At 68.7% G+C, this 51,295-nt stretch carries 48 protein-coding genes and 1 pseudogene; 23 read left to right on the forward strand and 26 right to left on the reverse strand.

The genetic code is table 11. The features are described from left to right. Both CMO28_RS26805 and CMO28_RS26810 read left to right on the forward strand, forming a co-directional pair. On the forward strand, positions 1-368 hold a 368-nt coding region (locus CMO28_RS26805), incomplete at its 5' end, for a LysR substrate-binding domain-containing protein (RefSeq protein ID WP_296719716.1). A 67-nt stretch (positions 369-435) separates the two neighbouring features. Continuing rightward, positions 436-2,019 (forward strand): B12-binding domain-containing radical SAM protein, encoded by a 1,584-nt coding sequence (locus tag CMO28_RS26810; protein WP_296719718.1) that lies wholly within the window; start codon positions 436-438, stop codon positions 2,017-2,019. A 24-nt stretch (positions 2,020-2,043) separates the two neighbouring features. On the opposite strand, the gene CMO28_RS26815 is transcribed toward CMO28_RS26810, so the two are convergent. Next, a complete protein-coding gene (locus CMO28_RS26815) occupies positions 2,044-4,080 on the reverse strand; it encodes an HAD-IIIC family phosphatase (RefSeq protein WP_296719721.1) in 2,037 nt (678 codons plus the stop codon). Positions 4,081-4,157: 77 nt separating this feature from the next. Here CMO28_RS26815 and CMO28_RS26820 point away from each other — a divergent pair, with 77 nt between their 5' ends. Beyond that, on the forward strand, positions 4,158-5,093 hold the full coding sequence (locus tag CMO28_RS26820) for a class I SAM-dependent methyltransferase (RefSeq protein WP_296719722.1): 936 nt from the start codon (positions 4,158-4,160) through the stop codon (positions 5,091-5,093). Positions 5,094-5,396: 303 nt separating this feature from the next. Here CMO28_RS26820 and CMO28_RS26825 read toward each other — a convergent pair whose 3' ends face one another. Beyond that, positions 5,397-5,633, reverse strand: a complete 237-nt coding sequence (locus CMO28_RS26825; protein WP_296719725.1) for an acyl carrier protein — start codon at positions 5,631-5,633, stop codon at positions 5,397-5,399. Positions 5,634-5,765: 132 nt separating this feature from the next. Between CMO28_RS26825 and CMO28_RS26830 the strand changes: the two genes are divergently transcribed. From CMO28_RS26830 to CMO28_RS26870, 9 genes are all read left to right on the forward strand, one after another. Continuing rightward, complete coding sequence (locus CMO28_RS26830) at positions 5,766-7,235, forward strand: MBOAT family O-acyltransferase (RefSeq protein ID WP_296719728.1); 1,470 nt, start codon at positions 5,766-5,768, stop codon at positions 7,233-7,235. After that, positions 7,222-8,244, forward strand: coding sequence for a hypothetical protein (locus tag CMO28_RS26835; protein WP_296719731.1), 1,023 nt, complete (start codon positions 7,222-7,224; stop codon positions 8,242-8,244). Before CMO28_RS26830 ends, CMO28_RS26835 begins: the two co-directional genes overlap by 14 nt. Before the next feature lie 244 nt (positions 8,245-8,488). Continuing rightward, the gene (locus CMO28_RS26840) at positions 8,489-8,992 is read left to right on the forward strand and encodes an AAA family ATPase (protein ID WP_296719734.1); all 504 of its coding nucleotides are present in this window, start codon (positions 8,489-8,491) and stop codon (positions 8,990-8,992) included. Positions 8,993-9,053: 61 nt separating this feature from the next. Beyond that, entirely contained in the window at positions 9,054-9,947 is an 894-nt protein-coding gene (locus CMO28_RS26845; RefSeq protein ID WP_062768349.1) for a helix-turn-helix domain-containing protein, read from the forward strand. 153 nt (positions 9,948-10,100) lie between these two features. After that, positions 10,101-12,335: a TonB-dependent siderophore receptor gene (locus tag CMO28_RS26850; RefSeq protein WP_296719739.1), complete on the forward strand. Its 2,235-nt coding sequence runs from the start codon at positions 10,101-10,103 to the stop codon at positions 12,333-12,335. A 10-nt stretch (positions 12,336-12,345) separates the two neighbouring features. Beyond that, positions 12,346-13,143 (forward strand): ABC transporter ATP-binding protein, encoded by a 798-nt coding sequence (locus CMO28_RS26855; protein WP_296719743.1) that lies wholly within the window; start codon positions 12,346-12,348, stop codon positions 13,141-13,143. Continuing rightward, positions 13,133-14,017, forward strand: a complete 885-nt coding sequence (locus CMO28_RS26860; RefSeq protein ID WP_296719746.1) for an ABC transporter substrate-binding protein — start codon at positions 13,133-13,135, stop codon at positions 14,015-14,017. Before CMO28_RS26855 ends, CMO28_RS26860 begins: the two co-directional genes overlap by 11 nt. Then, complete coding sequence (fhuB, locus tag CMO28_RS26865; protein ID WP_296719749.1) at positions 14,010-15,980, forward strand: Fe(3+)-hydroxamate ABC transporter permease FhuB; 1,971 nt, start codon at positions 14,010-14,012, stop codon at positions 15,978-15,980. Before CMO28_RS26860 ends, fhuB begins: the two co-directional genes overlap by 8 nt. 74 nt (positions 15,981-16,054) lie before the next feature. Then, positions 16,055-17,767, forward strand: coding sequence for an ABC transporter ATP-binding protein (locus CMO28_RS26870; RefSeq protein ID WP_296719754.1), 1,713 nt, complete (start codon positions 16,055-16,057; stop codon positions 17,765-17,767). Here CMO28_RS26870 and CMO28_RS26875 read toward each other — a convergent pair. From CMO28_RS26875 to CMO28_RS26885, 3 genes and pseudogenes are all read right to left on the reverse strand, one after another. Beyond that, positions 17,731-18,744, reverse strand: coding sequence for a DMT family transporter (locus tag CMO28_RS26875; protein ID WP_296719846.1), 1,014 nt, complete (start codon positions 18,742-18,744; stop codon positions 17,731-17,733). The genes CMO28_RS26870 and CMO28_RS26875 overlap by 37 nt on opposite strands. A 180-nt stretch (positions 18,745-18,924) precedes the next feature. Then, positions 18,925-19,140: pseudogene (locus CMO28_RS29800) on the reverse strand (type II toxin-antitoxin system RelE/ParE family toxin); the annotation flags it as partial. Continuing rightward, the gene (locus CMO28_RS26885; RefSeq protein ID WP_296719756.1) at positions 19,098-19,418 is read right to left on the reverse strand and encodes a ribbon-helix-helix domain-containing protein; all 321 of its coding nucleotides are present in this window, start codon (positions 19,416-19,418) and stop codon (positions 19,098-19,100) included. The pseudogene CMO28_RS29800 and the gene CMO28_RS26885, both read right to left, overlap by 43 nt. 292 nt (positions 19,419-19,710) lie before the next feature. Here CMO28_RS26885 and CMO28_RS26890 point away from each other — a divergent pair, with 292 nt between their 5' ends. Beyond that, positions 19,711-20,001, forward strand: a complete 291-nt coding sequence (locus CMO28_RS26890) for a CopG family ribbon-helix-helix protein (protein ID WP_041606870.1) — start codon at positions 19,711-19,713, stop codon at positions 19,999-20,001. Next, the gene (locus tag CMO28_RS26895; protein ID WP_296719761.1) at positions 19,998-20,282 is read left to right on the forward strand and encodes a type II toxin-antitoxin system RelE/ParE family toxin; all 285 of its coding nucleotides are present in this window, start codon (positions 19,998-20,000) and stop codon (positions 20,280-20,282) included. The genes CMO28_RS26890 and CMO28_RS26895 overlap by 4 nt, the downstream gene beginning before the upstream one ends. Positions 20,283-20,292: 10 nt before the next feature. Here CMO28_RS26895 and CMO28_RS26900 read toward each other — a convergent pair whose 3' ends face one another. Continuing rightward, positions 20,293-21,123, reverse strand: a complete 831-nt coding sequence (locus CMO28_RS26900) for an AraC family transcriptional regulator (protein ID WP_296719765.1) — start codon at positions 21,121-21,123, stop codon at positions 20,293-20,295. A gap of 62 nt (positions 21,124-21,185) precedes the next feature. Beyond that, entirely contained in the window at positions 21,186-22,388 is a 1,203-nt protein-coding gene (locus tag CMO28_RS26905) for an MFS transporter (protein WP_296719767.1), read from the reverse strand. A 198-nt stretch (positions 22,389-22,586) separates the two neighbouring features. Between CMO28_RS26905 and CMO28_RS26910 the strand changes: the two genes are divergently transcribed. Next, positions 22,587-23,348: a metallophosphoesterase gene (locus tag CMO28_RS26910; RefSeq protein ID WP_296719774.1), complete on the forward strand. Its 762-nt coding sequence runs from the start codon at positions 22,587-22,589 to the stop codon at positions 23,346-23,348. Between the two features lie 31 nt (positions 23,349-23,379). Here CMO28_RS26910 and CMO28_RS26915 read toward each other — a convergent pair whose 3' ends face one another. Beyond that, positions 23,380-24,030 (reverse strand): FMN-binding negative transcriptional regulator, encoded by a 651-nt coding sequence (locus CMO28_RS26915; RefSeq protein ID WP_296719777.1) that lies wholly within the window; start codon positions 24,028-24,030, stop codon positions 23,380-23,382. Positions 24,031-24,133: 103 nt separating this feature from the next. Between CMO28_RS26915 and CMO28_RS26920 the strand changes: the two genes are divergently transcribed. Then, on the forward strand, positions 24,134-25,126 hold the full coding sequence (locus CMO28_RS26920; protein ID WP_296719780.1) for an alpha/beta hydrolase: 993 nt from the start codon (positions 24,134-24,136) through the stop codon (positions 25,124-25,126). A 25-nt stretch (positions 25,127-25,151) separates the two neighbouring features. Here the strand turns inward: CMO28_RS26920 and treY are convergent, their stop codons facing one another. The 18 genes from treY to CMO28_RS27010 form a co-directional block, all read right to left on the reverse strand. After that, positions 25,152-27,827 carry a malto-oligosyltrehalose synthase gene (gene treY, locus CMO28_RS26925; protein ID WP_296719783.1) on the reverse strand — a complete coding sequence of 892 codons (2,676 nt, stop codon included), beginning with the start codon at positions 27,825-27,827 and terminating at the stop codon, positions 25,152-25,154. Between the two features lie 182 nt (positions 27,828-28,009). Continuing rightward, entirely contained in the window at positions 28,010-28,330 is a 321-nt protein-coding gene (locus tag CMO28_RS26930; RefSeq protein ID WP_296719786.1) for a type II toxin-antitoxin system RelE/ParE family toxin, read from the reverse strand. 65 nt (positions 28,331-28,395) lie between these two features. Then, on the reverse strand, positions 28,396-28,662 hold the full coding sequence (locus CMO28_RS26935) for a ribbon-helix-helix domain-containing protein (protein WP_296719789.1): 267 nt from the start codon (positions 28,660-28,662) through the stop codon (positions 28,396-28,398). A 251-nt stretch (positions 28,663-28,913) separates the two neighbouring features. After that, positions 28,914-29,648 (reverse strand): RES family NAD+ phosphorylase, encoded by a 735-nt coding sequence (locus CMO28_RS26940; RefSeq protein WP_296719791.1) that lies wholly within the window; start codon positions 29,646-29,648, stop codon positions 28,914-28,916. Next, positions 29,648-30,052, reverse strand: coding sequence for an MbcA/ParS/Xre antitoxin family protein (locus tag CMO28_RS26945; RefSeq protein ID WP_062768387.1), 405 nt, complete (start codon positions 30,050-30,052; stop codon positions 29,648-29,650). The genes CMO28_RS26940 and CMO28_RS26945 overlap by 1 nt, the downstream gene beginning before the upstream one ends. A gap of 127 nt (positions 30,053-30,179) precedes the next feature. After that, positions 30,180-31,007 carry a hypothetical protein gene (locus tag CMO28_RS26950; protein ID WP_296719795.1) on the reverse strand — a complete coding sequence of 276 codons (828 nt, stop codon included), beginning with the start codon at positions 31,005-31,007 and terminating at the stop codon, positions 30,180-30,182. Positions 31,008-31,053: 46 nt separating this feature from the next. Then, positions 31,054-31,566 (reverse strand): hypothetical protein, encoded by a 513-nt coding sequence (locus CMO28_RS26955; protein WP_296719799.1) that lies wholly within the window; start codon positions 31,564-31,566, stop codon positions 31,054-31,056. A gap of 15 nt (positions 31,567-31,581) precedes the next feature. Further along, on the reverse strand, positions 31,582-32,418 hold the full coding sequence (locus CMO28_RS26960) for a hypothetical protein (protein WP_296719802.1): 837 nt from the start codon (positions 32,416-32,418) through the stop codon (positions 31,582-31,584). A 10-nt stretch (positions 32,419-32,428) separates the two neighbouring features. After that, on the reverse strand, positions 32,429-32,863 hold the full coding sequence (locus CMO28_RS26965; RefSeq protein ID WP_296719805.1) for a hypothetical protein: 435 nt from the start codon (positions 32,861-32,863) through the stop codon (positions 32,429-32,431). Beyond that, a complete protein-coding gene (locus tag CMO28_RS26970) occupies positions 32,860-33,696 on the reverse strand; it encodes a hypothetical protein (protein ID WP_296719807.1) in 837 nt (278 codons plus the stop codon). The genes CMO28_RS26965 and CMO28_RS26970 overlap by 4 nt, the downstream gene beginning before the upstream one ends. A 54-nt stretch (positions 33,697-33,750) precedes the next feature. After that, on the reverse strand, positions 33,751-34,263 hold the full coding sequence (locus tag CMO28_RS26975; RefSeq protein ID WP_296719810.1) for a hypothetical protein: 513 nt from the start codon (positions 34,261-34,263) through the stop codon (positions 33,751-33,753). Further along, a complete protein-coding gene (locus tag CMO28_RS26980; protein ID WP_296719813.1) occupies positions 34,257-38,687 on the reverse strand; it encodes an RHS repeat-associated core domain-containing protein in 4,431 nt (1,476 codons plus the stop codon). Before CMO28_RS26980 ends, CMO28_RS26975 begins: the two co-directional genes overlap by 7 nt. Before the next feature lie 4 nt (positions 38,688-38,691). Beyond that, positions 38,692-39,105: a DUF1795 domain-containing protein gene (locus CMO28_RS26985; protein ID WP_296719815.1), complete on the reverse strand. Its 414-nt coding sequence runs from the start codon at positions 39,103-39,105 to the stop codon at positions 38,692-38,694. Positions 39,106-39,151: 46 nt separating this feature from the next. After that, positions 39,152-39,913 (reverse strand): hypothetical protein, encoded by a 762-nt coding sequence (locus CMO28_RS26990; protein ID WP_296719817.1) that lies wholly within the window; start codon positions 39,911-39,913, stop codon positions 39,152-39,154. Between the two features lie 32 nt (positions 39,914-39,945). Continuing rightward, a complete protein-coding gene (locus CMO28_RS26995) occupies positions 39,946-41,928 on the reverse strand; it encodes a type VI secretion system Vgr family protein (protein ID WP_296719819.1) in 1,983 nt (660 codons plus the stop codon). Positions 41,929-41,932: 4 nt separating this feature from the next. Beyond that, entirely contained in the window at positions 41,933-42,523 is a 591-nt protein-coding gene (locus CMO28_RS27000) for a hypothetical protein (RefSeq protein WP_062763853.1), read from the reverse strand. A gap of 13 nt (positions 42,524-42,536) precedes the next feature. Beyond that, positions 42,537-43,169, reverse strand: a complete 633-nt coding sequence (locus CMO28_RS27005) for a hypothetical protein (protein WP_296719824.1) — start codon at positions 43,167-43,169, stop codon at positions 42,537-42,539. A 181-nt stretch (positions 43,170-43,350) separates the two neighbouring features. After that, positions 43,351-43,824, reverse strand: coding sequence for an Hcp family type VI secretion system effector (locus tag CMO28_RS27010; protein ID WP_014747172.1), 474 nt, complete (start codon positions 43,822-43,824; stop codon positions 43,351-43,353). A 293-nt stretch (positions 43,825-44,117) separates the two neighbouring features. On the opposite strand from CMO28_RS27010, the gene CMO28_RS27015 reads away from it, so the two are divergent. From CMO28_RS27015 to tssE, 7 genes are all read left to right on the forward strand, one after another. Beyond that, positions 44,118-44,609 carry a peptidase S1 gene (locus CMO28_RS27015; protein ID WP_231889398.1) on the forward strand — a complete coding sequence of 164 codons (492 nt, stop codon included), beginning with the start codon at positions 44,118-44,120 and terminating at the stop codon, positions 44,607-44,609. A gap of 316 nt (positions 44,610-44,925) precedes the next feature. Then, entirely contained in the window at positions 44,926-46,068 is a 1,143-nt protein-coding gene (tssA, locus tag CMO28_RS27020) for a type VI secretion system protein TssA (RefSeq protein ID WP_296719830.1), read from the forward strand. A gap of 59 nt (positions 46,069-46,127) precedes the next feature. Further along, on the forward strand, positions 46,128-46,661 hold the full coding sequence (gene tssB / locus CMO28_RS27025) for a type VI secretion system contractile sheath small subunit (RefSeq protein ID WP_296719832.1): 534 nt from the start codon (positions 46,128-46,130) through the stop codon (positions 46,659-46,661). A 5-nt stretch (positions 46,662-46,666) separates the two neighbouring features. Continuing rightward, on the forward strand, positions 46,667-48,163 hold the full coding sequence (gene tssC, locus CMO28_RS27030) for a type VI secretion system contractile sheath large subunit (RefSeq protein ID WP_062763858.1): 1,497 nt from the start codon (positions 46,667-46,669) through the stop codon (positions 48,161-48,163). A gap of 16 nt (positions 48,164-48,179) precedes the next feature. Then, positions 48,180-49,571 (forward strand): type VI secretion system contractile sheath large subunit, encoded by a 1,392-nt coding sequence (tssC, locus tag CMO28_RS27035; protein WP_296719836.1) that lies wholly within the window; start codon positions 48,180-48,182, stop codon positions 49,569-49,571. Between the two features lie 71 nt (positions 49,572-49,642). Beyond that, positions 49,643-50,506, forward strand: coding sequence for a type VI secretion system accessory protein TagJ (locus tag CMO28_RS27040; protein WP_296719840.1), 864 nt, complete (start codon positions 49,643-49,645; stop codon positions 50,504-50,506). 53 nt (positions 50,507-50,559) lie between these two features. Then, positions 50,560-51,021 carry a type VI secretion system baseplate subunit TssE gene (gene tssE / locus CMO28_RS27045; protein WP_296719843.1) on the forward strand — a complete coding sequence of 154 codons (462 nt, stop codon included), beginning with the start codon at positions 50,560-50,562 and terminating at the stop codon, positions 51,019-51,021. Positions 51,022-51,295 lie beyond the last annotated feature (274 nt).

Genomic DNA, 51,295 nt, shown 5'->3' on the forward strand with positions numbered 1-51,295 from the left:
CGCGGCGGCCCGACGATCTGGTCGATCACGACTGCCTGGGCTTCAATTTCCGCCGCGCCGCCGCGGTCTGGCCGATGACGGTGGATGGCCGCAGGGTCGCGCGCGAGGTGGAAGGCCGGATCCAGGTCAGCGACGGCGAGACCATGCGCTATATGGCCCGGGCCGGGCTGGGGCTGGCCCGGCTTGCCGAATACCATGTCCGCGACGACATCGCCGCCGGCCGGCTGGTCACCGTGCTCGACGACTGCCTGGCCGACAGCGAGGTGGTGCATGCGGTCTATCTTGGACGGGAGCGTGCACCACGACGGATCGAGGCCTTCCTGGATCATGCCGCGCCGCGCCTGCGCGAGCGGCTGCGGCAGGGGTGATGGCCCGCGGCTTTTCATGGTAGGTTCGACTTCTTGCACTCGTTTTCGGCCGAGGTTCCGACAGCCCATGATCCGCCGCATCCTGCTCATCACCGCCGACAGCGCGCCCGGCACGCTCCAAAGCAGCAGCTGGGGCACGCATCCGATGGGGCTGCTCTATCTGGCGGCGGCGGCCCGCGAGGCGTTTCCGGGGGTGGAGATCCGCATCTTCCAGACCCTGACCGATCCGGATTACGAAACCACGCTGCCGCAGCTTCTGGAGTCCTTCGACCCGGACCTGATCGGGCTTCGGGCGTTTTCGCTGTTTCGCGACGGGTTCTCGGCGCTCTCGGCGATCGTGCGGCGGGTTCTGCCGGGGCGGCCGATCATCGGCGGCGGCCCCCATGTCTCGGCGGATTTCGAGTTGCTGCTCAAGACCGGCGAGATCGATCTGGCGGTGCTGGGCGAGGGCGAGGAGACCTTCGTCGCCCTGCTGGAGGCGCTGAACGGCGATACCGGCCGGAACGGGGGCCTGCCCGTGGACCTGGCCGGCACGGCGGTCCTGACCGGCGGCCGGGTGCAGCGCAACGAGAAGCGGGTGCGGATCCGCGATCTGGATGCCCTGCCGATGCCGGCCTATGATCTGATCGACCTGACTAAATTCGCCGACATCAACAATGCCGCCCATGTCTGGCCGCGGCATTGCGCCTATATCGAGGCCTCGCGCGGCTGCCCCTATCGCTGCTTCTATTGCCATATCGCGCCCGAGACCGCGACGCATCAGCGCTCCCCCGCATCGGTGGTGGCCGAGATGCGCAGGCGCCGCGACGAACTGGGGGTGGAGGCCTTCCACTTCATCGACGACATCTTCAATTTCCCGCGCCCCCATGCCAAGGCGGTGCTGCGCGAGATTGCGAAGGAACTGCCCGGCGTCCGGCTGCATTTCCCGATCGGCCTGCGCGCCGACCTGCTCGACGACGAGATCCTGGATCTGTTCGAGGCCGCCGGCACGGTGATGATGGCGCTGGCGGTGGAGACGGTGACCCCGCGCCTGCAGCGCTTCATCGGCAAATATCTGAAGATCGAGCGGGCGCATGCGATGATCGACGCCGCCTCGCGCCGTTTCGTCGCCACCACCTTTTTCATGGCCGGCTTCCCGACCGAGACCCGCGAAGAGGCCCAGGCGACCATCGATTACGCCGCCTCGCTGGAACATCTTTGTGATCCCACGCTCAACATCGTGCGGATCTATCGCGGCACGCTGCTCTGGGATCATCTGGCGCCGACGCCCGACCAGGCGGAGCGGCTGACCGCCCAGACCCGCCATGCGACCACGCCGCGCATGTTCTCGCGCCAGCCCTTCCTGTTCTACGGCGACATCTTCGACCGCGAGAAAGTGCCGCTGACCAGCGAGGATGTGGCGGAACTCCGGGTCGACTGGCTGCGCAAGGTGCAGTTCAACCCGCGCCGGATTTTGAACGCCCATGCCCGCATGCGGCATTTCTTCCCCGAGGCGGAGGTGGTGCGGACCTTCCGCTCGTGGCTGAACGACGACCGCTTCGATGCCACCAAGCTGCAGCGCATGATCGATTTTGCCCGCACCACCCCGCCGACCGAAGTGGTGCCACCGCCCTTCGCCCGGCAGGCCGCCCCGGTGAAGCTCAGCGCCTGAAAGGGGGATGTCTGGCCGGATGCGTCAGGCCGTCTCGTCGATCCGGATCGGCAACAACGGCGGGGTATAGTCGGCAAGGGCGAGGCTCCAGACCGTCGCCTCCTCGGGAAGTGCCGGGATACCGGAACCGTCGGAAGGGGAGGGGGCGGCGTGGGGCCAGGCCTCGGCCGGGCAGGGCGTGAAGCCCAGCCGGGCATAATGGCCGGCGACCAGGGCATTGCGGCCCGAGGGCAGATAGAGGCCGACCAGCCGGTCGATGCCCCGCGCCCGGGCCCGCCCGGCCAGGGCCTTGAGCACGGCCTGCTCCACCCGCCGGTTCAGCACCCGGCAGCTCATCAGCCAGAGATCGATCGCCCAGATACGTTCCGTCGCGCCGGCCCGTCCCGTCGCCCTGGCCGGGCTGCCGTCGGGTCCGGCCACCTCGCGGGTGATCACCACCGAGATGATGCCGGCATCGCCGAAGACATCGGCCAGGCGGATGGCGAAACAGTGCCGGGCCGGGTCGGCCTCGATTGCGGCGAGGCCGGCGGCATCGATCCGGCGGGTGGTAAGGTTGAACTGGTTCGACCGCCCGATCAGCTGTGCGGCACGGGGCCTGGACCGTGCATCGATCGGCGCCAGGGTGAGGCGCATCTCCAGCCCGCGCAGATAGGCTTCGAAATCCTCGCGGCGGGCCGGCGCAGGTGGCGTATCCGGGTTGTCGGCGGCGGCGCGCGCCTGCCGGGTATAATGATCGGCCCGCAACCGGTCTTCGGCCGAGACGGTCACGGTTTCGAACCAGCCGCCGGCCATCAGCGCCAGCGGCATGCCGGCCGGATCGGCCGGCAGTTCGGGCACCGCCACCTGGGGCAGGGCGTCCCGCACCTGGCGGCGCTCGGCCGGGTTGTCGTCCAGCAGAACCAGGGCGTCCAGGCCCCAGCCCAGCCGCCGGGCGATCTCTTCAAGCTGGCTGGCCTTGTCGCGCCAGTCGGCGATGAAGACCGCGATGTCGTCGTCACCCAGCAGCATGTCGGGATGGTCGCGGAAGGGCAGGCGGGCGGTCGCCGCGTCGTTCTTGCTCGCCACCGCCAGCACGATGCCGCGGCGGCGGAGATCCAGCGCCAGGCGCTGAACCGCCAGAAAGGCCTCCCCCTCGGCATCGCCCTGGCCGAGGATGATGCCGTCCGGCCCGTCATCGCCGATCACCCCGCCCCAGAGCGTGTTGTCCAGATCCAGCACCAGGCAGCGGCGGGCCAGCCCGGCCCAGGCCGCGATCAGCCGGGCCAGATGGTCGGCATAAAGCGGCAGCATGGCCGGGGCGATGGCCGATTTCGACCAGTGCCAGTGGCGCGGATCGTGCCAGCGGGCGGTGCCGACCTGGCCGGCCAGGGCATCGACATCCAGCAGCAGCGCGTCCAGCGCCGCGGCCTGGTCCTGGATCAGATGATTGACCCGGTCGATCTGCCGGCGCAGCGAGGCCGCCATCCGCCGCTCCAGATGGCCGAACAGGGCGATCGGTTCCTGCGGCAGGGTCTGGAAGATCAGCGTGGCGCCGGTGGTGGCCGATATTCGCCGGGCGATCTGCGCGATGTGGTCGCCGACCGCCGCCATGGCCGCGTCGTCATCGCCGCTGCCCGCGGCCGGCCAGTGGGGCAGGCGCCGGCGGTCCAGCGCCAGCAGCACCAGATCGACGGGCTGCGCCGTCAGGGGGCCCGCCGGATCGTCCAGCACGCTCATGATCTGGTCGTCGGGGGTGGTGGTGATCTGAAGATCCAGCCCGTGGCGCAGCCCCGCCACCCGCAGAACCGGCGGCAGCAGCGCCGTGGTCGTGTCCGAGAGGATGCAGAGCCGCACCGTCCGGAACAGCGGCGCGCCCCCGGCTTCCCCGATCACCCGATCGGCGAGCTTCGCCACCGGCCCGGCCTGGGCAAGATCCAGCCGGTGCCCGGCCAGATGCCTGAGCCCCTGCAGCCCGGCCATGCGGTCGTCTGCCGCCAGATCCGCCACCGCCCGGGCCCGGTCGCGGAGCCTGTCGGTCAGCACCGGCAGCCAGGGCAGCTGGTCGATCGGGATATCGGTCATGCGGCTGCCGCCTTTCGTTCAGGCCGGGGCCCGATTAAGATCCGTGCCTGCTGTACCATCCGTCGGAAGCTGCCGCCATGATCCTGCCAGACCTGCCTGCCGCCGCCCCCGTGCTTGCCCGCATCGTGGCCGCGGTGCTGGACCGCTGGCCGGAGCACCGCGGCTATCTGGACCGGCGCTTCCGCGACGAAACCCCCGAGGGCCTGGCATCGGCCGAGACCCTGGCCGGGCTGGTCGCGGCCATCGCGGGCGACGACCTCGGCCGGGTGATCGACGGCTATCGCCATATGTGCGGCATGATCAATGACGAAGAGATCCATTTCCGCCGCACCGGCCGCTATCGGTTGTCGAGCTTCGCCGAGGTCGAGGCGGCGATCTATGCCGATCCGGCCTGCATGGCGCCCTATCTGGACGGCATCCTGCTGTCGCAGCTGCTGTGGCGCAACCATGCCGACGCGATCGGCCTGTATCGGCGGCGCTTTCTGGGCGGCAACCGGCCCGGCTATCGCCATCTGGAAATCGGCCCCGGCCACGGGCTGCTGCTGGCCCTGGCGCTGGCCGACCCGGCCTGTGCCGCGGCGGCGGGCTGGGATGTAAGCGCCACCAGCCTCGGCCGCACGGCCGATGCCCTGGCACGCCTCGGCATCGGCCGGGCCGCGGATCTGCGCGCGGTGGATGTGGCCGACGGGCATGCCCTTTCGGGCGCGCGCTTCGACAGCCTGGTGGCGAGCGAGGTGCTGGAACATCTGGAACGGCCCGATCTGGCGCTGGAAACCTTCCGCCGGCTGGCGGCACCGGGGGCGCGGCTGTTCCTGAACGTGCCGGTCAACAGCCCGGCCCCCGATCACATCTTCCTGTTCGAGACCCCGGAAGCCGTGGTGGATATGACCCGCGCCGCCGGCTTCGACATCGAACACACGGCCTTCCTGCCCTCGACCGGCCTGACGCTCGACCGGGCACGAAAGATCGCGGCCACCATCTCGGCGGTGATCATCGCCCGCGCACCCGGCTGATCGCCCACCCGGGCCGCAACCAGGTCGTCTGCTGTCCGTCGCGCGGAGACGAACCTGGATCCCGGCCTTCGCCGGGATGACGGTATAGAGGGCGTGCAGAAGGTCGGCCACGGGAGGAACCGGACAGAGCGGCCGTATGACGTCGTCGGTTCATGTCGGGCGGCGGCCCCGCCATGATCGCCCCGCCCTCACCACCGTCATCCCCGCGCAAGGCGGGGATCCAGGTTCGTTCCCCGACAAAGAACGCCGAACACCCGCGTCCGGCGGTGACGGCCGACATGGCGGCCCGCGAGACCCCTGCCGTCAACTGCCCGCCCGCGCGTCCAGAATGGCCAGCAGGTCGCCGATATGGCGCATGCCGGCGATCTCGCGGGTGGTGAACTTCACGCCGTATTCTGCCTCCACCGCCACGATGAAGCGTATGTGGTTCAGGCTGTCCCAGTCCTCGACATCGGCGGCCGACAGCTCCGGGGTCACCACCAGGTCGGGGAGGTCGAGGATCTCCTGCAGGATCTCCGCAATGCGGGCAAGGCGCGACATGGTGCTGGGCATCTCCCATATGGACCGGTCAGGGGTGGCATGATAGTGGTCACCCCATGACCCGGCAAGGATGCGCCCGTCGTCCGGCGACGACCGGCGCCATGCACGGGTAACCGCGGACAAGGCGATGGCATGATCTTTCTGGAACCGTCCTTCCTGGCGCTTGCCGTCGCCTTCATCGCGGTGACCGCATGGCCGATGCCCGAAGCCTGGTTCCGGCTGGTGCTGGGCGGCTTCAGCCTCGCCTTTCTGGCGCTCTGCCTCGGCCCGGCGCAGATCGCCCTGCTCGGTGGTTTCGTGGCCACGGGCTTCGTCGCCACATATCTGGCCCGCCGGCAGGGCTGGCGGGCGGCGGGGCCGGGGCTCGTCGTCATCCTGGCCGAATTCGCCCTGGTGAAGACCGCGGGCCTCTTGCCGCTGCCGGTGGATCTGGCCGGGGCGGCGGGCGTTCTGGGGCTTGCCTATGTGCTGGCGCGCATGGTGCATCTGCTGGTCGATACCGCCTCGGATCCCGGCGGCACGCCGCCGGTGACAGCGGGGCGCTATCTGCTCTTCACGCTGAATTTCCTCACCTTTCTGTCGGGACCGCTGCAGCGCTGGCCGGATCATCTGGCGGCCATGGCAGACCGGCAGCCGGCGGGGGAGGCGGCGCGGCTGGCGGCGCTGGGCCGGATCCTCCTGGGTTATGTGAAGATCCTGTTCGCCCTGCCGCTCTGCGACGCTCTGCACGACTGGCTGGTGCTGCAGGCGACGGCGCCGGTGATTGCGGGCATCGACCTGGGGGCCCTCGCGGCCCGGCTGCTCGGCCCCGAGGGGCCGGGCGTCGCGGCGGTGAGCTTCCACATCATGGCGGCGACGATCTTCCCGATCCGGCTTTATCTGAACTTCTCGGCCTATATGGATGTCGTGATCGGCATCGGCCGGCTGGCCGGTCTGCGGGTGCCAGAGAATTTCGACCACCCGTTCCGGGCCGATTGCCTGCTGGATTTCTGGACCCGCTGGCATATCACCATGTCGCGCTGGTACCAGGATTACGTGTTCACGCCGCTGGTCACCGCCCTGCACCGGCGCTGGCCCTCACCCCGGGCGATGGAGCTGCAGGCGATGGCCGGCACCTTCGTCACCTTCCTGGTGGTGGGGCTCTGGCACGACGTCAGCCTGCGCTTTCTGGCCATCGGCCTGCTTATCGGCCTGGGCATGATCTGGAACCGGGGCTGGCGTTGGGGCCTGCGGGCGGCGCTCGGTACCGGCGGCTGGCGCCGGCTGAAGGCGCGGGGCTGGTATCGTGCCGTGTCGGCGGTGTCGGCCTATCTGTTCCTGTCGGGCTTCGTCGCCGCCTTCACCTGGCTGTATGGCGGGGCGCCGATGCCGGATATCGCCCCCGGACCCCTGGCGGTGCTGGCGCTTCTGCCGGCGGCGCTCTGGGTGCTGGCGGGCGGGCTGGTCTGGCGGGCGGGCTCGGCCTGGATGGACGGCCGGTTCGTGCCGCGCCGGGTTTCGCCACGTGCCTGTTTCGGTTTTGCCGTCGCCATCTGCGCCCTAGTGATGGTGGCGGCGCTGAAGTCCGAGCCGATCCCGGAGTTCATCTATGCGGGCTTCTGACCGGATGACATGGCTGCGGCGCCATCCGCTGACGGCGGTCGCTGCACTTGTGGCGGCGATCTGGGCGCTGCTGATCGCCGCCTCGTTTCTGGTGCCGGTGCTGCCGGCCGACAGCGGGCAGTACCGTGCCCTGGACAACCGCGCCTACACGGCCCGTGCGCTCTACTGGATCTGTACCGACACCAGCCCCGGGGATCAGCTGATCGTGATCGGCCCGTCCAGCGCCCGGGCCTTTGCCCCTGCCGACCGGGCGGCGCTGGATCCGGGGTCCCGGCATCATCTGATGCACATGGCGGGGGCACCGGTCGACGAGCTGGCGACCCTTGCCGACACGCTGGTGAACTGCCTGCCGCCCGAGCGTGCGGCAAGAACCCGGCTGGTCATCGCCACGCATTATCTTTCATTTCTGCCGCCGATCCCGCTGCTTGCCAGCATTCCGACCCTTGGCCGCTATCTGGAAAACACCGGCGCCTTCGAGATCGGGCCCGACGGTCCGCATCTGGCGGCACGGCTGACGGCGCCGGTGACCGGGCCGGTGCTGCGGCTGATCGAACGGCCGGTTTTTGCCGCGGGCACGGTGGGCGTGGCCGCCTGGCGCCGGATCCATGCCCGGCACTATGCGACGGCGGACCCGCCGCCCGAGGTCAGGGAGACGGCGCAGCGTGGCATGATCGACAGTTTCGTCCGGAATATCGGCGATCGGTCGGTCGATGCCCCCGACAGTCTGGCCCGGCTGGACGCGCTGATCAGGGCCGTGCATCGCCTGCAGGCGGCCGGTATCCGGGTGACGGTGTATCAATCGGTCGAAAGCCGGGCGCTGCGCCAGGCGGTGCCGCAGCTGGCGGCCTTCCGGCGGCTGGAGGCGCGGGCGCTGGATAAGGCCGGGATCCCGCATATCGATTTCGGCGACGAGATTGCCGATGACGAATTCGTCGACGGCGTCCATGCCCTTCAGACCGCGCAGCCGCACTGGTCGCGGCTGCTGCTGCAAAGGCTGGGCGATCTCTGACGGCGGTGCGGTCCGATCCCGGCTTCCGGTCGTGGCCGGGCCGGGTTATGCTGGGGCAATTCATCAGCGACAAGGTGAGCTGACGACATGTGGATGATGTGTGGCACCCGTCGAATTAGCTGCCCGGCCTGACCTTTCAGGCCGGGACATTCGCGCGCGCCGCTCTGTCAGCCATCCGCCGTCGGTCTTCTCTGCGGGATCATGTCCCGCGAGGCCGGGGCCTTGTCCGGAAGTTTTCTGACCCATGTCCTCCACACCCGTCCTGCATCTGCTCTCGGGCAAGATCGCGGCCGGCAAGTCCACCCTTGCCGCCCGCCTTGCCGCCGCCCCCGCCACGGTGCTGATCGCCGAAGACAACTGGCTCGCCCGGCTCTATGGCCCTGACATGACCAGCGTCGCCGATTATGTGCGGTATTCAGCCCGGCTGCGCGCGGCGATGGGCCCGCATGTCACAGACCTGCTCCGCGCCGGCCTGTCGGTGGTGCTGGACTTCCCGGCCAATACCCGCGCCAACCGCACCTGGATGCGCGGGATCTTCGAGGCCGCCGGTGCCGACCATCGCCTGCATCTGATCGACCTGCCCGACGCGGTCTGCCGGGCCCGGCTGCGCCAGCGCAATGCCGCAGGCGGCCATGATTTCGCCGCCACCGATGCCCAGTTCGACCAGATCACCGCCCATTTCGAGCCGCCCCTGCCCGAAGAGGGCTTCCGGGTGGTGGTACATGACGGCGGCCCTGCTTGCGACTGATTGTCAGCCGCACTAGACTGCCCGGATGTGTGCAGCACTGCATCAGCCGGGGAGCAATGCCATGGCCGGCAGCGGTTTCGTCCCGCGGATGGACAGCCGGATCGAAGGGATCCGGGTGATCGGCGATCTGCGCTGTCGCAGCTGGTCGGGCATCGTGGCCGATGTCTGGGAGGTGGACTGCCAGCCCGATGCCTCCGGCACCTATGTGGGCGAACACCCCCGTCTGTTCGTGGCGCTGGAGCGGACCGGCCCGGGCGATTTCCTGGTCGGCCCGCGGCCGGGCCTGCCCGCCACCCGCCCGCGGCTGGCCGGGCGGCTGATGAACTACGTGCCGGCCGGCATGCGGCTTTGGGGCCGGGGTGTGGGCGCGCACCGCCTGCGCCATCTGGATCTGCATTTCGACGTGGCGACGCTGGAAGCGCGCATGGGCGAGGCGGTGGATCCGGAGGCGCTGGAGCGGCCGCGGCTGGGCTTCACCGACGACCGGCTGCTGGCCCTGGCCCGGCTGATCGCGACCGAGGTGGAACGCCCCGATCCGCTGAACGCGCTCTATGGCGACGGGCTGGCGGCGGCACTGTTCATCGACCTGATGGCGCAGCAGCGCCGGGCTGCGCGGCCGCGCAGCCGGCTGACCCCCCGCCAGCTGCGCCGGGTGACCGATTTCATCGAGGCCAATTGCCTGCGCGCCATCCGCCTGCAGGAACTGGCCGATCTGCTGGGGCTGTCGCAATCCTATCTGGGCCAGGCCTTCAAGGCCGCCACCGGCATGGCGCCGCATCACTGGCAGATGCAGGCGCGCATCCGCCGTGCGCAGGATCTGCTCCAGGCGGGGGCGGTGTCGCTGGCAGAGGTGGCCGCCCGCACCGGCTTTTCCGATCAGGCCCATTTCACCCGCGTCTTCAAGCAGGTGGCGGGCACCACTCCCGCCGCCTGGCGGCGCGATCTCGTCTCGTGACGACCTTTATGCGCCGCCGCCGCCATTCGTCGCGAAAACGTTCAAACCCGTCCCGATCCGGTCAATCCCGGCCCTGACTGCGAGTGATATACACTCGCAACTGATCACGCCGGCTGACCAGGGTGACAGGATCAAGGGCGACAGGATCAAGGCATGGGCACCGACCGCATCTCTCCGACCCCCTTCGGGCGCATCTCGTTCAACGGGCGCATCCCGTTCAATCGCAGCCTGAAGGGCAGCGTCGCTCTGCTGGCCCTGCTGGCGGGCATGCCGCTGGCGGCCAAGGCCGACGATGCCGTGGTTCTGCCGCAATTGCAGGTGGAAGACGATCTTCAGACCGCCAACGGCCCGATCGACGGCTATGTGCCGCGGCGCAGCGCCACCGGGTCCAAGACCGATGCCGCGATCACCGAAATCCCGCAATCGGTGTCGGTGGTCGGCCGCCGTCAGCTCGACGACCTGCCGGGCAACAAGGTCGACGAGGTGCTGGGTTATACCGCCGGCGTCAAGGCCGGGCAGTTCGGCACCGACAGCGATACCGACTGGCTGATGATCCGCGGCTTCGATGCCGGGCAGACCGGCGTGTTCATGAACGGGCTCGGTCTCTACCAGTACGGTTTCGGCGGCTATTCGATCGATCCCTTCCTGCTGGAGCGGATCGACGTGCTGAAGGGGGCGAGTTCGGCACTTTATGGCGGCGCCAATGTCGGCGGGCTGATCAACCTGGTCAGCAAGCGCCCGACCGGCGAACGGCTGCGCCATGTCGAAACCGGCATCAACAACTGGGGCAATGCCTTCCTGGGCTTCGACATCGGCGATGCGCTGGATGCGGACAGGTCCTACCGCGTGACCGGCAAGGTCTCGGGCGGCCATTGGGAGACCGACGAAGCCGAGGATTTCCGCGGCGTCATCGCCCCCTCCTATACCTGGGAAGGCGATCGCACCCGCGTCACCCTGCTCGGCATGTATCAGGATCAGGACCAGACCCATACCGGGGGGTTCTGGCCCTATGTCGGCTCGGTGGCACCGGCGGCCTTCGGCCGGATTCCGCGCGATTTCTATTACAGTGAAGAGGATGTCGACCTCTACCGCCGCCAGCAGGCGATGATCGGCTGGGAAGTCGAGTATGATGCGACGGACAGCGTGACCCTGCGCCAGAATTTCCGCTACAGCCGGGTCCACGTCCGGGAGCGCGGCCCCTATCCCTATGGCTGGCGCGTGCCCGGCGCCCCCTATGAGGGGGGTGGCACGGAACCGACGGCCCCCGGCAACGAGCTGTTCCGCATCGGCTTCGAGCACGAGACCACGGTGAATTCGGTCACCGCCGACAACCAGGCCGAATGGCGGGTCACCACCGGGGCGGTCGACCACAAGATCCTGGGTGGCATCGACTATCGCTATTACATGATCGACCATGTCCAGAAGTCGGGCGGGGGCACGCCGATCAGCGTCACCAACCCGGTCTATGGCGCGCCTCAGGGGGCCGCCTTCACCTATCTGGACCAGGAGCTGAGCATGCATCAGCTCGGCGCCTATCTGCAGGACCAGATGCGCATCGACGGCAACTGGATCCTGACCCTGACCGGCCGCTATGACCGGGTCTGGACGAAATCCGATGACGCCTATGTCAGCCCCTGGACGCCCAATGCCTATAACTATAAGGGCGAGGAGGGTGCGTTCAGCGGCCGTGTGGGCCTCGGCTATGAATTCGCCAATGGCGTCACGCCCTATGTCAGCGTGGCGACCGTGTTCAACCCGCAGATCGGTGCCGACCGGCTGGGCACGCCCTTCGAACCCGAAAAGGGGCTGCAGTACGAGGCGGGTGTGAAATACATGCCGAACGGGTTCGACGGCTTGTTCACCGCCTCGGTCTTCGAACTGACCAAGGAAAACGCTCAGGTCCCCGATCCGGTGAACACCAATTACAAGATCCAGCGCGGTGAGGTCCGCTCGCGCGGTGTCGAGCTGGAGGCACGGACGGAGCTGGGCGGCGGTTTCAGCCTGCTGGGTCAGGCGACCTTCCAGGATGTCGAGGTCACGGAAGACAGCAACACGGCGCTGATCGGCAAGACGCCGGTGCTGGTCGCCGATACCAGCGCCTCGCTCTGGCTCGACCACGCCTTCCAGTCGGCCGTGCTCGATGGCTTGAGCGCCGGTGCCGGCATCCGTTATCTGGGCGAGAGCTGGGCCAACGAGGCCAATACGCTCAAGGTGCCGGATGCGACGGTGGTCGATGCCGCGATCCGCTATCGTCAGGCAGGCTGGGGCGTGTCGGTCGATGTGGTCAACCTGCTCGACAAGGAGTATGTCAGCGGCTGTGGCTCGATCTATCAATGCGGCTACGGCCCCGGCCGCACCGCGACACTCACCCTGTCGCTCGACTGGTGACGGAGACGAGATGACCGATCAGCCCCCCGGCCCCCCGGCCCTCTACGACCTCGACGGCGTGACCATCGCCGTCGATGGCCGCCCCATCATCGACGGGCTGAGTTTCAGCCTGGCGGCGGGGAAGGTCTATGCGCTGGTGGGGCCGAACGGGTCGGGCAAGAGCACGCTGATCCGGGCGCTGGCCGGGCAGCAGAGGCCGGCTGCCGGAGAGATCCGGTTGCAGGGCCGGCCGGTCGGGGCCCATGACGCCCGCGGCTTCGCCCGGCTGGTCGCCTATATGCCGCAATTCACCCCCGCCGCCGAGGGCATGACGGTGGCGGAACTGGTGGCGCTCGGCCGGTTTGCCTGGCATGGCGCGCTCGGCCGGTTCACAGTCGCGGATGGCGACAAGGTGGCGGCGGCGATGCGGGTGACCGGGGTTGCGGGCTTCCGCGACCGCATGGTCGATGCGCTGTCGGGCGGCGAGCGTCAGCGGGTCTGGCTGGCGATGATGCTGGCCCAGGACACCGCAGCCCTGCTGCTCGACGAGCCGACCTCGGCGCTCGACATCGCGCATCAGGCCGGCATGCTGGGGCTGATCCGCGACCAGGCCCGCGCCCGCGGCCAGACCGTGGTGATGGTGCTGCACGACGTGAATATGGCGGCGCGCTTCGCCGACGAGATCCTGGCGCTGGCGGCGGGCCGCATCCTCGCCCGCGGCCGGCCCGACGCGATCCTGACGCCCGATGTGCTGGGCCGGATCTATGGCCTGCCCATGGGCATCTTTCCGCATCCCGATACCGGGGCGGCGGTCGCCTATGTCCGCTGATCTCTCCCGCCGCAAGCTGATGGTCGCGGCCGCTGCGGCACTCGCCGTCTGCGCAGGCGGGCGGGTGCGGGCAGCCACGCCCGAACGTCTGGCGGTCATAGACTGGGCGCTGCTCGAAACCGTGCTGGCGCTCGGCATCCAGCCGGTGGCGGCGGCCGAACTCCGCCAGTTCCGCGAAACCGTGGTCGAGCCGCCGGTGCCCGATGGCGTCGCCGATCTGGGCCTGCGCGGGGCGATCAATTTCGAACTGTTGCGGCTCGCCAAACCCGATCTGATCCTGAATTCCGCCTTCCATGCCTGGGCCGATCCCAATCTCGCCCGCATCGCACCGGTCGAGACGATGTCGATCCATCGGCCGGGCGTGGCGCCTTATGGCGTGGCCGCGGCGGCGACGCGTGCGCTCGGTGCGCGGCTCGGCCGGGCGGCGGCCGCCGAGGCCGTGATCGCCGACACCGCCGACGTCATCGCGACGGCCGGGGCCGCCGCGCGTGCCGCCGCCGACGGCCGCCCGGTCTTTCTGGTCACCCCCGGCGATGCCGCCCATGTCAGCGCCTTCGGGCCAGATTCGCTGCCGGGCGAGGTGGCGGCGCGGATGGGGCTCGCCAATGCCTGGGGGGCGGAGACCCGCTATAGCGGCACCGCGCCGGTCGGTATCGAGGCGCTGGCCGCCCGGCCCGAGGCCTGGATCGCGCTGATGGCGCCGATGCCGCCCGACACCCTGCGCCGGTTGGGGCAGGCGGCACTCTGGCAGGCCCTGCCGGCGGTGCGCGAGGGTCGCGTGCTGATCATCGACCCGATCAACCCTTTCGGCGCCCTGCCGACCGCCGCGCGCTTCGCCCGCCTGCTCGCCGCCGCCATGGTGCCCCATGGCTGAGCGGCTTCGCCTGTTCAGCCCGGGCGCGCTGGTCTGGCTGGGGGTCGCGGCCGTGGCGGCGCTGCTCTCGGGGCTCGCCCTCGGCCGCAGCTTTTCAGCCGATCCGGCGCTGGACGCGATCATCCGCCTGGATGGCGTGGCGCCCCGGATCCTGGTCTCGATCCTGGCCGGGGCGGCCCTCGGCTTTTCGGGGGCCCTGCTGCAACGGGTGCTGCGCAACCCGCTGGCGGAGCCGGCCACCCTCGGCATCGCCTCGGGCGCCCAGCTGGCGCTGGTGCTGGCGACGATCCATGCGCCGCTCTGGCTCGCGACCGGGCGCGAAGCCATCGCCGCGACCGGAGGGCTTGCCGCCGTCGCCCTGGTGCTGGTGCTGACCTGGCGGCGCGGGCTGGAACCGGTGTCGGTCGTGCTCGCCGGCATGATGGTCACGCTGATCGCAGGCGCGATCGCCGCCGCCGCGATCCTGGCCGATGGCCGCTATATGATGTCGCTGTTCATCTGGGGCGGCGGCTCGCTGGCGCAGCAGAGCTGGGGGCCGGCCATGGGGCTGGCGCTCCGGCTTGGCCTTGCGGTGGTCGCGGGCGCCCTGCTGATCCGCCCGCTCACTTTGTTCGCGCTGGATGACGGCGCGGCGCGCAGCCTGGGCCTGTCGCTCACCCGGGTGCGGCTCGCCGCCGTCGCGGTGGCGGCGGGGCTTGCCGCCTCGGTGGTCTCGGAAGTGGGGGTGATCGGCTTCGTGGGGCTCGCGGCCCCGGCCCTCGCCCGGGCGGCGGGTGCGCGCAGCCCTGCCGGCCAGCTGGTCTGGAGCCCGGTGATCGGTGCGGTGCTGCTCTGGGCGACCGATGGCGCGGTGATGCTGCTCGAAGCCCGGGGCATCGCCGGCCTGCCGACCGGGGCTGCGACCGCGCTGCTCGGCGGGCCGCTGCTGCTCTGGCTGCTGCCCCGGCTCAGGATGATCGAGCGCCCGCCGATGCGCGACCGCACCGCGCGGGATCTGCATCATCCCCGGCCGCGTCTGGCACTGGCCGGGCTCTTTCTGCTCGCCCTGGTGCTGGTCCTCGCCGGCCTGACCCTCGGCCGCGGACCCCAGGGCCTCCATCTCGCCACCGGCACGCTCTTCGCCGACCTGCTGCCCTGGCGCCTGCCGCGGGTGATGGTCGCGGCCGCGGCCGGCGCCATGCTCGCGGCAGCCGGCACTGTCATGCAGCGGGTCACCGCCAACCCGCTCGCCAGCCCCGACGTTCTGGGGGTGGGGGCCGGGGCGGGGCTGGGGCTCGCTTTGGTGTTGCTCGGTCTCGACCTGCCCTCGACCGCTGCCCGGCTCGCCGGCGCCGCGGCGGGGTCTGCCGCGGTGCTCGCCTTCATCCTGGCGATCGCCGGCCGCTCGGGCTTCGGCGCCGAACGGCTGCTGCTCGCCGGGCTCGCCACCGCGGCGCTGGCCAATGCGGTGCTGGTGGCGGTGATCGCGACCGGCGGCTTCCGTGCCTTCGAACTGCTGGGCTGGCTGGCCGGCTCCACCGCCGCCATCACCCCCGGCGATGCCAGGATCGCGGCGGGTGCCGCCCTGCTGCTGATCCTGCCCTTAGGGCTGGCCGGCCGGGTTCTGGCCCTGCTGCCGCTCGGCGCCCCGGTCGCACAGGCCGCAGGGCTGACGGTCGGCCGGGCCCGCTTCCTGCTGGTGCTGCTCTCGGCGCTGCTGACCGCGGCCGCCGCCCTTCATGTCGGCCCGCTCGGCTTCGTCGGGCTGATCGCCCCTCATGCCGCCCGGCTGCTCGGCCTCAGGCGGCCGCTGGCCCAGCTGGCTGGCGCCGTCCTGATCGGCATCTCCCTGATGGTCGCGGCCGACTGGCTCGCGCGCATGGCGGCCTTCCCGTACCAATTGCCGGTGGGCCTGTTCGCGTCCATACTCGGCGGCCCGTATCTGGTCTGGCTGCTGGGGCGCGGAAGACACCGCCGGTCCTGAAGGCACCGTCTTCGCACGGCCACCTCTTCCCGCGCCACTCCGCCAACCGCAACGTGCCTGGGACCCTCCCCCCGATGCTTCGACAGTTCTTCGCCTATTACGCTCCCTATCGCGGCCTGTTCCTGCTCGATTTCGGCTGCGCGGTCCTGGCCGGCCTGCTGGAGCTGGGCTTCCCGATCGCGGTCAAGTTCTATGTCGACGAGCTGCTGCCCGGCGGCGACTGGGGCTGGATCATCGCCGCCGCCGTCGGCCTGCTGATCGTCTATCTGCTCAACACCGGGCTGATGGCGGTGGTCACCTATTGGGGCCATATGCTGGGCGTGAACATCGAGACCGAGATGCGCCGCCGCAGCTTCGACCATCTGCAGAAGCTGTCCTTCCGCTTCTACGACGAGAACAAGACCGGCCATCTGGTCGGCCGGGTCACCAAGGATCTGGAAGAGATCGGCGAGATCGCCCATCACGGGCCGGAAGATCTGTTCATCGCGATCATGACCTTCATCGGCGCCTTCCTGCTGATGATGTGGGTCAATGTCGATCTGGCCCTGCTGACCGCGGCGGTGGTACCGCCGATCATGTGGGTCGCGACCCATTACGGCAAACGCATGGCCGGCAACTGGGACGCGCTCTATGGCCGGGTCGGGGATTTCAACGTCCGGATCGAAGAGAATGTCGGCGGCATGCGCGTGGTCCAGGCCTTCGCCAACGAGGATCACGAGCGCCGGCTCTTCGCCCGCGACAACGACCGCTACCGCTCGACCAAGCTTGCCGCCTATAAGATCATGGCAGCCAGCATGTCGCTCAACTATATGAGCATCCGGCTGATTCAGCTGGTGGTGCTGATCGCGGGCGCCTATCTGGTGCTGAACGAGCAGCTTTCCTATGGCGGCTTCGTCGGCTTCCTGCTGCTGGTCGGCGTGTTCGTGCGGCCGATCGAGAAGATCAATGCGGTGATCGAGCTGTATCCCAAAGGCATCGCCGGCTTCCGTCGCTATCTCGACCTTCTGTCGACCGAGCCCGACATCGCCGACCGTCCGGGCGCCCGGCCGGCGCCGCGGCTGGCGGGCAATATCCGCTTCCGCGAGGTCTCGTTCTCCTATGGCAGCCGGCCGGTGCTCGACCGGGTCAGCTTCGACATCGGCGCAGGCGAGACGGTGGCGATCGTCGGCCCGTCGGGCGCCGGCAAGACCACGCTCTGCTCTCTGCTGCCGCGGTTCTACGATGTCGACGCGGGCGCGATCATCGTGGACGGCATCGACATCCGCGACATGACGCTTGCCTCGCTGCGCGGCCAGATCGGCATCGTTCAGCAGGACATGTTCCTGTTCGGCGGCACGATCCGCGAGAACATCGCCTATGGCCGGCTGGGCGCGACCGAGCCCGAGATCGTCGAGGCCGCCCGCCGTGCCCGGCTGATGGATCTGATCGAGAGCCTGCCCCAGGGGCTGGACACGGTGGTCGGCGAACGGGGCGTGAAGCTGTCGGGCGGGCAGAAGCAGCGCATCGCCATCGCGCGCATGTTCCTGAAGGATCCGGCGATCCTGATCCTCGACGAGGCGACCTCGGCGCTCGATACCGAAACCGAGCGCGAGATCCAGAAGGCGCTGGCGGAACTCTCGGTCGGCCGCACCACCCTGGTCATCGCCCACCGCCTCGCCACCATCCGCGGCGCCGACCGCATCCTGGTGGTCGACCGGGGCGGCATCGCCGAACAGGGCGCCCATGACGAACTGCTGGGCGCGGGCGGGCTTTACCGGCGCCTCCACGAGGCCCAGTTTGGAAGTTGAAGCTTCGGAAGTTGAAGCTTCGGAAGCTGAAGCACTGCCAGCGCCGCCAGCACGCAGGCGACACCCAGGATCTGGGGCAGGCTGACCGCCTCCCCCAGCACCAGCGCGGCGAGGGCCACGGCCGAGACGGGGGCGAGCGCCGTGAAGGGCGCCGCCTCCGCCCCGCTCACCCGGGCGGCACCGGCATACCAGAGCACGAAGCCGATCACCGTCGGCACCAGCGCGTACCAGGCGACACCCAGCAGCGCCGCCGTCTCCGGGACGGCCGCCCAGGGCCGTTCCAGGATCAGCGCCGGCAGGCCGGCGGCGATGAAGCCCAGCCCGGTCATCACGGTTGAAAGCGCGAGCGGCGCGATCGGTGTCCGCAGCCGCTTGTTCAGCAGAATGAACACCCCTTCGCAGACCACCGCCCCCAGCACCAGCAGGTTGCCGGCCAGCGACGACGTGCCACCGTCCCCCGCGCCACGCCCATCCGCACCACCACCGGCCACCGCCATCATGCCCGCCGCGGCAAGCGCGATCGCCACCAGCAGCCGCCGCCCGGGCCGTTCGCCCAGCACCAGCACCGCGATCATGGCGGTCACCACCGGCAGGGTCCCGATCACCACCCCGGCATCGGCGGCGGAGGTTCTGGCGAGGCCTGAGATCAGCAGCGTGGTATAGCCGACACTGCCGGCCCCCGCCTGCACCACCAGCACCGCCAGATCGCGCGGCGCCGGCCGCGGCAGCCGCACCCCCTGCCAGCGCATCAGCAGCAGAAACACCGGAAAGGCGAGCGCAAAGCGCAGCGCCGTGGCGGTGAACGGCCCCATCCCGCCAGACGCTCCCCCGCCGCCAAAGCCCCCGCCGGCAATGACCCTGGAGGCGATGACCGTGGTGCCGACCAGCACCATGGCACCGGCCAGACAGGCAAACCCGACCCGGCGATCGGCAGGGCTGGTGTTGGCCGGGGGGCTATTGGCAGAGGTGGTGGTCATGGGCGGCACGCATCCTGAACGGTGGCGGGATCGCCAGAGGATGCGCGGGGCGGGCGGGGGTGGTCTTGAACGGAATTGCGGCGATCGCTTCGGCGGTGGCTGGCGCCAATAGGCCTCGACATTCCGACCACGATAAAGGATGTCGATCACGGTCAGGCGATCGACGTCGTGACGATATGCGATGGTGACACGCCGCTCGAAAACCGCGACCCGTAGCCCCGGCATGACGTCGCTGCGGTTCCGCCCCAGCCGGGGGAAGGTTGCCAGCAGCCCACAGAAATCGTCGATGCGTTGCAGGTATCCGCGAGCGCGCTCTGGCCCCGACGCTTCGGCAATGTAGCCATAGAGCGTCGTCAGCTGGCGTCGTGCATTCGGGGAATAGACGTGGCGGTACACTCAGCCGCCTTCAGGCGGGCGAGGTAGTCGGCGTGGATGACGTCGAGAAGATCTTCCGAGGACACGGCCTGATCAGGGTTGTCCAGATACTCTTGCCAGGCCCGGGGCACGTCATCATGCAGCCAGCGTTCGACATCCTCGTCCCACGCCAGTAGGGCGCGTGCGCTCGCTTCGAGGAAATCATCCGCGGAGCCGTACCGCCCCGTGTCGATTTCCTTGTCCATCGCGGCAGCGACATCAGCCGGGAGATTGACTTCAAGTCGTCGTGTGTTGGCCATGTGTACCTCCGATGCAAGAAGGATCGGCTTTCGCCGCGACATTTTCAAGCGGTGCGGCCCCCGTCCCAGGGGTATCGTATTCGGCGGAGGACTGAGCTTGCGAGCCCGTCGAACCATCCGGCCCGCTTCCCATGAGGCAATCAGGGGCGGCCGACCAGCACCATTGCACCGGCCAGGCAAGAAAATCCGGCCCGGCGCCCGGCCGGGGGCGTTTTGAACGGAATTGCGGGGCTGTTCACCCGCAGGGTCTGGTGTGCCATAATCTGCTGACTCAGCAATGCCGGGGGTCAGTATGGCCGAGACCACCTTTACCTTTCAGGTCGATGAAGGACTGAAGGATGCGTTTGCCGAAGCGGCGAAGGGCAGTGATCGTACCGGCGCCGAACTTCTGCGTGACTTCATGCGGGACTATGTTCGAGACCAGGTCGAGGCTGCAGCCTATGACCGGTGGTTTCGGCGTGAAGTGGAGGCGGCCATCGCCGAGGCTGATGCGGGCAATGTCGTATCCAGTGATGATGTTGAAGCTGATGCCGAGATTTGGCGGGCAGAAATCCGGCGCAGGTTGAACGGCGCCGCTTCGTGAAAATTGTCTGGACGCCCCAGGCACTCAGAAGCCGACAGGAAATTCGTCGCTACATTGCTGCTGATGATTTGGCAGCTGCACTTGTGCTGGACGAGCTTTTCCGAGCAAAGGCGCTCCAGTTGGTGCTCTATCCATCTCTGGGACGGCCTGGTCGTGTCCATGGCACACGCGAGTTGATGGTCCATCGCAACTACATCCTGGTCTATCAGCTGAGCGTTGATTCGGTTCGGATATTGCACGTGCTGCATGCCGCGCGCCGCTGGCCTCCTGGGTCGCGCTGACGCCGTTCCGTCATACCTCTTTCCCCGCCCAAACCCCCGGCGTTGCACCCAGCCGGCGGGTCATGTGGCGGGGCATGTGGCTCTGGTCGGCGAAGCCCGCGGCGGCGGCGGCTTCGGCGAGCGGCGTGCCGGTGGTGATCAGGCGGCGGGCGAGCTGCACGCGGCGTTCCAGAACATAGGCATGGGGGGTGAAGCCGGTCGCGCGGGTGAAGCTGCGGATCAGCTGGAAGCGGCCGGTTTCGGCGATGGCGGCAAGCCCCGCCAGATCATGGGCGGCGGCGGGGTCGTCGTCGATGGCGGTGCGGGCGCGGGCGATGCCGGGGGGGATGGTCGGGCGGCCGGCCGGCACCAGCAGGCCGCCCAGAAGATCGGCCAGCAGCACGGTCAGACGCTCCTCGCGGGCGAGGGGGCCGGCGGTGGTCGCCTGTCCAGCGGTGGTCGCCTGTGTGGTCAGGCTGTGGAAGGCGGCGAGGAAGCGCGCGGCGGTGGCCGGGGCGGTGGCGGCCGGGTGGTGGAATTCGGCATCGCCCGACCGCAGCAGATCCGCCGCCGCCTCTGCCAGCACCGGCGGGTCGATATAGAGCATGCGCCAGGCGCGGCCGGCACCGCCGATCGGCCAGCCGTCATGCACCTCGCCCGGGTTGACCGTGATCACATCGCCCGGCCCCGCTTCCACCGGCCCGCGGCCGCTGGCCGAGCCCTGGGCACCGCGGGTGATCACGCCGATGCCGAACTGGTCATGGGTGTGGCGGGCGAAGCGGCGGGTGGTTTCAGCCGTCACCGCCTCCACGCCGGGCAGGGCTGTGGCAAGGCGGCGGAAGCGGGGGGCGGGCTGCGACATCGGGCAGAGACCTTGCGGGCAGTCGGGGCACCCATAGTCTCTCAGATGGAAGACCGGCCCGGCTAGTGGGAGGGTGACCAGCGCGATGCATCGCGCCAGGCCGCCACGGCGCCGATCAGTGCGGCCGCGGCGGCCGCGCCCGCAACCGCGCCGAAGCCGATGCCTTCATAAGCCAGGCCCAGCAGCAGCGGCCCCAGGAAGACCGCCGTGTAGGTGACGGCCGAATGCAGCCCCATCACCGCCCCGCCGGCCCCGGCCGCGCGGCGTGACAGCAGCAGCACCAGCATGTTCAGCCCCAGATGGTTGACCATGCCCCAGATCGCGGCCACCGCAAGCGCGGTGGGGAAGCCGTGCAAAGCGGGGTCGAGGATCAGATAGACCCCGGCGATCGCCACCATCACCCGCGGCAGCAGCCGCGCCGGGCCGATCCGGTCGATCAGCGGTGCCGCCAGGCTGGCGAGGCCGAAACCTGCGCCATAGGCCAGCACGAACAGGCCGGCGGTGCCGGCATCCAGATCCAGCGCCCGGCGGAAGGCATCGCCCACGAAGGCATAGCAGCCGTAGAAGGCGCTCATGAAGGTCAGGCACACCACCAGCAGAGAGGCCACTCCCGGCCGGCGGAGGGTGGCGAGCGGCGAGGCGACCCGGGCGCGCCTGGGTCCGGCGGTGTCGCGCGCAGGCCCTGCCGGCAGCCGCCGGCAACCCAGGCAGGTGGCGGCTGCGATCACCGCCAGCACGACATAGGCGACCCGCCAACCGGCCAGATCGGTGATCGCGGCCGAGGCCGGCACGCCGGCGACCAGAGAGATCGCCCAGCCGTTCAGCACCCGGCCCAGCACCCGCGCGCCCCGTGCCGCGCCGCCCAGGCTGGTGGCGGTGGCATAGATCGCCGGCAGCAGCATGCCGGCGGTGATGCCGGCCAGCATCTGGGCGGCGGCCAGCACCGGCCAGGCCGGGGCGGCGGCGCTGGTGGCAAGGGCAAGCGCCATCACCGCGGTGGTGGCCACCAGCACCGGCCGCGCGCCGAACCGGTCGACGGCCGTCGACAGGAACAGCGCCGAGATCGCGGTTGCGGCGCCATAGGCCGAAATCACCCGGGCGATGGTGACGGTATCGGTGCCGAAATCGCGGGCGACATCGATCAGGATCGGGCTCAGCAGCAGGGCGTTGGAGCCGACGGTGACCACCGCCGCGATCAGCAGGCCGATCAGGCCGCCGGAGGGCGGTGTGCCGGGAGGGGGGGCGTCGGGGGCGGTGTCGTCCATGAAGGTCTCTCTTCCGGCCGGGGAGGGGCGCGCTCCGGCTGTCGCACACCCGCCGCCTGCGCGCAAGCCCCGCCGCAACCGGCCGGGGCGGCCCCGCTTTCCCTCCCGGCCGCTTTCACTCTATGATCGGCGGCCGTCCCCGACCCCGGTTCCGACGGTGCCGGGCGGGGGACCCAGATCAGACCCGGACCGGAGTTGATGCGCGTTTTTGCAATCTCGGACCTGCATGTCGATTACGACGAGAACGACCAGTGGGTGGCCGGGTTGTCGACCGCCGATTACGTCGACGATCTGCTGATCCTGGCCGGCGACGTCTCCGACATGCCGCAGCGTCTGGGCCGCACGCTGGAACGGCTGGCCCTGCGGTTCCGCACGCTGATCTATCTGCCCGGCAATCACGAGCTGTGGGTGGTGCGCGACCGGGCCCATGAGGATTCATTCGCGAAGTTCGACGAGGTCCGCCGCATCGCCCATGAAAGCGGCGCGGTGCAGCAGGTCTGGCACGGCGCCGGGCTCCGCATCGTGCCGCTCTATGGCTGGTATGATTTCTCGTTCGGCGAGCCCTCGCGCGATCTGCGCCTGGCCTGGACCGATTTTCGCGCCTGCCGCTGGCCCGAGGGCATGACGCCGGCCCTGATCACCGACGCCTTCCTGGCCCGCAACCCGGCGCCGGTGGCGGCAGCGCATGCGGTAACCATCACCGTCTCGCATTTCCTGCCCCGCATCGACGTGATGCCGGATTTCATCCCGCCGGCCAAACGCATCGTCTACCCCGTGCTCGGCACCCGCAAACTTGAGGCACAGCTGCGCGCCTGGCGGCCGGTCACCCATGTCTACGGCCACAGCCATGTCAACCGCGACCAGGTGATCGACGGCGTGCGCTATGTGAACAACGCCTTCGGCTATCCGGGGGAGACGCGGATTGCGGCGAAGCGGTTGCTGTGCCTGCACGAGACCTGATTTTCTTGACTCTTGATTGATCAAAAGACCGTCATTTGACCAGATCCATCAACCCCGCCACCACCGGCCCGTAATCGCTGCCGGAGGCGCGCAATGCGGCCTGGATGGTCGGGCGGTCGGTGGGTTTGTTCTGGCTGAGCTTCTGCATGCAGTCGATCCGCTCCACCTGGATGCGGAGGCCGACGACGCCCTGGATCAGCCGGTCGACATGGGGCTCCGGCGCCGCATCGAGGGTCCAGCCGGTGGCGCTGCGGGCCTCGAAGGCGGCGATCTGGCGGTGCATCAGGTCGAGCAGGCCGTCGCGGTCGTCGATGACCGTCAGCCGGCCGCGGATCTGCAGGCCGACATAGTCCCAGGTCGGCACGTTGACCGGGCTTTCATACCAGGCGGGCGAGATATAGGCATCGGGGCCGTTGACCACCAGCAGGGCCGGCATGCCGGTCGACAGCGCCGCCGCATGGGGGTTGCGCCGGGCCATATGGGCGGCGATGGTGAGGCCGGTCAGGTCTGCCGCGACCGCATCGTCCTCGGTCATCACGGGGCCTTCAGTGATCACCGGCAGCGAGGTGGCGAGCGGCACCCCGTCGGTGCCTGCGGTCACCAGCGTGCCGAAGGGGAAGCGGGTCAGCCAGCCCAGAATGGCGGCGGGGTCGTCGGTGCGGTAATGGGCGGGCACGTACATCGCGGGCGGCATCCATTGGAGGAGGGGCAATGTGAATATTGTATTTTGATATCATGAAAGTCACAATAGCCGCGATATCCCCCTCCGACCGGAGTTTCCCCGCATGACCGACGACGCCCTCGACCCTGCCCTGAAGGCGATGCTGAAGGCCGCCGCCGAGGCTCCCGCCGGGCCGAGCATCCGCGACCTGCCGGTGCCCGAGGCACGCGCCGCCTATCGCGAGCGCTATCTGATCCGCGGCATCCGGGCACCCGAGGCGCCGGTCGCCATGACCGAACATGTGCTGGAGCTGCCGGACCGGGTGATCGATGCCCGGCTCTACCGGCCGGCGCGGGCGGGCGATACCCCGGCACTGCCGCTGGTGATCTATTTCCACGGCGGCGGTTTCGTGGTCGGCGATCCGGCGGCCTATGACAACCAGTCGCGCTGGCTGGCCGACCGGCTGGGCGCGCTGGTCCTGACCCCGGATTACCGCCTGGCGCCGGAACATCCCTTCCCGGCGGCGGTCAAGGATGCCTGGGACGTTTTCACCCTGGTGGCCGGCGATGCCGCGGCCTGGGGCGCCGATCCGGCCGCGATCGGGCTTGCGGGCGACAGCGCCGGCGGCTGCCTGACCCTGGTCACGGCACTCACCGCCCGCGACCGCCCGGAAGGCCCGCAGCCGGTGGCGGGTCTGGCCCTTTATCCCGTGACCGATTTCCGCCCGAACGCCGGACAAGACGTCGGCTACCCGTCGATGGCGGCCTTCGGCAGAGGCTATTTCCTCGACACCGCCACCATGGACTGGTTCTGCGATCTGCTGCTGACCGGCACCGAAGACGCCCGCGACCCCCGCGCCTCCCCCCTGCTCTGGCCGGATGTCGCCGGCACCTGCCCGATGGTGCTGGCCACGGCCGGCTTCGACCCGCTCTCTGACCAGGGCGACGCCATGGCCGAACGTCTGGCGGCGGCCGGCGTGCCGGTCGACCATCTGCGCCTGCCCGACATGATCCACAATTTCCCGGGCTATGCCGGCCTGTCGGCGGGCGCCGAAGCGGCCTTCGCGCGGGTGGTGGATGCCTTCGGGGCGCGCCTCCTCGGGCGGACGCGTGGGTAAGCCGCGCCATCGATGTCCGGCGCGGTCAAACCCCCGTCATCACCACCACCGGCAGCCGGGTCAGCAGGCCCGAGACCGCGAGCCCGCCCTCGCGGAGCGCCAGTCTTTCGCCCGTCAGCACCTCGTGATGATGGCCGGCGAGCGGGCCCGGGATGTCGATCAGCGTGTCGGCCCAGCCCTCGGCCGGGATCAGCGGCGCGCCGCCTTCGGGGATCAGCCGGTCGGCGAGGCGCGAGACCAGGATGATGGCGTGGGGTGGCTGGGCCCCCGCTGTCGCGGTGCTCACCCGGGCGAAGGCGAGCAGATGGTCGGCCGCCGGCCCGGTCACCGTCAGCGGCAGGTAGTCGCCGGTCAGAAACAGGGCAGGATCGCCGGCGCGGAGCGCCAGGATGCGGGCGATCACCGCCTGTTTGGCGGCGTCGTGGTCGCGGGGGGAGTCGAGCGCCGCCGCGGGCTCGGTTTCGGCCGCAAGCAGCCCTGCCAGGCGCGCATGATCCACCGGGCGGCGGTTGTCGGGGTCGACCAGCGACAGGTCCAGCACCTCCGATCCGCGATAGATGTCGGGAATGCCGGGGCAGGTCAGCTGCAGCACGGTCTGGGCGAGCGTATTGACCATGGCGGCCGGCGTGATCCGCCGCACCAGCCGGTCCAGCGCCTCGGGAAAGCTGCTGTCGCTGCCCATGATCGCCTGCAGGAAGGCGAGGCAGGCGGCCTCGTAGCCGGTATCCGGTTCCACCCAGTTGGAGCGGCGCTTGCCTTCGCGCAGCGCCTTCTGCCACCAGCCCGCCACCCGGGGCAGGATCTCGCCGGCGGCCGTGTTGCGGGCGGCGCGGGTGGCGTCGAGCCCGGCCGGCCAGACGCCGATCAGCGTCTGATAGAGCATCAGCTCGTCGGCCGGATGCGGCGCCATATGGCCGTCCAATGACACCTGCGATGGCATATTCATCCGCCGCCAGGCCTTCACCGTCCGGCTCCACTCCTCGACCATTTCCGACAGCACGGCCAGGCGCATGCGGGTATCGGGGCCGCGCTTGTGGTCGTGGGTGGCGGTGGCGAGCAGCCCCATGGGGTGGTGGCGCCGGCGGTCGATGCAGGCCTTGTGAAAGGCGGCGGGCGAGAGCGTCGGCGCGCCGGGCTCGGACCCCACCTCGTTGCACGACAGAAGCGGGGCCTGGCGGTAGAAGACCGTGTCTTCCACGGCCTTGGCGGCAAGCGGTGCAGTCAGCTGCTGAAAGCGGATCAGGGCTGCCCGGCGGAGCATGTCGGGGTCGGCCTCGTCGGTCCGGCCGGCTTCCGGGGCGGCATCGCTGCCGCCGTCCTCGATCGCCCGGCCGCCATGCAGCCAGTCGGCCAGCCGGTCCAGCGCCGGGCGGTCGCCGGGCACCACATGGGCGCGGGCGCGGTCGATCGCGCCTGCGATGGTTGCGTCATCGGCGGCATCATGGCCGTCGCCGGTGTCGTAGATCCGGTAGACCGGCACCTGGATCACCACTTCGGTCAGCACCCGGCGGAGCGCCGCAGTGGTCAGGTCGCGGTCGCGGCGGCGCGATCGGGCGAGTGCCGCGAAGGCGCGCACGGTGCGGGCCAGATCGGCCTCGAAAGCCGTGGCCAGGATCTGGCGGCGGGCGGCCTCCACTTCGATCTCGGGGTCGTCGGGCTCGCCCGTGATCTCGCGCCACAGGCTGCGCAGCGGCATCCGGCCCGAAGGGTCGTGGAGCAGCCCGCCCAGTTCGGCCATAAAGTCATAGCCGGTGGTGCCCTCCACCGGCCAGTCTTCGGGCAGGCGCTCGCCCGGGGCCAGGATCTTTTCCACCAGGATCAGCGGCGCATGGTCGGCCGCCGCCGCCGGCCGCCGGTCGCGCAGATCCTCCAGCCGGGCCCGCAGGCGCCGGCAATAGCCGCCGGGATCGGCCAGCCCGTCGATATGGTCGATGCGCAGCCCGTCGATCAGCCCGGCGGCATAAAGCTCGAAGATCAGGCCGTGGGTCGCCTCGAACACCTCCGGGTCTTCGACGCGCACGCCCGCCAGCTCGCCGATGTCGAAGAACCGCCGCCAGTTCACCTCGTCGGCCGCGGTGCGCCACCAGGCGAGGCGGTAATGCTGGCGGTCGAGCAGCCGGTCGGCTTCGGCCGCATCGGGCGCGCCCTCGCCGAAGATCGCCGGCAGATCCTCGTCGCGGATCGGGAACCGCCGGTCATGGGCCAGGGCCCACACCCGCCCGGCCGCGTCGCGGCAGAGCCGCAGCGTGCCCGAGGCGAGTGCGCGGTCGTAATCCTCCCCCAGAAACGGCGCATGAACCTTGCCGTCACGCTCAGGATCCGGATGGCGCCAGTCGATGTCGAACACCCGGGCATGACGACTGGCCTCGCCCTTCGCCAGCACGTCCGCCCACCAGGGGGTCTCGTCGCCGCCGACCGCCATATGGTTGGGCACGATGTCGAGGATCAGCCCCATCTCGTGCCGGCGCAGCGCCGCCACCAGCCGCTCCAGCCCGGCCCGGCCGCCGATCTCGTCGGAAATCCGGGTCGGGTCGACGACGTCATAGCCATGGGTCGAGCCGGCGCGCGCGGCCAGGATCGGCGAGGCATAGACATGGCTGATGCCCAGCCGGTGCATATAGCCGACCAGCGCCGCCGCATCGTCGAAAGTGAACCCGGCATTGAACTGCAGGCGCATGGTGGCGCGCGGGGTGACGTGCATGCTGTTCCTCGCCCTCTGCCGCTTCGGCCGCCGAGACGCGGCCCTCTGGCGGGACGTCAACCGGCGCGCGGGCGTCCTGTTCCGTCGGGGAGGTGATGTCAGCCATAGGGCGTGCGAGGGCGTAGACCCGGGTCTCCGGGTTCAGCTGATGCTTCTGCTGAGGGGGTGCAGGAGAGAGCGGATCATGTCATGCGCGGCGGGTGACGCAGAAACAACGCATCCAGATTGCGACTGCCATGCAGAACCCTGACGATGCCAATCGGTTGGCTGATGGGCGTGTAGACGATCAGGTAGGAAAAGACAGGCCAGAACCTCACCGGCTCAAGGGTGAGATCCTCCCGTCGATGACCAGCATCCGGTGACGTCGCAAGGAGGCGGAAGGCCCGGGTAAATTCAAGAAGCACATCCCGCGCAACACGGGCTCCGGCTTCGGCGAGATAATAGTCCCGGATGTTCTGGATGTCGTCGCGGGCCTGAGGTGAGAGAAGATAACGGGGCGCCACGACAATGATCTGATTACGTTGTCATATTTATCCGGACCGGCTTCTTCATTCGATCGGCGCCGGTTCTACCGGCCCTGCCGGCCCATCTCCGCCAGTTCCGCATCAAGCCGGGCAAGAAAGGCCTCACCATCGACGCCTTCGCCGGCGCGCAGAGAGGCCATGCCCGCGGCGATCTTCTCGCGCACGGCGTCACGCTCTGCCATGGTCCGGATTTGATCCTGATGGATCAGATCACGCACATAGTCGCTGAGACTGGCGTATTGGCCGGCCTCGATACGCTGCTGCACCCATTCACGCAACGTTTCCGGCATGGAAACAGTCATGGACGCCATGAGCAGACCTCCCTCAGATCACTGAACCATACCATGCTGGAAAAGATGAGCAAGTATATTTCTGGACAGACCGGCACGATGCATCTTCAGGTTGCTATCACAGATGTTGATTAACTGGCGTGGATTGCAGAGATGACTCGCTCTTCAAAAGACGGAAGCCAATGTCCGGGCCGTCTGCTCAATAGTCATCATCCTCCTCATCCTCTGAAAACGTAACCCAGGCAGTCGGGGTTATGAGGGGGCGGATCCGGTCAGCCGCGATCGCCCGGCCGGGGACCGGCATCGATCGACAGCCGCGACTTCTCGTAGATGTCGGATATCCGGTGACCGTTCCATCGGTAGCAGAGATGGCGCTCCTGCCGGCCGTTCGACAGCAGGTGCGGGCGGAAGACCGCGGCGCAGAGCCCGGCCTCGTGCCGGACGCTGTGATAGACGATGCCGCCCGCACCGGCCGCGCGCAGCCTCCGGGCAAGGCTCTGGCCTGCGGAATAATCCGTCGGGTGACAGGCGGCGGCAAACGCCTCCGGCCGGCCGCGCAGGTCGTGAAGCTCACCCTCCAGATCGACCAGGTAGACCCGCATATCCAGGTCCATGGCCTTTTCCGCCGTTGCCCGCATGAAGCGTTCGCGGTGGTAGACGGTCTCGGCAATGGCGGTTTCCAGCGCCGCTGCGGCATAGAACACCCCGAAGCTGCCGTCGGAAAAGCGGCTGCCGTCGGGGTTGAGGTGGGTGAAGGCGGCCATGATGATGCTCGATCCCGGGCCGCTGACCCGTTCGCCGGGGGGAACCAGACTGATCTCGCCCACCTCGTCTCTCAGCCGGGGATTTGTCATGGCTTCCAGTTCGAAGACCGCATCGAGATCTTCCGGTGCGGCGACCCGCTCGAACAGTGAAATCGGCGGAAAGCGGCTGGGGATGATGCGCCAGCAGGGCGCCCAGGCAATATGGCTGCGAGGGGGGAGATCCGGAGCCGGCGGCTGATCCATCAGCTCCAGCCGCCCCGCGCGGCATCGAGATACTGCCGGACGGCAAGAAGATCGGCCACCTGGCCCGACAGCATCCGGTCCAGCGCCGACCGGCCGCCGAATGGGGCCGCGGCATTCGGGCGCGCCACCCAGCCGTCGGCCGCTTCGGGGTCGGGAAGCAGCAGCTGCAGGGCCTTGTAGATGCCCAGGATGTAGGAAATCCGCTCCAGCGTATCCTTCGGAAGATTGCGCGCGCCCTCGGTCCGCCACTTGTAGAAGGTGGATCGGCTGGGGCTGCCCAGCAGCGTCATCTGCTGCTCGTTGGAGAGGCGCCACTGTGCGGCAATGTTGAAGAAGGCCCTGAGGCCGGGACCGGAGAGATCCCTGCGATCGGTTCCGGCGGCGGTTCGGGCAAGCGCTGTCATGGGCTGCCTCCTTGATCGGACCTTCAGGATATGGTCCACAATCATACGACTTCAATGAATTTGTCTGAATCCGGATGAAAGGAACGCCGTCCGGATGCCCCGGCGATATGCGCCGCGCAGGCGTCGCTCAATAGTCGTCATCCCCCTCATCCTCCGAGAACGTCATCCAGGCCCTGAGCTGGCGGGCGATCAGCGGATCGGCCACCGCCGCCGCCAGATCGGCGGCCGCCCGGCGGGCGGGAAAAAGGGTCCAGCCGGTGCTGTTCAGGATCGCCCAGGCGCGCAGGTGGTCGCCCTGTGCCATTGCATCGGCGAACAGCGCCTCGACCGGCGCGTTGCGGCGCTGCCATGGGGCGGCGGCGGGGTCGTCGGCCAGGGCGGCGCGGCGGGCGCCGGAGAGCTCGAACCAGGCGGCGCCGGGTTCCTCGGGCGAGGGCGTGTCGCCGGCAAAGGGGGTGATGCCGTCGCGCGACAACCCCTCGGTACAGGCGGTGGCGGGGCGGGGGGTGTCGAAGAGGGGCAGGTGGATCAGGGTCCGCGGATGATCACTGTAATTGGTCGTGTGACGATCGAGCGCGTCCAGATCAACGATGCCCGCTGCTGCGGCGAAGGCTCGGATGTCGTCAGTGACATCATCCGCTGCCGACATCGCATGCATTGCCAGACGGGCGGCAAACTGCTCCACCGTCAGGGCCGATTCCAGGAGTAGAAACTGATCCTCCGGCTCCGCTTCCACGAAATGGAGGACCCGGCCCGCCGCCGTCCAGCGGACCCAGATCCCGACATAGCGCGGGCCGGAGCCGTCGGATGTCAGCGGCACGAGGGCGGGCGGGCAGGTGTACCAGTCGGCCGGCGCTTCCCAGACCATGGCGTCTGCCAGCCAGCGACCGTTGCGGACCTCGCCGATCCAGGCGGGAAGGCCGAGATCGGCGATCAGGCGGGGGTAGGGATCCATGATGCACCTCGGTCAGTCACGGGGGCGGCCGATATCCGAAGGCCATTCAGGACGGCACATACACGATCAATCTCGACCTGAACGGCGCCCCCTCGAAGCCGCAGGGCATGCCGCCGAGCCGGTAGACGGTCATGATGTCGGCGAAATAGGATTCATGCATCTTTACGAGAGATGAGGCGGCCTTGTACAGGATATGTGCTTCAATTCTGTTGATGAAAAAGAGAAAATCTTCCGAAAATATTTTCTTCACACGATTCCTTATGAAGTTTTTTTTGTTATCATTATTGTATTTTTGATATATGTTATCAAAATCTTGTACAATGCCAATCTTGGTCATTTGCTTTTCCAATTCATGAAAGATCGTCTCTTCCATGTCGTCCCAGGTTTCGCCTGTCTCTGGATAGACGTGTTTGTTCATAAATTCGTCGACGTCCAGGCGGCCGGTCTGTCTTGGATAATGATTCAGCCCGGTGGATATCTGCCCGTTCAGAATCCGGCCGCTGAGAAAGAAATCCAGGCTCTCCCGTATGGTGGCCTGCATGCCGTGTTCATCGGTCATGGGCGGTCTCTCCCGTCAGTATCCATAACGCTCCGGGATATCCGTCTGCTGCGAAAACGCGATCCAGGCTCTCAGCTGAAGCGTCAGCAAAGGCCGATCAGTGGCGGCCGCCAGCCGCTCTGCCGCGGCGCGGGCGTCGGGCAGAGACCAGCCGGTGCTGTTGAGCGTGGCCCAGGCTTCGGCCTGACGGCCGCTGCTGAGATAGTCGTCAAAAAGCCTGGCCACAGGCGCATCACGCCGCAGCCAGGGGGCGGCGTCGGGATGATCGAGGGCGATGCGCTGTTGCTCTTCGCTGAGTTCGAACCAGCAGGCGTCGCGGAAACGCGCGGGGGCGGTGTGTTGGGGGTGGAGGACGCCACCGGTCGCCTCAGATCGGGTGCCGACTGCATTTGGCCGCGGGTTCTGAAAGAGGGGGAGTGCCGTCAGGCCTTCCCAGCCGTCTCCATGGGCCATCGTATGTTCGTCCAGGCGTTCCAGATCCAGCGGCCTGGTGTCGGCATGGAAGCGGATCACCTCGTCGGTGACGTCGTCATTACAGACGATCGCCTGTATGATCATCCATGCAGCGAATTGCGCATCGGTGATGGCGATTTCGCGAAGCCGGCAGGCATCTTCTATATCCGACATCACATAGCTTCGGGGATGTCCGGGCCTGAACCAGCAGACCCAGATGCCGCGATACAGCAGCGCTGATCCGTTGGAGGTGAGCGGGATGAGGCCGGGAGGGCAGCCGTACCATACGGCGGGCATGGCGTCGCCGCTGAACGTTCTGGTCAGATATGCGCCTTGGCGAAGCTGACGCAGCCATGTCGGGCAGTCCAGAGCGGCCACAGGCGCATCATATCCGTCCATCACATGCCCCTCACAGCGCCACCCGCACCCGCCGCGCCGCGGCAAGGGCGGCGGGCGTGTCGTGTGGAAACCCGGGATCGGTCGCAACCGTGACGCCGGCCGCCCGCAGCCGGGCCATGTGCTGCACCAGTTCCGACGCGCGGCCTTCGAAGACCAGGGTATCGGGGGCGGGCCCCATCGTGCGGACCAGTTTCGCCGCCTCGACCAGATTGATCCCGCGCACCTCCGCCAGGGCCTTGAGCCGATCCCGGTCGGTGGTCGGGAAGCCCGCGGCGAAGAGGTGCCAGGGGCGGTCGTCGGTGAGTACCGCAGGCAGCGCGGTGGACACCACCAACCAGCCGCAAGTCGGGCAGATCAGCCCGCGGGTGGTCGCATCCTGATGCGGGATCATCGGCATGGCGCAGCGTTCGCAATGGGCGGCCGTCACATCCACAGCGCCGCTCAATAATCCTCCCGATCCGGATCGAACGACTTCTGCGAGAAATCCACCCAGGCCCTGAGCTGCGCCGCGATGACCGGATCGGCCACTGCGGCCGCCAGATCGGTGGCGGCCTTGCGGGCGGCGGGCAGTTTCCAGCCGGTGCTGTTCAGGATCGCCCAGGCGCGGAGATGGTCGCCCCGGGCCATGGCATCGGCGAACAGCGCCTCGACCGGCGCGTCGCGGCGCTGCCAGGGGGCGGCGGCGGGGTCGCCGGCCAGGGCGGCGCGGCGGGCGCCGGAGAGTTCGAACCAGGCGGCGCCGGGTTCCTCGGGCGATGGCGTGTCGCCGGCGAAGGGGGTGATGCCCTTGCGGGATAGCCCATCAGCACAGGCGGTGGCCGGGCGTGGGGTGTCGAAGAGCGGCAGATGGACGAGGTCGTCAGACTGGTCGCTGTAGTTGCTCGTGTGTTGGTCGAGCGCATCCAGATCGGCGATGCCTGCGGCTGCGGCGAAGGCGCGGATGCCATCGGTTACGTCATCAACTGCCGACATCGCATGCATGGCCAGACGGGCCGCAAATTGCTCCGTCGTCAGTGCATCTTCTTTCAACAGAAAGCGATCTTCCGGGCCCGCATGTACGAAGTGCGGTGCGCGGCCTCCGGCTGTCCAGCGGATCCAGATGCCGACATAGCTCGGACCGGATCCGTTCGACGTCAGCGGGATGAGGGCCGGCGGACAGGTGTACCAGTCGGCCGGCGCGTCCCATCCCATGGCGTCCGCCAGCCAGCGGCCGTTGCGGACCTCGCCGATCCAGGCGGGCAGGCCGAGATCGGCGATCAGGTGGGTGTATGGATCCATGATGCGATGTCCGTCAGGCAAGGATCGGCAACATCCGGCTGCGCCATGGCGCAATCAGGAGGGCACATAGACAATCAACTTTGACTTGAATGGTTCGCCGTCAAAGCCGCAGGGCATGCCGCCGAGCTTGTAAACGGTCATGATATCGGCGAAATAGGGTTCGTGCATCTTTACGAGAGACGAGGCAGCATAATATAGTAAGTGCATTGCAATGCGATTCTCGAAATAAAGAAAATCATCAGAAAATACTTTCTTAAATCTGTTCTTAATAAATATTTTTTTATTAGAATCTTTATATTCTTGATAAAAACCATCAAAGTACTGGACAATTCCCAGCTTGGTCATTTGGTTTTCCAGCTCATGAAAGATTGTCTCTTCCATGTCGTCCCAGGACTCGCCAGTTTCCGGATAGACGTACTTGTCCATCAACTCGTCAACAGTCTGACGGTCTCGTCGTTGTGGCCAGGCCGCGAGTTCCGGCGCGATCTGGCCATTCAGAATCCGGCCGCTGAGAAAGAAATCCAGGCTCTCCTGTACAGCTTTCCTGATCGCGATTTCATCTACCATCCGACCTTTCTCCTCCATAGGTCAACTGTCGCTCCCCGACCTTCATACATGGGAAGGCCATTCTGAAGCTGTTTACGCAGGGCCGACTGAAAATCGGACAGCTGTGATCGCAAAGCATCCACCGATGCATCTGCATCCATGTTGTTGAGGACGTCCTCGACATATTTGCTGTACGGTCGATGCATTCCCGTATGATGAGACGTTGCGCTAACAATCTTGGAAGATTTCGGCAAAAAGATGCCGTTACTGGCATGGTCTATATTCAGGCCAGCTTTGGCCAATATCGGGTGATTATAAAAGTTCTTAGGTAAAATATGATGTGCTTCATAGCCTGACCATTTCGTTGATCGCGGAAGTCCCATCTCCTCCATCATGTTACGCCCGAGTCGGGCACCGTCGCCGGCTACAACTTTACCAGTGGGGAAAAACCGGGGGCAAGGCTTCAGACCGAGGGGGTCGATGAGGTCAGTCGGAACGTCGACATAGCCATGTGAACGTTCCCCACCCGCCAACCCGATCGGATCCGGCGACAGATACTGCCCGGTTTCCGGGTCGTAATAGCGGTGGCGGTTGTAGTGGAGGCCGGTTTCGGGGTCGTGCCACTGGCCGGGGAAGCGCAGGGGGCAGTCGGTGGCGGCGTCGGGGTCCGGGGTGGCGTTGTCGTTGACGGCGCCCCAGGGGTCGTGGGCGGCGGCCCAGCCCAGGCGGCCGTCGGGGGTGACGAGTTCGCGGGCGAGGCCGATCTGGTCGGTGATCACATACCACAGCCGCTCGCCCTGCTGGCGGGCGACAGGCACGATCTCGCCCGGGGCGTAATGCCAGAGCGTGGCCCTGGCGGCATCGGGCCGGCCGGCCGCATCCAGCGGCAGTTCGGCCACCAGCCGGTCGCCTTCCCAGAGATAGCGGACGGCGTCGGGGGTGGCTGCGCTCGCCGCCCTGACGCCCGCCGCGCTGCCGCCCGCATCGACGCGGCGGCGCAGGATGCGGCGGTCGAGCGCGTCATAGCCATAGGCCCAGCGGCTGCCGTCGGGGCGGGTGACGCCGGTCAGCCGGTCGCGATCATCCCAGACATAGCGCCAGATTTCCGGGCGGAAGCCCGGGCGGTCGGTGCGCCGGGTGACCAGGCGGCCGCGGGCGTCATAGGCATAGCGGGTATGGCCGCGGGCCAGGATCGCGCCGCCGGGGCCCAGCCGCCACCGGTCCAGGCCGGTAGATGGGGCGATGTCGGGCGGGGTGCCGGGCCGTGCCGCAGTGGTCTCGGCCCCCTCCGGCAGGTCGCGGCCGCGGCCGGCCAGGTTGCGGGCGGCGTCGTAGACGAAGGCCTCGACCTGGGCCGAGCCCTGGGGCCGGCCGGGCAGGGCGCGGGTGATCTGGCCGCGGCCGTCATAGGTGAAGCGCTGTTCGGGCCAGCGGGCATCGCTGATCGCCACCGGCTGGCCGGCGACGTCCCAGCGCCAGCGCCGGTCGACCACCGCCCGGCCATCCGCCCTGCCGATGACGCGCTGGCCGGTCAGCCGGCCGGCCGCGTCGTGGCTCTGGGCCAGGGTGAAGCCCTGCGGGTCCTGGCGCAGCGTCTCGCGGCCCAGCGCATCGAAGCTGAAGGCGAGCGCCCCGGGGCCGGCGGTCAGGCCCTTCAGCCGGCCGGCCGGATCCCAGGTGAAGCCGGTGGCGCCCCAGGGGGTCGTCACCCGGCTGCGCGGCCCGGCGCCGGCATGGCTGATCGCCACTTCCAGCCCGTCCTGGATTTCGGCCACCACCCGGCCCAGCGCATCATGGCGCCATTCGGTGACATGGCCGCCCTCTTCGGCGCGCACCGGCCGGCCGGCGGCATCCCAGCCATAGCGGCGGATGCCCGAGGCGGTTTCTTCGGCGATCAGCCGGTCGGCCTCGTCATAGCTGAAGCGGCGGATGTCGCCATCCGGCTCGTGCCGTTCGATCATCCGGCCGGCGGCGTCGCGCAGATAGGTCCAGCTGCGGCCGCCGAAATCGGTCTCGGCGATCAGCCGGCCGTTGCGGTCCCAGGTGAGCGTCGCGGTCTCGCCCAGCGGGTTGGTGATCGCGACCGGCCGGGCGTCGCCGTCATAAGCGATGCGATAGGCGGCACCGGTCGCATCCACCGTCTCGCGCAGCAGATCGAAGGCGCCATAGACATTGCGGGTCTCGCGGCCCAGGGGATCGACCAGCCGGGTGAGATTGCCCTCGCCGTCGTATTCGGCCGTGATCCGACCGCCATCGGGCAGATCCGCCGCGATCCCCCGGCCGCGATCATCGCGCTGCAGCCGGGTGACGGCGCCGGCGGGGTCGATGCTGACCATCACCTGGCCCAGCCGGTCATAGGCGAAGCGGCTGGTGGCGCCCGTGGGATCGGTGATCGCACTCACCCGGCCGGCGGCGTCATAGCTGAGCCGGGTGACGGCGAAGGGCTGGCCGGCGCCGGGGCCGGCGGCGATGGCGGTCACCCGGCCGGCGCCATCATAGCGCCAGCGCATTTCGCCGCCTTCGGGGTCGATCGCCGCGGTCAGCCGGCCCGTGTCGTCGCGGGTCTGGCGCCAGCGATTGCCCAGCGCATCGGTGATCGCGACCGGGCGGCCAAGGGCGTCGTAATCCAGAATCTCGGTGCTGCCGTCGGGATGGGTGATGCCGGTCAGATTGCCGAAACGGTCATGGGTATAGCGGCTGCGCCGGCCCAGCGGGTCGATCACGGCTTCCAGGTCGCCGCGCGGCCCCCAGATCTGTTCCGTGACCCCGCCTTCGGGATCGACGCAGCGGATCAGCCGGCCCAGCGCATCATGGGTGTGGGTGGTGACCGCGCCGTCATCTGCCAGGCAGGTGACGGTGCCCGCCGCATCGTCATAGGCGAAGCGGGCACCGTAGAGCCCGTCGGCGGCGCGGGTTTCGACCACCCGGTCGGCATCGTCGTAGAACAGCTCGGACCAGGTGCTGCCGCCATCCGACCAGCGGGTGACCCGGCCTGTGGCATCGGTTTCATAGCGATAGATGCCGGTGGTGCGCGCATCGACGAAGGTCAGATGGCCGCGCGCATCGAAGCGGCAGGTCAGCAGGCGGATCGGCGAAAAATCGGCACCGGCCGGGTCCGAGACCAGATCGACCGACAGATAGCGGCCGTCGGGCAGGGTTTCGACCCGAAGATGATGGCCGTCGGTATGGCGCACGGCGCGCAGCCGGCCGGCGGGGTCGCGGTCCAGATCGATGCGGTTGCCATGGGCATCGCCCATCGCGATCACATGGGCCGGCGGGGCGGCATGGTCGTTGGCGGGGGCGAGCGCGTCGCGCGCCCGCGCGCCCTGAAGCGCCAGCCGGGCCGGCTCCACATCCGGCGTCGGGAAGGCCCACCAGCGGCCCGAAGGCAGGTCGCGGATGGTGGTCTCGGGCCCCCGCACCTCCATCACCCAGCCCGGATGCAGCGGGTTTTCGCCATCGCCCCAATGGCCGGGCCAGGGGAAGGCCAGTTCGCTGCCGTCTTCGGTCAGCCAGACCAGGGCATCCTGGCCGGCATCATGCAGCAGGCGCTGCGACCAGCTGTCGGTCCAGCGCCGGCCGAAACCGCCGGTGGCGCCTGCCGCACCCGACCGGTGCAGGCGGGTCAGTTCCAGCGGCAGCACGCCCGGAACGGCGATGTCGGTGCGCCAGTCCACCCAGTCGCCGGTCGCCATGTCGACCGGATCCTTCAGGAACTGGCGGATGCGGCCGGGCATGCCGCGCGCGGCCTGAGCCATGCGTCGCGCGCCGGCAGAGGCCAGGCCCCGCGCCCGGGTCATGCCGGTCACGATGGCGCGCGAGGCGCCGCGGATCGACTGGCCGGCACCGCGGATCGCGGCCTTGAGCCCGCCGCGCCCGGCCAGCTTGAACAGCCCCTTCACGCCGCCCGGGCCGATGAAGCCGGCGGCGATCACCAGCACCTCGGCCCAGAGCGGGATGCCGTCGTCGATCTCCATCACCGTCGCCTGGGGGCCGCCGATCTTCACATCGTCGGAGCCTTCGGTGATCTTGGCGTCGCACTGGATCTTGTCGCCCTCGCGCGCCGCGTTCCAGTTCTCGGCGAAGACGATTTCCGAGCCCTGGGCCACGGGGGCGTTCGGGGTGGGTTCCTTCGAACAGCTCGCCTGGCCATCCATGGCGATGGCGAGCGGGCGGTTGTTGACCAGCACCGTGGGCGCACCCACGGTGATCGCCCCTGTCGATGGCCCCATCATACTGTCGCCGATGGCCGAGCCGATCGATTCGGTGGCGTAGGAAATCGCCGCCCCGGCCACCGCCCCCAGGATCAGCGCGCCGAGACCGCCGGTCGCGACCGCAAAACCGATGGCGAGGCCGATGCCGATGCCGATCGCGGCACCGATCAGGAACCCCGCCAGCTTGTGGGAATGGGCGATGGCGTCCCCGACGCGTGCCGCGCGGCCCATCGGCTCAGGCCTTCCGGAAGCTCTGGATCACCGCCAGCAGGCGGTCGCGCAGGGCCGGCGCCATGTCGACCGGCTTCGTCGCCGTGAAGATCAGCGCCCGGCCATCGGCCTCCACCGCCGCCAGCAGCTGATGGACCAGGCCCTTGTCGGATTTCCACCGCACCTCATAGGCCTCGATCGCCTGATCCCCGATCTCCAGCGGATGGCGGGCGAGCAGCGAGAAGGCCTTCAGCTCCTTGCCCATGCGCTTCACTTCCGCCTCGGCATAGGCGCGGATATCGGTCGCCGGCGGCAGCGGCTCGCGGGTCACCACCAGCGACAGCCCCTGAGACTTCGCCCCCGGGGGCGCGAAGACGTTGACCGACTGGTCCTCCCAGTCGGTGGGCAGATCGAGATGGCCTTCCTGAAGGGCGTACATGGGGCGGGGTCATCCGTGAATGATGGTGGGAAAGAAGACGAGGGCGTTATTTCGTGTGGAGGCCGGGCGGTGCGAAGCCGGGCGTACCGCCGGGGGCGGCCGCGTCGGAGAAGGTCACCGGTTTCAGCACCTCTCCCGACAGCACCTTCGCGCCGGCATCGAGCACCGCATCGCCCGTGCCGCCGTCTTCGGTACCGTCGCCAAAGGGCACCGCGCCGCCCATCAGCGCGCCGATCGCGACCTGGGCCGGATCGGCGCCGCCGGCCACCTGGGCCAGGCCTTGGGTTGCGGCGTCGGCCAGGCTGCCCGACAGGCCCATGCGTTCCATGGCGACCGCGCGGGCGCGTTCGGCCATGCGGGCGCCGGCCCGGCGCAGCAGGTCGGCGGCGGCGACGTCCGGCGCCTGCACCAGCCGGGCGGCCATCGGCAGGATGTCGGGGGTCAGTTCCTGAAGCGGCAGCGTCATGCCGCCGGCCACGGCGTCCTGAAGCCCGCCGAAAAGGCTGCCGACACCCCCGGCCGCGCCGCCCGCCAGATCGCCTGCTGCCCCGGCCACCGGCCCCAGATCCGCGGCATAGCCCTGGGCCACGGCGGCGCCGCCGCCCTGGATCGCCTGGGCGGCCTTGCTTTGCAGGGCGGCTTCGGCCGCGCGCGCGATCGCCGGCGGCAGTTCGGGGACGATGTCGGTGCGGTCGCGGGGGCCGAGCATCGGGGCCGCGACCTCGGTGATGGCACCCAGCGCATAATCCTTGATGCCCTGATGGCCGCCCATCACCGGTGCGCCGACGCTGTATCCGGGAAAGGACATGGGGGAGGGGTCTCCTGCTATGGCTTCAGATGTCACTCGCAGTTGAGCAGCACGACCTTGCCGTTGACGGCGACGCCTTCGGCCGAGACGGTCACGTCGTTGCTCTCGCCGGCATCGACCGTGTGGACCACCTTGCCCTTGGCGACCACGCCTTCGCCGTCGACGGCGGTGAAATTGCTCTCGTCGCGCAGGGTCACGATCTTGGCGGTGGACGAGATGATCACGCCCCCGGCCGACAGATCGATGAAATGGCCGTTGGTGAATTCGATCCGCACCCGCTCTCCATCCAGGATGATCCGGCTCTGCTTGTGCTGGATCAGGATCGAGGCCTGCGTCATCACGATCTCGCTGTCGCCCACCCGGCTGCCCCAGAGCGTGCCGGTATCCTGGGTGGAGACATTGGCGGTGTTGACCATGCGGTTGCGGCCGACCAGCTCGGTCTGGTCGCGCTGGGCGCGCATCATCAGCTCTTCCGCCCCGGCCAGATCTTCGAAGGTCATCTCGTTGAAGCCGCCGCCGCCGGGGCTGGATGCCGATTTGAAGGCGGTGCGGGTCTTGGTCGCGGGCAGGGTCAGGGGCGGCATGGTGCCGGCATTGGGCACGATGCCGATCGCGAGCGGTCGGTCGGGGTCGCCTTCGACGAAGGAGACCATCACCTCCATGCCGATGCGCGGGATGGTCTGCGCGCCCATATTGCGCCCGCCCCAGGGCTGCATCACCCGCAGCCAGCAGGATGAGCGGTCGTCGCCGGTGGCATAGCGGTCCCAGGGGAACTGCACCTTGATCCGGCCATAGCGGTCGGTGTGGATTTCTTCGCCCGCGGGCCCGACCACGGTTGCGGTCTGGATGCCGTCGATCCGCGGTTGCGGGGTGGTGCGGGCGGGCACGAAACCCACCTCCACCGGCAGGGCGGTGAAGCTGTTCTCGTAGGTCGGCGGCCGCCGGTCAGGCCCCGTGTCATAGGTGGTGTCGATCGCATGATGGCGGATGCGCACCACCGCATAGCCGCGCCCGGCCTCGTCGGCCGCCGGATGGCCGAAGATGGTGAACGACAGCGCCGGGGCCAGGTCGCGGGCGGTGGAGGCCGCCTGCACCGTGTCATGGCCGGTTTCCATCGCCTGCATCCGCCGCCGGCTGATCCGGGCGCCGGCATCGCGGGTCTGGAAACGGGCATGCCAGTCATAGATCTCGAAGGCGCGGTTGGTCTCAAGCGGCGTGACCGAGGCGGCCTCGCTGGCGAGATCGGTGCCGGGCATCTCGAAATTGTAATCCGACCCCGCCCAGCGCCCGGGCACGAAGCGCCAGGCATGGCGCCAGCGGGTGACGTTGTTCAGGTCGACATCGGTCGCGGCATAGCGCAGCTCCTGCTCGGGCACCGGCACATAGGCATGGGCGCCGTCGGCAAGCGTCAGCACATGGGCGCCGTCGTCGGTATGGGCGAAATAGTAGAAGATGCCGTCTTCTTCCAGCAGCCGCGAGACGAAGGCGAAGCTGCTTTCGCGGTACTGGACGCAATAGTCGCGCTTGGGCGGCGTGTTGAGAACGCCCGAGAAATCGTAATCCCGGAAGCCGAATTCACCGAAGATCTCTTCCAGGATGTCGAGCGTCGACTTGTCCTGAAAGATCCGGCAATCGGTCTTGTGGGTCAATTGCCAGAGCCAGGGGCGCACTTCCAGATGATAATAGCGCTGGCCCTTGGCGATGGCCGCCCCCGCCACCACCCGCTCGACATGGCCGCTCCACGGCCGGCGGCTGCCGTCGGCACGCTCCAGCGTGAAGGATACCCTGTGGCCGACCAGCTCGGCCGAAGCGATGTCGTCGCGCTTGGCGCGCACCGTCAGCTCGAAGCGGAAGGGCTCCGACAGGGCCTCTTCGCCGACCAGGCGTTCAAGCAGCAGCATGTCGGGCCCGAGCGGGCTGTCGATGGTGAGCAGGCGGCCGTCCTGGATCACATCGCCGAAGAGTGCCGCCAGATCGCCCGATCCGAAAGACGGCGGGCTGGTGAGGTCGGTCATCGGTTCAGGCTTCCATTGCGGCCGGAACGGGCGGATGCGCCGGGGCCAGCATCTCGATCGAGGCGGCGACAAGGGCGGTCAGCGCCACAAGCCGCGCCATCGGCGGCAGGTCGGCCTGCTGCACCGGGCGGCGGATCAGCGTAGTGGTGCTGCCATTGTCGCCGATGAAGCCGCGGATCGCCGCGGCCGGCACGCTGCCGCCGGCTTCCGCCGCGGTGCGGCCCAGCCGGTCGACATAGGCGCGGAAGGCGGCATCGCCCGGCCGGCCCTCGCCCAGATGCCAGAAGCGCAGGCCCGCCTCGGCGCGCACCGCGCAGGTGATGCCGCGGGTGACGGTGGTCTCGGCCGCGCCATGGGCGGCGGGCGCGGTGTCGCGGGCGGCACCGGACCAGGCAAGCCGTGCCCGCCCGCCGGGAGAGGGGGCGGCGGCGCGCAGCTCGTCGTGCAGATAGGTCAGGATCCGGCCGAAGGGCTCGATCCGCGGCCAGATCTCGTCGATCGCGGGCGGGGTTTCGGCACGCAGCGCCGTGTCGACCACCACGGTCAGGTCGAAAAAGGTGCGGTGCAGGCGGTTCAGGGTGTCGTCGAGGGCCATCGGTCGGGTCGTCCTATTCAGCGGAAGGCGGGGTGGGAGACGCGGCAGCGGCCGGATCTGCGGCCAGGGGATCGCCTGCCAGCGGTTCAGCAGGCAGCGGATCGCCCAGCCCGCGGACCACGCCGCCGAGCGAGCGGATCATGCCGCCCATTTCGGCCATGCCGCCGTCGGAGGATCGCACCACCACCCGCCCCGGCGGGCGATTGGCGGCAACGGCGCGGCTGAGCGCCGCACGGGCCTCGGCCTCGGCCGGATCGGCGGCCTCGTCGCGTGTGCGCAAAGCGGAAAGCTGTACGGTCAGCGCATCAAGCTGCCGCGCGCGCAGCGTGCGGTCCCGCTCGGCCTCGGCGGCCAGCGCCTCGGCCTTCAGCGCGATGGCGCGGGCGGTTTCGGCACGGCTGGCGGCGTCCGGCAGCAGCGGCGGCGGCAGCACGTCCGAGGTTCCGGTGGCGAAGCCGCCGCCCGACATCTTCATCGTGGCCGCAAAAGTCTTGGGCGGCGCGCCGGTATCGAAGCTCGCAACCGGCGTGCCGGCCTCTTCGGGCCGGTCCAGCCCGGCCAGATCGGCGCCGGAACAGGCGGCCCAGACAGGGGCCGCCGCCAGAACGACGGTGAGCGAGCGCAGACGTCTGGTCCTCGGAGACATGGCGTGCCGGGGTTTGTGACGGAGGAGGGGGGGGAGATAGAGGGTCCGGCCAGAAGGGGATCCGGGCAGCACGGGAATCCGAGCGGGAGAGGGGCCGCGGGCGCAGCCGGCGCGGGCGGCCCCATGAACGGCATCGGATCCCATGGTGATCGGGCAGGATGGCCCGATCATGCGTGACCGGTCAGGACTTCCGGGTGGTGGCGATGTCGTAGCCGGCGGCGATGTTGTTCAGCGGCCGGTTGTTGGCATCGTAGGTGGTGTACTTCATGTCCACGCGGGTGAAGTTCAGCGTGATTTCCTCGACCGGGCGATCGCCCGAGGTGTTGATCTGGTACCCGCTCACCAGCGTGTCGGTGAGGGTGTATTCCATGTAGGTGTTGCCAGGATTGCCCGTGGTGACCAGGTGGATCTGGATCTGCTTGCCCTGATTACCGGTGGCGGCGGCCTCGAACAGCTTCAGCGACGAACCGTCCATCAGCTTGGTGATGTGCACTTCGCCGATCACCGGCTCCGAGGCTTCGCGGTTCTGGGCCGAACCAGAGGGGGTGGAGACTGCCCGGTGGGTGCCCCAGGTCATCGACGACACGTCGATCCAGTTCTTGTGGGTCTCGTGGGTGGCGTCACCCTGAATTCCCTCGATATTCAGATAGATCATTGCGTTCCTCTACGCCTCTTTCGGGTTCATGGATGCCGTTTCCGGAGCAAGCGGGAAGTACCTCTTATTTCGAGGCTCGCAGTTTCCGCCGGTTCCCGCTAACGTTTTTTCACTGAGTCCGAAATTGAGTCAATGGTCGTTTCGTGAAATCCGGTTTTTACCTCTGAACATTGCGTCACGTCTTTCAATTAACAGCTTATTAACCTTTTTTGGTCACAGGCCCGACGGCAGAGTGAGGCAGGCTGCGGGCTTCGGAACAGGTGCCCGGATGTGCAACCCAGAGGTTGGTGAAGATGAAATCAACACTCCGTAACGTGTTTGTCGGCGGCTGTCTGATGCTCTGCCCCCAGGCACTGGCGGCGGATCCCGAGGGCGCGCGTATGGCCGCCCCGCATTTCGGAACGGTGCAGCTGACCAGCGGCTTCGTACAGGACCCCTATCCGGTGGGCGTGATCGGCGGCGGCACCGTGCCGGCGGCGGATTTCGTGGCCGGATGCCCGGGATTCCTGGGCGGCGATCGTCCGGATCTGGTTCTGGATTTTCAGGCAGGTAACCGGCCGCTGCATCTTTATGCGGTTGCCGCCAGCGATACGGCCCTGGTGGTGGGCTTCCCCGACGGCAGCTGGCGCTGCGCCGATGACGGGGCGGCGGGGGATCGCAACCCGGCGCTGACCATCGATGCCCCGGCCTCGGGCCGCTATGCGATCTGGCTGGCGGGGGTCGAGCGTCGGGATCTGCCGGTGCCCGGTGCCGTGATCGTGAGCGAAGTGGAACCTTATCGCTGACGGGTTCCATGACAGTTTTGACGGGTTTTATCTGCTGTGCCGGAACGACCCTAAAAATGCTCCACCCGGTCACAGGCACTTTTGCCTATCACTGAGAAAGCGAGACGACAGATTTCCCTGTGGCGTGGCAATTCGCGCAAATGCAGGAAAACCGCCGACTCGGACAGACACCTCGCACCGCGTTTCAACGACATCTGATGCTTTGGATGACCGATGATCGCGGAAAGATGACTGAACGATGACTGTCACAGCCCCCGAAGGTGACCGCGATGCACATGCGGGGGTCTTGTCACACCAGACAGGAAAGCCCCATCCGGTGCCGCCCAGTCCGAAACCCGACCCGGCCGTTCAGGCCCTGCTGGAGCCGATTGCAGGGGCCCGCCCCGCGGGTGAGGACCCGCGCGAGGATTACCGGGTCGATGCCCCGTTCCGGCGTCTGAAGGATCTGCGCTCCGCCGCCCGCGCCGCCGAACGTGCGGCAGAGGTGGAGGACGAGCCCCAGGCGCCGGCCGAACACTGGCCCGAGATCGACCGGCTGGCGGCGGATGTGCTGCGCCACAAGGCCAAGGATCTGGAGGTGGCCGGGCTGCTGATCGAGGCCGAGGTGCGGCTCAACGGCTTTGCCGGCCTGGCTTTCGGTTTCGACGTGGCGACCGGCCTGATCCGCGATTTCTGGGACGGGCTGTGGCCCGCCCCGGATGAAGAGGGCATCGCCTCGCGCGTGCGGCCGCTGATGGCGCTGAACGGCGAAAGCGGTGACGGCGTGCTGGTCCAGGCGATCCGCAAGGTGCCGGTGCTGGGGCCGCAGGGCCGCGGCATCGCCCTCTGGCAGATCGATCAGGCGGTGGAACTGGGCCGGCTGGAGGCGGATCGCCGCGAGCAGCGCCTGGCCAAGGGTGCCGCCAGTATGGCGATGATCGAAGCCGCCGGCCGCGAGATGACCAGCGCCGATATCGATCGTGCCCAGGCCGGCATCGCCGCCGCCCGCGCGGCGCTGGCCCGGCTGGATGCAGCACTCGATCAGGCCGCCGGCCGCGACGCGCCGCCGCTGGCCCGCATCCGTCAGGTGCTGGAGGCGGCCGAGCAGGGGCTGCGCCTGGGGCTTGGCGCCCGCGCGCCCAAGACGCCCGAGCCGGCTGCGGAGATGGTTGCCGCCCCCGGTGACCGGCCGGCCGCAGAGGCGCTTCCGGCTGCCGCTGCAGCCGCTCCCGTGCCGGCCGGCATGGCCCTGCCGGTCACGGCGATCGCCACCCGCGAGGATGCCTTTCGGGTGATCGAGGCGGTGGCGGGGTGGTTCCGCACCGCCGAGCCGCATTCGCCCATCGCCTACACGCTGGAGGAGGCCGTCCGCCGCGGCCGCCTGCCGCTGACCGATCTGATCACCGAACTGATCCGCGACGAGACCGCCCGGCGCGATTTCCTGATCGCCGCCGGGATCAAGCCGGCCGACGCCGCCTGATTGCCATCTACGGCCCCGCCGACGCTCCGCGTCCATCGGGGGCACCCACGAGGAAGACCATGTCCGCGACCAGTATCCATGAAAAGCTGAACCGGGTGCGCAAGCCCCGGGTTCACATCACCTACCAGGTCGAGACCGAAGGCGCCGTCGTCGACAAGGAACTGCCCTTCGTCATCGGCGTGCTGGGCGATTTCTCGGGCGATCCCGATCCCGACCGGCCGCTGGCGCCGCTGCGCGACCGCAAATTCGTGCAGATCGACCGCGACAATTTCGACGACGTCATGGCCCGCATCGCGCCGCGGCTGGACCTGCGCGTCGAAAACACGTTGGCCGGCGACGGCAGCGAAATGGCGGTGCATCTCAACTTCGCCAGCCTGGACGATTTCGAGCCCGGTGCGGTGGTCCGCCAGGTGGAGCCGCTGCGCCGGCTGCTGGAAACGCGCGAGAAGCTGCGCGACCTGATGGGCAAGGTCGACCGCTCGGAAGAGCTGGAAGACCTGCTTGAACGCGTGCTGCAGGACGACGCCCGGCTGGCCGAGCTGTCGGATGCCCTGGGTGTTCGCGCCCCCGCCGACCACAAGCCCGGGGAGTAAGGTCCATGTCCGTGATCCGCGAAGAGAGCCGCGCCGCCGAAGCCGGTCTTGCCGACGCCCCGGTCTCGCTGCTCGACCAGGCGATTTCCGCCACCCGCCAGACCGATCGCGACCGTGCGGAGGAACTGCTGCGCGCGCTGACCGAAGAGGCGCTGAAGGGCACCGTCCGCTATTCCAAAAACCTGACCCAGACCATCGACCGCGCGATCAAGGCGATCGACGAGAAGCTGTCGGAACAGCTGGGCCAGATCATGCATCACGAGAAATTCCAGAAGCTGGAAGGCTCGTGGCGCGGCATGCACCACATGGTCAACTTCTCCGAGACCGGGCGCATGCTGAAGATCCGCATGCTGAACGTGTCGAAGCGCGAGCTGCACCGCGACCTGACCCGGGCGGTGGAGTTCGACCAGAGCCAGCTGTTCCGCAAGATCTACGAGAACGAGTTCGGCACCCCCGGCGGCGAGCCCTATGGCGCGCTGATCGGCGATTACGAATTCACCGGCAGCCCTGAAGACATGGAGCTGCTGGGCCAGGTCTCCCACGTTTCGGCCGCGGCCTTCGCGCCCTTCATCTCGGCGGCCTCGCCCAAGATGTTCGGCTTCGACGACTTCACCGAACTCACCCGGCCGCGGGATCTGGAGAAGATCTTCGAATCGACCGAATACACCAAGTGGCGCAGCTTCCGCGACAGCGAGGACAGCCGCTTCGTGACGCTGACCATGCCGCGGGTGCTGGCGCGCCTGCCCTATGGCCGGCACACGAAGCGCGTCGATGCCTTCGATTTCGAAGAGGCGCCGCTGGATGATCGCGGCCACCGCAAGGCCATGGATCACGGCGATTACTGCTGGATGAACGCGGCCTATGTGATGGGCACGCGCCTGGCCGAGGCCTTTTCGATGTATGGCTGGTGCACCGCGATCCGCGGCGCCGAGGGCGGCGGCAAGGTCGAGGGCCTGCCCTTCGACACCTTCGTTTCCGACGACGGCGATCCGGATGCCAAATGCCCGACCGAGGTCGGCATCACCGACCGGCGCGAGGCCGAGCTGTCGCGGCTGGGCTTCCTGCCGCTCTGCCATTACAAGAACACCGACTATGCGGTGTTCTTCGGGGCCCAGACCACCCAGCGGCCCAAGACCTATGACCGGCCCGAGGCGACCGCCAATGCCGCGATCTCGGCCCGGCTGCCCTATATCATGGCCACCTCGCGCTTCGCCCATTACCTGAAGGTCATGGGCCGCGACAAGATCGGCTCGTTCATGGAGGCCGAGGATTGCGAGGCCTGGCTGAACCGCTGGGTGATGAACTACGTCAACGCCAACAAGGACAGCGGCCCCGACATGAAGGCCCGCTATCCGCTGGCCGAGGCGCGGGTGTCGGTGAAGGAAGTCCCCGGTGCCCCCGGCACCTACAACGCCGTCGCCTGGCTCAGGCCCTGGCTGCAGATGGAAGAGCTGACGACCTCGCTGCGCATGGTCGCCCGCATCCCCGGCAGCGGCAACTGACCGGGGGCCGGTTCCCATGTCCGTCTCCCTGCCTCTCAGTACCGGGACCGCGCCGCCGCTGCGTGCCACGGCGCTCCGGCCGCTGATCGATCGGGTCATCGCCCTGATCGATGCGGCGATCGGCCGCCAGCTCGACCGGATCCTGCATCACCCGCGGATGCAGGCGCTGGAGGCGGCCTGGCGCGGGCTGGCGCTGGTGGTGGAACGGGCGGGCCGGGCGCGGTCGACCAAAGTGCGGGTGCTGGATGCCGGCTGGGACATGATCTGCCGCGATTTCGAGCGCGCGGTCGAATTCGACCGCGCCGAGATGTTCGCCAAGATCTACGAGGACGAGTTCGGCAGCCCCGGCGGCGAGCCCTTCGGCGTGCTGATCGGCGCCTACGAGCTGATGCATCTGCGCGACGAGGGCCACCCGACCGACGACGTCACGGGGCTGAAGGGCATGGCGACGGTGGCGGCGGCCGCCTTCGCGCCCTTCATCGCCGGCGCCCATCCGCGGCTGCTGGGCCTCGACCGGTTCGAGGCGCTGGGCCGCGGCTTCGATCCGGGCGATTTCGAGGGCGCGGATCATGTCCGCTGGCGGGGGCTCAGGATGGGAGAGGATGCCCGCTTCCTGGGGCTGACCTGCCCCCGGATCCTGCTCCGCCGGCCCTGGGGAGAGGACCCCGGCCGCATCGACGGCTTCCGCTATGTCGAGGACGTCTCGGGCCCCGATGCCGGCAAGTATCTGTGGGGGGTGGCGGCCTTCGCTTTCGCCCTGGTGCTGATCCGCGCCCATGATGCCACCGGCTGGTTCGCCGACATCCGCGGTGCCGCCCGCGATCACGAGCTGGGCGGGCTGGTGCGCGAGCTGCCGGCCGATCATTTCGGCACCGACCGCCCCGATATCGGGCTGAAGCCGCCGGTCGACGTGCAGCTGACCGATGCCCAGGACAAGCGGCTGGCGGATCTGGGGCTGATCGCGCTGGCGCCTGCCCGCGACACGCCCTGGGTGGTGTTTCACGGCAACCCGTCGCTGCAGCTGGCACGGCCCTATGACCGCGAGGCGGCGAGCGCCAATGCCCGGCTGTCGGCGATGTTGCAATACATGCTCTGCGTCAGCCGTTTCGCCCATTACGTCAAGGTCATCGGGCGGGATCGCGTGGGCAGTTTCTCCGATGCCGCGGCCTGCGAGGAATATCTCCGCCGCTGGCTGCTCGGCTATTCGATCGCGAGCGACACCGCAACGCCGGAACAGAAAGCGCGCTATCCGCTTCGGGAATGTGCGGTCTCGGTGCGCGAGTCCCCCGGTCGCCCGGGCATCTATGACTGCACCATCCATCTCAGGCCGCATTTCCAGCTGGACGAGGTGAGTTCGGGCTTTCGCCTGGTCACCTGGTTCGTGGCGCGGGGGCTGCCCCAGTCATGATGCCGCCCACGACCACGACCGGCCGGACCCCTGTGGCCAGGCAAGACAAAAGACCGGATCTCGGGATGAAGATGATGACCTCCACCGCCGATATTCACGGTGCTGCGGCACTGCTCCAGGCGGGTCTGCTCGACGAGGCGATCGATGCCCAGCTCCTGCGGGTGCGGGCGCACCCGGCCGATACCATGGCGCGCCATTTCCTGGCAGAGCTGATGGTGGCGGCGGGGGAGCTGACGCGGGCGGATCGCCAGCTCGACATGATCGCCGATCAGGCGCCGGAACAGGCGGTGGGGCTGGCGGGTTTCCGCCAGTTGATCCGCGCCGAACAGATCCGTCGCGAAGTGATGACCGAGGGCCGCGTGCCCGATTTCCTCGACACGCCGCCGCCCGCGGTCGCCAAGGCGCTGGAGGCGCTGGTCGCGATCCGCGCCGGCCGCCATGCCGATGCGGCGGCGGCGGTGATCGAGGCCGAAACCCTGCGGCCGCGCGGGGCCATCGAGGTGAACGGCGGCCGGGTCGATGATTTCCGCGATGCCTGCGACCTGACCGGGCCGGTGCTGGAACTGCTCACCGCATCCGGCCGTTGTTTCTGGGTGCCGCTCGAACGGGTGCGCCGGCTGGTCTTCCAGGCGCCGCGGCGGCTGATCGACCTGATCTGGCGGCCGGTGGAGATCGAGACCGAAGGCGGGCCCGACGGCATGGTCTTCATGCCGGCGATCTATGCCCTGACCGCCGACAGCGAGGATGCCGCCCTCAAGCTGGGCCGGCGCACCGACTGGGCCACCGGCCAGGGGCCCGGTGCGCCCCAGGCCGGGCCGATTTCCGGACGCGGCCAGCGCTGCTTCCTGGCCGGCGACGAGCTGATGCCGGCCCTGGAGCTGACGGAGATCCGCCGGCTCTGCCCGGCGGCCGGCAGCGGCGAAGGGGCGGCGTGATGCCGGCCGGGCGATCTTCCGCGGGCGGCCGGCGCGAGGCCGGATCGGTCCGGATGTCGATCCTGGACCGGCTGCTGGTCGATGACGAGCGCCTGGCCCCCGATGACCGCTTCACCACTGAGGCCTTCCGCGAGGGGCTGCGCCGCGACCTGGAAGACCTGCTCAACACCCGCCGCCGGCCGGTGGGCTGGGGGGCGAAACTGCCCGAGGTGGAAACCGCGCTCACCAATTACGGCATCGCCGATTTCACCGCCCAGCCGGTTTCGTCCGATGACGACCGCGAGCGGCTGCGCGCCGGCATCGAGGCGGCGATCCGCCAGGCCGAGCCGCGGTTCCGGGCGGTGGCGGTACATCTGTTGGACAATTCCGAAGCCGGTGACCGCACGCTTCGGTTGCGGATCGACGCCCTGGTCGCCGCCGAGCCGGCGCCCGAACCGATGAGCTTCGACGGCGTCGTCGACCCCGCCGACCGCGGCGTGCGGGTCACCGCCACCAGCGATGGCGGCCTGATATGAGGAGGGAGGGCGTCTCTCGAACCGGCTCCAACCGTGCATGCCGGTGTCCTGCACAGTCGCCGATGTTCTCCGGTGCCGGAGACGGTGTATCCGACAGTCTTCACGCGGAAAGGAACCTGGATCCCCGCCTTCGCGGGGATGACGGTATAGAGGGAATACAGAGTTCGGTCGGTGAAGAACATGACATGAGCGCCGGGTCCTGATCCGGATACTGTCGATGTCATACACGGCCGCCGGTGTTCCTCACACAACACTCACCACCGTCATCCCCGCG

This window comes from Tistrella sp. (assembly GCF_002684955.1).
In the GTDB taxonomy this organism is placed as follows: Bacteria; Pseudomonadota; Alphaproteobacteria; order Tistrellales; family Tistrellaceae; genus Tistrella; species Tistrella mobilis.

What these genes read in the sequence shown, in the direction of transcription:
- CMO28_RS26810 (WP_296719718.1), top strand. Translation starts at nt 436, where the DNA reads ATGATCCGCCGCATCCTGCTCATCACCGCCGACAGCGCGCCCGGCACG.
- CMO28_RS26815 (WP_296719721.1), bottom strand. Translation starts at nt 4,080, where the DNA reads ATGACCGATATCCCGATCGACCAGCTGCCCTGGCTGCCGGTGCTGACC.
- CMO28_RS26820 (WP_296719722.1), top strand. Translation starts at nt 4,158, where the DNA reads ATGATCCTGCCAGACCTGCCTGCCGCCGCCCCCGTGCTTGCCCGCATC.
- CMO28_RS26825 (WP_296719725.1), bottom strand. Translation starts at nt 5,633, where the DNA reads ATGTCGCGCCTTGCCCGCATTGCGGAGATCCTGCAGGAGATCCTCGAC.
- CMO28_RS26830 (WP_296719728.1), top strand. Translation starts at nt 5,766, where the DNA reads ATGATCTTTCTGGAACCGTCCTTCCTGGCGCTTGCCGTCGCCTTCATC.
- CMO28_RS26835 (WP_296719731.1), top strand. Translation starts at nt 7,222, where the DNA reads ATGCGGGCTTCTGACCGGATGACATGGCTGCGGCGCCATCCGCTGACG.
- CMO28_RS26840 (WP_296719734.1), top strand. Translation starts at nt 8,489, where the DNA reads ATGTCCTCCACACCCGTCCTGCATCTGCTCTCGGGCAAGATCGCGGCC.
- CMO28_RS26845 (WP_062768349.1), top strand. Translation starts at nt 9,054, where the DNA reads ATGGCCGGCAGCGGTTTCGTCCCGCGGATGGACAGCCGGATCGAAGGG.
- CMO28_RS26850 (WP_296719739.1), top strand. Translation starts at nt 10,101, where the DNA reads ATGGGCACCGACCGCATCTCTCCGACCCCCTTCGGGCGCATCTCGTTC.
- CMO28_RS26855 (WP_296719743.1), top strand. Translation starts at nt 12,346, where the DNA reads ATGACCGATCAGCCCCCCGGCCCCCCGGCCCTCTACGACCTCGACGGC.
- CMO28_RS26860 (WP_296719746.1), top strand. Translation starts at nt 13,133, where the DNA reads ATGTCCGCTGATCTCTCCCGCCGCAAGCTGATGGTCGCGGCCGCTGCG.
- fhuB (WP_296719749.1), top strand. Translation starts at nt 14,010, where the DNA reads ATGGCTGAGCGGCTTCGCCTGTTCAGCCCGGGCGCGCTGGTCTGGCTG.
- CMO28_RS26870 (WP_296719754.1), top strand. Translation starts at nt 16,055, where the DNA reads ATGCTTCGACAGTTCTTCGCCTATTACGCTCCCTATCGCGGCCTGTTC.
- CMO28_RS26875 (WP_296719846.1), bottom strand. Translation starts at nt 18,744, where the DNA reads ATGACCACCACCTCTGCCAATAGCCCCCCGGCCAACACCAGCCCTGCC.
- CMO28_RS26885 (WP_296719756.1), bottom strand. Translation starts at nt 19,418, where the DNA reads ATGGCCAACACACGACGACTTGAAGTCAATCTCCCGGCTGATGTCGCT.
- CMO28_RS26890 (WP_041606870.1), top strand. Translation starts at nt 19,711, where the DNA reads ATGGCCGAGACCACCTTTACCTTTCAGGTCGATGAAGGACTGAAGGAT.
- CMO28_RS26900 (WP_296719765.1), bottom strand. Translation starts at nt 21,123, where the DNA reads ATGTCGCAGCCCGCCCCCCGCTTCCGCCGCCTTGCCACAGCCCTGCCC.
- CMO28_RS26905 (WP_296719767.1), bottom strand. Translation starts at nt 22,388, where the DNA reads ATGGACGACACCGCCCCCGACGCCCCCCCTCCCGGCACACCGCCCTCC.
- CMO28_RS26910 (WP_296719774.1), top strand. Translation starts at nt 22,587, where the DNA reads ATGCGCGTTTTTGCAATCTCGGACCTGCATGTCGATTACGACGAGAAC.
- CMO28_RS26915 (WP_296719777.1), bottom strand. Translation starts at nt 24,030, where the DNA reads ATGTACGTGCCCGCCCATTACCGCACCGACGACCCCGCCGCCATTCTG.
- CMO28_RS26920 (WP_296719780.1), top strand. Translation starts at nt 24,134, where the DNA reads ATGACCGACGACGCCCTCGACCCTGCCCTGAAGGCGATGCTGAAGGCC.
- treY (WP_296719783.1), bottom strand. Translation starts at nt 27,827, where the DNA reads ATGCACGTCACCCCGCGCGCCACCATGCGCCTGCAGTTCAATGCCGGG.
- CMO28_RS26935 (WP_296719789.1), bottom strand. Translation starts at nt 28,662, where the DNA reads ATGGCGTCCATGACTGTTTCCATGCCGGAAACGTTGCGTGAATGGGTG.
- CMO28_RS26940 (WP_296719791.1), bottom strand. Translation starts at nt 29,648, where the DNA reads ATGGATCAGCCGCCGGCTCCGGATCTCCCCCCTCGCAGCCATATTGCC.
- CMO28_RS26945 (WP_062768387.1), bottom strand. Translation starts at nt 30,052, where the DNA reads ATGACAGCGCTTGCCCGAACCGCCGCCGGAACCGATCGCAGGGATCTC.
- CMO28_RS26950 (WP_296719795.1), bottom strand. Translation starts at nt 31,007, where the DNA reads ATGGATCCCTACCCCCGCCTGATCGCCGATCTCGGCCTTCCCGCCTGG.
- CMO28_RS26955 (WP_296719799.1), bottom strand. Translation starts at nt 31,566, where the DNA reads ATGACCGATGAACACGGCATGCAGGCCACCATACGGGAGAGCCTGGAT.
- CMO28_RS26960 (WP_296719802.1), bottom strand. Translation starts at nt 32,418, where the DNA reads ATGGACGGATATGATGCGCCTGTGGCCGCTCTGGACTGCCCGACATGG.
- CMO28_RS26970 (WP_296719807.1), bottom strand. Translation starts at nt 33,696, where the DNA reads ATGGATCCATACACCCACCTGATCGCCGATCTCGGCCTGCCCGCCTGG.
- CMO28_RS26975 (WP_296719810.1), bottom strand. Translation starts at nt 34,263, where the DNA reads ATGGTAGATGAAATCGCGATCAGGAAAGCTGTACAGGAGAGCCTGGAT.
- CMO28_RS26980 (WP_296719813.1), bottom strand. Translation starts at nt 38,687, where the DNA reads ATGGGCCGCGCGGCACGCGTCGGGGACGCCATCGCCCATTCCCACAAG.
- CMO28_RS26985 (WP_296719815.1), bottom strand. Translation starts at nt 39,105, where the DNA reads ATGTACGCCCTTCAGGAAGGCCATCTCGATCTGCCCACCGACTGGGAG.
- CMO28_RS26990 (WP_296719817.1), bottom strand. Translation starts at nt 39,913, where the DNA reads ATGTCCTTTCCCGGATACAGCGTCGGCGCACCGGTGATGGGCGGCCAT.
- CMO28_RS26995 (WP_296719819.1), bottom strand. Translation starts at nt 41,928, where the DNA reads ATGACCGACCTCACCAGCCCGCCGTCTTTCGGATCGGGCGATCTGGCG.
- CMO28_RS27000 (WP_062763853.1), bottom strand. Translation starts at nt 42,523, where the DNA reads ATGGCCCTCGACGACACCCTGAACCGCCTGCACCGCACCTTTTTCGAC.
- CMO28_RS27005 (WP_296719824.1), bottom strand. Translation starts at nt 43,169, where the DNA reads ATGTCTCCGAGGACCAGACGTCTGCGCTCGCTCACCGTCGTTCTGGCG.
- CMO28_RS27010 (WP_014747172.1), bottom strand. Translation starts at nt 43,824, where the DNA reads ATGATCTATCTGAATATCGAGGGAATTCAGGGTGACGCCACCCACGAG.
- CMO28_RS27015 (WP_231889398.1), top strand. Translation starts at nt 44,118, where the DNA reads ATGAAATCAACACTCCGTAACGTGTTTGTCGGCGGCTGTCTGATGCTC.
- tssB (WP_296719832.1), top strand. Translation starts at nt 46,128, where the DNA reads ATGTCCGCGACCAGTATCCATGAAAAGCTGAACCGGGTGCGCAAGCCC.
- tssC (WP_062763858.1), top strand. Translation starts at nt 46,667, where the DNA reads ATGTCCGTGATCCGCGAAGAGAGCCGCGCCGCCGAAGCCGGTCTTGCC.
- tssC (WP_296719836.1), top strand. Translation starts at nt 48,180, where the DNA reads ATGTCCGTCTCCCTGCCTCTCAGTACCGGGACCGCGCCGCCGCTGCGT.
- CMO28_RS27040 (WP_296719840.1), top strand. Translation starts at nt 49,643, where the DNA reads ATGATGACCTCCACCGCCGATATTCACGGTGCTGCGGCACTGCTCCAG.
- tssE (WP_296719843.1), top strand. Translation starts at nt 50,560, where the DNA reads ATGTCGATCCTGGACCGGCTGCTGGTCGATGACGAGCGCCTGGCCCCC.